54 protein-coding genes (1 of these 54 running past the window's edge) are annotated in these 57,671 nt (G+C 32.9%); 31 read left to right on the forward strand and 23 right to left on the reverse strand.

What is annotated here, in order from left to right:
- Positions 1 to 645 precede the first annotated feature (645 nt).
- Positions 646 to 2,628: a putative porin gene (locus ACUUYC_RS02715; protein ID WP_474263579.1), complete on the reverse strand. Its 1,983-nt coding sequence runs from the start codon at positions 2,626 to 2,628 to the stop codon at positions 646 to 648.
- Between the two features lie 291 nt (positions 2,629 to 2,919).
- Between ACUUYC_RS02715 and ACUUYC_RS02720 the strand changes: the two genes are divergently transcribed.
- From ACUUYC_RS02720 to ACUUYC_RS02735, 4 genes are all read left to right on the forward strand, one after another.
- Complete coding sequence (locus ACUUYC_RS02720) at positions 2,920 to 3,516, forward strand: ribonuclease HII (protein WP_474263581.1); 597 nt, start codon at positions 2,920 to 2,922, stop codon at positions 3,514 to 3,516.
- Positions 3,517 to 3,589: 73 nt separating this feature from the next.
- Entirely contained in the window at positions 3,590 to 3,970 is a 381-nt protein-coding gene (locus ACUUYC_RS02725) for a hypothetical protein (RefSeq protein ID WP_474263584.1), read from the forward strand.
- Positions 3,971 to 4,038: 68 nt separating this feature from the next.
- Positions 4,039 to 5,565 (forward strand): prolyl oligopeptidase family serine peptidase, encoded by a 1,527-nt coding sequence (locus ACUUYC_RS02730; RefSeq protein ID WP_474263586.1) that lies wholly within the window; start codon positions 4,039 to 4,041, stop codon positions 5,563 to 5,565.
- A 29-nt stretch (positions 5,566 to 5,594) separates the two neighbouring features.
- Complete coding sequence (locus tag ACUUYC_RS02735; protein ID WP_474263589.1) at positions 5,595 to 5,918, forward strand: hypothetical protein; 324 nt, start codon at positions 5,595 to 5,597, stop codon at positions 5,916 to 5,918.
- A gap of 58 nt (positions 5,919 to 5,976) precedes the next feature.
- On the opposite strand, the gene ACUUYC_RS02740 is transcribed toward ACUUYC_RS02735, so the two are convergent.
- Positions 5,977 to 6,177, reverse strand: coding sequence for a hypothetical protein (locus ACUUYC_RS02740; protein ID WP_474263591.1), 201 nt, complete (start codon positions 6,175 to 6,177; stop codon positions 5,977 to 5,979).
- A gap of 215 nt (positions 6,178 to 6,392) precedes the next feature.
- Here ACUUYC_RS02740 and ACUUYC_RS02745 point away from each other — a divergent pair, with 215 nt between their 5' ends.
- Positions 6,393 to 8,843 (forward strand): hypothetical protein, encoded by a 2,451-nt coding sequence (locus ACUUYC_RS02745; RefSeq protein WP_474263593.1) that lies wholly within the window; start codon positions 6,393 to 6,395, stop codon positions 8,841 to 8,843.
- 256 nt (positions 8,844 to 9,099) lie between these two features.
- Here the strand turns inward: ACUUYC_RS02745 and ACUUYC_RS02750 are convergent, their stop codons facing one another.
- From ACUUYC_RS02750 to lipB, 7 genes are all read right to left on the reverse strand, one after another.
- Positions 9,100 to 9,570 (reverse strand): hypothetical protein, encoded by a 471-nt coding sequence (locus ACUUYC_RS02750; protein WP_474263596.1) that lies wholly within the window; start codon positions 9,568 to 9,570, stop codon positions 9,100 to 9,102.
- A gap of 12 nt (positions 9,571 to 9,582) precedes the next feature.
- The gene (locus ACUUYC_RS02755) at positions 9,583 to 10,068 is read right to left on the reverse strand and encodes a hypothetical protein (RefSeq protein WP_474263598.1); all 486 of its coding nucleotides are present in this window, start codon (positions 10,066 to 10,068) and stop codon (positions 9,583 to 9,585) included.
- Between the two features lie 8 nt (positions 10,069 to 10,076).
- Positions 10,077 to 10,472 (reverse strand): hypothetical protein, encoded by a 396-nt coding sequence (locus ACUUYC_RS02760; RefSeq protein WP_474263599.1) that lies wholly within the window; start codon positions 10,470 to 10,472, stop codon positions 10,077 to 10,079.
- 95 nt (positions 10,473 to 10,567) lie between these two features.
- Complete coding sequence (locus ACUUYC_RS02765; protein ID WP_474263601.1) at positions 10,568 to 11,047, reverse strand: hypothetical protein; 480 nt, start codon at positions 11,045 to 11,047, stop codon at positions 10,568 to 10,570.
- Positions 11,048 to 11,055: 8 nt separating this feature from the next.
- Entirely contained in the window at positions 11,056 to 11,529 is a 474-nt protein-coding gene (locus ACUUYC_RS02770) for a hypothetical protein (RefSeq protein WP_474263603.1), read from the reverse strand.
- Between the two features lie 10 nt (positions 11,530 to 11,539).
- Entirely contained in the window at positions 11,540 to 12,013 is a 474-nt protein-coding gene (locus ACUUYC_RS02775) for a hypothetical protein (RefSeq protein ID WP_474263605.1), read from the reverse strand.
- Positions 12,010 to 12,714, reverse strand: coding sequence for a lipoyl(octanoyl) transferase LipB (gene lipB / locus ACUUYC_RS02780; RefSeq protein ID WP_474263607.1), 705 nt, complete (start codon positions 12,712 to 12,714; stop codon positions 12,010 to 12,012). The genes ACUUYC_RS02775 and lipB overlap by 4 nt, the downstream gene beginning before the upstream one ends.
- Positions 12,715 to 12,891: 177 nt before the next feature.
- On the opposite strand from lipB, the gene ACUUYC_RS02785 reads away from it, so the two are divergent.
- Positions 12,892 to 13,113: a hypothetical protein gene (locus tag ACUUYC_RS02785; protein WP_474263609.1), complete on the forward strand. Its 222-nt coding sequence runs from the start codon at positions 12,892 to 12,894 to the stop codon at positions 13,111 to 13,113.
- A gap of 91 nt (positions 13,114 to 13,204) precedes the next feature.
- Here ACUUYC_RS02785 and ACUUYC_RS02790 read toward each other — a convergent pair whose 3' ends face one another.
- A complete protein-coding gene (locus ACUUYC_RS02790) occupies positions 13,205 to 13,363 on the reverse strand; it encodes a YqaE/Pmp3 family membrane protein (protein WP_474263611.1) in 159 nt (52 codons plus the stop codon).
- 170 nt (positions 13,364 to 13,533) lie between these two features.
- Here ACUUYC_RS02790 and lysS point away from each other — a divergent pair, with 170 nt between their 5' ends.
- The gene (gene lysS / locus ACUUYC_RS02795) at positions 13,534 to 15,222 is read left to right on the forward strand and encodes a lysine--tRNA ligase (protein ID WP_474263613.1); all 1,689 of its coding nucleotides are present in this window, start codon (positions 13,534 to 13,536) and stop codon (positions 15,220 to 15,222) included.
- A gap of 171 nt (positions 15,223 to 15,393) precedes the next feature.
- Here the strand turns inward: lysS and ACUUYC_RS02800 are convergent, their stop codons facing one another.
- On the reverse strand, positions 15,394 to 16,803 hold the full coding sequence (locus tag ACUUYC_RS02800) for an SMI1/KNR4 family protein (RefSeq protein WP_474263615.1): 1,410 nt from the start codon (positions 16,801 to 16,803) through the stop codon (positions 15,394 to 15,396).
- Positions 16,804 to 17,014: 211 nt separating this feature from the next.
- Between ACUUYC_RS02800 and ACUUYC_RS02805 the strand changes: the two genes are divergently transcribed.
- A complete protein-coding gene (locus ACUUYC_RS02805) occupies positions 17,015 to 17,185 on the forward strand; it encodes a hypothetical protein (RefSeq protein WP_474263617.1) in 171 nt (56 codons plus the stop codon).
- A 137-nt stretch (positions 17,186 to 17,322) separates the two neighbouring features.
- Positions 17,323 to 18,336 (forward strand): hypothetical protein, encoded by a 1,014-nt coding sequence (locus tag ACUUYC_RS02810; RefSeq protein WP_474263620.1) that lies wholly within the window; start codon positions 17,323 to 17,325, stop codon positions 18,334 to 18,336.
- A gap of 258 nt (positions 18,337 to 18,594) precedes the next feature.
- Here ACUUYC_RS02810 and ACUUYC_RS02815 read toward each other — a convergent pair whose 3' ends face one another.
- Positions 18,595 to 20,139, reverse strand: coding sequence for a tetratricopeptide repeat protein (locus ACUUYC_RS02815; RefSeq protein WP_474263623.1), 1,545 nt, complete (start codon positions 20,137 to 20,139; stop codon positions 18,595 to 18,597).
- A 179-nt stretch (positions 20,140 to 20,318) separates the two neighbouring features.
- On the opposite strand from ACUUYC_RS02815, the gene yiaA reads away from it, so the two are divergent.
- The 14 genes from yiaA (at position 20,319) to ACUUYC_RS02885 (ending at position 33,415) form a co-directional block, all read left to right on the forward strand.
- The gene (yiaA, locus tag ACUUYC_RS02820) at positions 20,319 to 20,792 is read left to right on the forward strand and encodes an inner membrane protein YiaA (protein WP_474263625.1); all 474 of its coding nucleotides are present in this window, start codon (positions 20,319 to 20,321) and stop codon (positions 20,790 to 20,792) included.
- A 91-nt stretch (positions 20,793 to 20,883) separates the two neighbouring features.
- On the forward strand, positions 20,884 to 21,357 hold the full coding sequence (locus ACUUYC_RS02825; protein ID WP_474263627.1) for a hypothetical protein: 474 nt from the start codon (positions 20,884 to 20,886) through the stop codon (positions 21,355 to 21,357).
- Between the two features lie 24 nt (positions 21,358 to 21,381).
- On the forward strand, positions 21,382 to 21,717 hold the full coding sequence (locus ACUUYC_RS02830; protein WP_474263629.1) for a hypothetical protein: 336 nt from the start codon (positions 21,382 to 21,384) through the stop codon (positions 21,715 to 21,717).
- A gap of 34 nt (positions 21,718 to 21,751) precedes the next feature.
- Positions 21,752 to 23,026: a DUF2157 domain-containing protein gene (locus ACUUYC_RS02835; RefSeq protein ID WP_474263631.1), complete on the forward strand. Its 1,275-nt coding sequence runs from the start codon at positions 21,752 to 21,754 to the stop codon at positions 23,024 to 23,026.
- A 2-nt stretch (positions 23,027 to 23,028) separates the two neighbouring features.
- The gene (locus ACUUYC_RS02840) at positions 23,029 to 23,583 is read left to right on the forward strand and encodes a GDYXXLXY domain-containing protein (protein ID WP_474263633.1); all 555 of its coding nucleotides are present in this window, start codon (positions 23,029 to 23,031) and stop codon (positions 23,581 to 23,583) included.
- A 6-nt stretch (positions 23,584 to 23,589) separates the two neighbouring features.
- Positions 23,590 to 23,811 carry a hypothetical protein gene (locus ACUUYC_RS02845; RefSeq protein ID WP_474263635.1) on the forward strand — a complete coding sequence of 74 codons (222 nt, stop codon included), beginning with the start codon at positions 23,590 to 23,592 and terminating at the stop codon, positions 23,809 to 23,811.
- Positions 23,812 to 24,151: 340 nt separating this feature from the next.
- The gene (locus ACUUYC_RS02850; protein WP_474263637.1) at positions 24,152 to 28,138 is read left to right on the forward strand and encodes a hypothetical protein; all 3,987 of its coding nucleotides are present in this window, start codon (positions 24,152 to 24,154) and stop codon (positions 28,136 to 28,138) included.
- The gene (locus tag ACUUYC_RS02855; RefSeq protein ID WP_474263639.1) at positions 28,138 to 28,473 is read left to right on the forward strand and encodes a nucleotidyltransferase family protein; all 336 of its coding nucleotides are present in this window, start codon (positions 28,138 to 28,140) and stop codon (positions 28,471 to 28,473) included. The genes ACUUYC_RS02850 and ACUUYC_RS02855 overlap by 1 nt, the downstream gene beginning before the upstream one ends.
- A gap of 15 nt (positions 28,474 to 28,488) precedes the next feature.
- Positions 28,489 to 30,936 carry a hypothetical protein gene (locus ACUUYC_RS02860; RefSeq protein ID WP_474263640.1) on the forward strand — a complete coding sequence of 816 codons (2,448 nt, stop codon included), beginning with the start codon at positions 28,489 to 28,491 and terminating at the stop codon, positions 30,934 to 30,936.
- A gap of 13 nt (positions 30,937 to 30,949) precedes the next feature.
- A complete protein-coding gene (locus ACUUYC_RS02865) occupies positions 30,950 to 31,306 on the forward strand; it encodes a hypothetical protein (RefSeq protein WP_474263641.1) in 357 nt (118 codons plus the stop codon).
- A gap of 11 nt (positions 31,307 to 31,317) precedes the next feature.
- Entirely contained in the window at positions 31,318 to 31,659 is a 342-nt protein-coding gene (locus ACUUYC_RS02870; RefSeq protein WP_474263642.1) for a hypothetical protein, read from the forward strand.
- Between the two features lie 7 nt (positions 31,660 to 31,666).
- A complete protein-coding gene (locus ACUUYC_RS02875) occupies positions 31,667 to 31,987 on the forward strand; it encodes a hypothetical protein (RefSeq protein WP_474263645.1) in 321 nt (106 codons plus the stop codon).
- Between the two features lie 123 nt (positions 31,988 to 32,110).
- Positions 32,111 to 32,806 (forward strand): DUF6263 family protein, encoded by a 696-nt coding sequence (locus tag ACUUYC_RS02880; protein ID WP_474263646.1) that lies wholly within the window; start codon positions 32,111 to 32,113, stop codon positions 32,804 to 32,806.
- A 6-nt stretch (positions 32,807 to 32,812) separates the two neighbouring features.
- The gene (locus tag ACUUYC_RS02885; protein ID WP_474263648.1) at positions 32,813 to 33,415 is read left to right on the forward strand and encodes a hypothetical protein; all 603 of its coding nucleotides are present in this window, start codon (positions 32,813 to 32,815) and stop codon (positions 33,413 to 33,415) included.
- A 2-nt stretch (positions 33,416 to 33,417) separates the two neighbouring features.
- Here the strand turns inward: ACUUYC_RS02885 and ACUUYC_RS02890 are convergent, their stop codons facing one another.
- Positions 33,418 to 34,074 carry an ATP-binding cassette domain-containing protein gene (locus tag ACUUYC_RS02890; protein WP_474263650.1) on the reverse strand — a complete coding sequence of 219 codons (657 nt, stop codon included), beginning with the start codon at positions 34,072 to 34,074 and terminating at the stop codon, positions 33,418 to 33,420.
- Between the two features lie 451 nt (positions 34,075 to 34,525).
- Between ACUUYC_RS02890 and ACUUYC_RS02895 the strand changes: the two genes are divergently transcribed.
- Both ACUUYC_RS02895 and ACUUYC_RS02900 read left to right on the forward strand, forming a co-directional pair.
- Positions 34,526 to 34,999 (forward strand): hypothetical protein, encoded by a 474-nt coding sequence (locus ACUUYC_RS02895; RefSeq protein WP_474263652.1) that lies wholly within the window; start codon positions 34,526 to 34,528, stop codon positions 34,997 to 34,999.
- A 105-nt stretch (positions 35,000 to 35,104) separates the two neighbouring features.
- Positions 35,105 to 35,437 carry a hypothetical protein gene (locus ACUUYC_RS02900; RefSeq protein WP_474263654.1) on the forward strand — a complete coding sequence of 111 codons (333 nt, stop codon included), beginning with the start codon at positions 35,105 to 35,107 and terminating at the stop codon, positions 35,435 to 35,437.
- 66 nt (positions 35,438 to 35,503) lie between these two features.
- Here ACUUYC_RS02900 and hemL read toward each other — a convergent pair whose 3' ends face one another.
- Genes hemL through ACUUYC_RS02920 form a run of 4 tightly spaced genes read right to left on the reverse strand, consistent with a single transcriptional unit; the run spans position 35,504 to position 39,076 of the window.
- Complete coding sequence (gene hemL, locus ACUUYC_RS02905; protein ID WP_474263656.1) at positions 35,504 to 36,787, reverse strand: glutamate-1-semialdehyde 2,1-aminomutase; 1,284 nt, start codon at positions 36,785 to 36,787, stop codon at positions 35,504 to 35,506.
- Between the two features lie 4 nt (positions 36,788 to 36,791).
- A complete protein-coding gene (locus ACUUYC_RS02910) occupies positions 36,792 to 37,298 on the reverse strand; it encodes a hypothetical protein (protein WP_474263658.1) in 507 nt (168 codons plus the stop codon).
- Between the two features lie 16 nt (positions 37,299 to 37,314).
- A complete protein-coding gene (locus ACUUYC_RS02915) occupies positions 37,315 to 38,160 on the reverse strand; it encodes a glucosaminidase domain-containing protein (protein ID WP_474263659.1) in 846 nt (281 codons plus the stop codon).
- Between the two features lie 4 nt (positions 38,161 to 38,164).
- Complete coding sequence (locus ACUUYC_RS02920) at positions 38,165 to 39,076, reverse strand: 1-aminocyclopropane-1-carboxylate deaminase/D-cysteine desulfhydrase (protein WP_474263661.1); 912 nt, start codon at positions 39,074 to 39,076, stop codon at positions 38,165 to 38,167.
- 128 nt (positions 39,077 to 39,204) lie between these two features.
- Here ACUUYC_RS02920 and ACUUYC_RS02925 point away from each other — a divergent pair, with 128 nt between their 5' ends.
- A complete protein-coding gene (locus tag ACUUYC_RS02925) occupies positions 39,205 to 40,068 on the forward strand; it encodes an alpha/beta fold hydrolase (RefSeq protein WP_474263663.1) in 864 nt (287 codons plus the stop codon).
- A 62-nt stretch (positions 40,069 to 40,130) separates the two neighbouring features.
- Here ACUUYC_RS02925 and ACUUYC_RS02930 read toward each other — a convergent pair whose 3' ends face one another.
- Both ACUUYC_RS02930 and ACUUYC_RS02935 read right to left on the reverse strand, forming a co-directional pair.
- Complete coding sequence (locus tag ACUUYC_RS02930; RefSeq protein WP_474263665.1) at positions 40,131 to 43,571, reverse strand: VIT domain-containing protein; 3,441 nt, start codon at positions 43,569 to 43,571, stop codon at positions 40,131 to 40,133.
- 132 nt (positions 43,572 to 43,703) lie between these two features.
- Positions 43,704 to 44,039, reverse strand: a complete 336-nt coding sequence (locus tag ACUUYC_RS02935; protein ID WP_474263667.1) for a hypothetical protein — start codon at positions 44,037 to 44,039, stop codon at positions 43,704 to 43,706.
- Between the two features lie 35 nt (positions 44,040 to 44,074).
- Between ACUUYC_RS02935 and ACUUYC_RS02940 the strand changes: the two genes are divergently transcribed.
- The 5 genes from ACUUYC_RS02940 (at position 44,075) to ACUUYC_RS02960 (ending at position 50,373) form a co-directional block, all read left to right on the forward strand.
- A complete protein-coding gene (locus ACUUYC_RS02940) occupies positions 44,075 to 44,227 on the forward strand; it encodes a DUF5522 domain-containing protein (protein WP_474263669.1) in 153 nt (50 codons plus the stop codon).
- Between the two features lie 137 nt (positions 44,228 to 44,364).
- Positions 44,365 to 46,353 carry a urocanate hydratase gene (locus tag ACUUYC_RS02945; protein ID WP_474263671.1) on the forward strand — a complete coding sequence of 663 codons (1,989 nt, stop codon included), beginning with the start codon at positions 44,365 to 44,367 and terminating at the stop codon, positions 46,351 to 46,353.
- Between the two features lie 43 nt (positions 46,354 to 46,396).
- A complete protein-coding gene (locus ACUUYC_RS02950) occupies positions 46,397 to 46,948 on the forward strand; it encodes a DUF4136 domain-containing protein (protein ID WP_474263673.1) in 552 nt (183 codons plus the stop codon).
- A gap of 127 nt (positions 46,949 to 47,075) precedes the next feature.
- Positions 47,076 to 49,418, forward strand: coding sequence for a choice-of-anchor L domain-containing protein (locus tag ACUUYC_RS02955; protein ID WP_474263675.1), 2,343 nt, complete (start codon positions 47,076 to 47,078; stop codon positions 49,416 to 49,418).
- Between the two features lie 130 nt (positions 49,419 to 49,548).
- Entirely contained in the window at positions 49,549 to 50,373 is an 825-nt protein-coding gene (locus ACUUYC_RS02960; RefSeq protein ID WP_474263677.1) for a toxin-antitoxin system YwqK family antitoxin, read from the forward strand.
- Positions 50,374 to 50,418: 45 nt separating this feature from the next.
- Here the strand turns inward: ACUUYC_RS02960 and ACUUYC_RS02965 are convergent, their stop codons facing one another.
- The 4 genes from ACUUYC_RS02965 to ACUUYC_RS02980 form a co-directional block, all read right to left on the reverse strand.
- On the reverse strand, positions 50,419 to 50,952 hold the full coding sequence (locus ACUUYC_RS02965; RefSeq protein WP_474263680.1) for a hypothetical protein: 534 nt from the start codon (positions 50,950 to 50,952) through the stop codon (positions 50,419 to 50,421).
- Between the two features lie 232 nt (positions 50,953 to 51,184).
- A complete protein-coding gene (locus ACUUYC_RS02970; protein WP_474263682.1) occupies positions 51,185 to 54,052 on the reverse strand; it encodes a T9SS type A sorting domain-containing protein in 2,868 nt (955 codons plus the stop codon).
- 383 nt (positions 54,053 to 54,435) lie between these two features.
- Positions 54,436 to 56,508 carry an alpha-ketoacid dehydrogenase subunit alpha/beta gene (locus ACUUYC_RS02975; protein ID WP_474263684.1) on the reverse strand — a complete coding sequence of 691 codons (2,073 nt, stop codon included), beginning with the start codon at positions 56,506 to 56,508 and terminating at the stop codon, positions 54,436 to 54,438.
- 306 nt (positions 56,509 to 56,814) lie between these two features.
- On the reverse strand, positions 56,815 to 57,671 hold the 3' portion of the coding sequence (locus tag ACUUYC_RS02980) for a branched-chain amino acid aminotransferase (RefSeq protein WP_474263686.1). Its footprint extends 208 nt past the window's final position; only the last 857 of its 1,065 coding nucleotides appear in the window; its start codon lies off the right edge, out of view; its stop codon occupies positions 56,815 to 56,817.

Raw genomic sequence — 57,671 nt, forward strand, 5'->3', positions numbered from 1 at the left:
TTTATTATCCCAAAACTTTTTAAACTTATTTTTTAAAAAACTTTTTTCCTCCAAAAAATCAATAACTATCAGAACTTTTTTAGCTAATTCGTTTCCTCTTTAGCGGCTGCAAATATAAATACCTTTTGTAAACTCACAACCTTTTTATTACCTTTTTTTACCTTTTATTTTAAACCCCAACACAACAACCTATTTACAAGGATTTTACATCACAAAATTATTTTCCAAATTTATTTCAATTACTCGTTTGGTGTTTGGTGTTTGGTGTTTGGTGTTTGGTGTTTGGTGTTTGGTGTTTGGTGTTTGGTGTTTGGTTAAAAAATTCCTTTTGTATTTAATTCACAAATGCTTCCTTCATCTTATATAGGTAATCATAAGTAACCTAATCGGGTTAACGATGGAGCTTTTGTTGGAGCTCCTCACCTTTACCTATCATTACTTCGACTACGCTAAGACTATAATTTAAATACACTTGGTAGAACATATATATATAGTGAGAGCGACTCGCGAGAGCGTGGCCAGTTTTCGTTTACTCTAATAGTAAAAGAAAATGGAAACCCCATAAATTAGACTACACTCAATAATCCCGCTTCGACAAACGTTATTTGTGAATCTATTAATTGATTTATTTGAGACTATGGATATCTATGAGAAGAAGTTCCAAACGAGACCGAAACGCACTATGAAGTCTCTGTACGGATAGTTTGGCGCAGAGAAAAAGTTGTATCCAGTAAAGGATGAATTTAGATGCTCAGCTTTTAGATAGATACGTGTTCGTCTTACTTTGGCATTTATAAATATATCAACACGAGGAAAGCTTCCTATTTTTTGTTGATTTTGACTGTAGAATTCTCCCAATAACGGACTGTAGCCATCTGCATTGTATTCGGTGAAGTAACTAAAGGTTATTCCTGTTTGAATGAATAATGCTTTTTTGAACCATTTATCTGTAAAGTATAGCGTGTTTCGCGTTACAAGTTCAGGCACATTGAAGATGTCTCCTGTTTGTGTCACTTTTTGATACATTACAGTATTGTTTAATGCAAATTTTCCATAACGGAATTCTTTCCCAACTTTAACTTTTAGATACGTAATAGCATCTGGTGATTGTATTGGTGTTATTTGCTGACTTGTATCTAATCCTGAAAAGTATGCATAGTTATCCATTGACGTAAAACTCACATCTGCATTTAACCATTTTTTCGACTTGAAACTAAAGTTCAAACTTTGTGTACGTTCTTTTTTAAAATCAGTTCGCCAATTGTAATTTATATAATCACTTTGATTGATAATGAAGTTAAAGTTTGGTGCTTTGGAATTGATAACAATAGAAGCCTCTACATTTGCATCATCATTGAACTTGTATTTTGCTTTTCCTTTGAAATAGTTTCCTCCAAGTTCTCCTGAAACATTTGCTAGTAAATCAGCTCGTAAATCTATACCGGCAATTGTATGTCGCCATTCTCCTCCAATAGCGATGACATCACCTTCTATTTTGTTTGGAAGCACATTATTATTATTTGATGTAAATAGTATAGAATTAAAGAAGTAGTTGTATTTGGTATGATTTGCTTTGAATTTTACATCTCCAAAGGTTTTCGTTCTGTAACTTACACTTCCTTGATTGAATAGTTTTCGAAGTTGTGCTCGGTCTCGCAATCCATTTGCCACAAAACTATCTCCAAAAAAATCACTTGATGCAGCTTGACTGTAGATGTAGTATTTGGTTTCGTAGTTAAATGTATGACCAACTCTTAAGTTTGAATCACGCAATGAATCTTTTTGCTTTAGTATTTTGTAGTCATGCTCTATATAGTAACGCTTTCCTACTAATAAATTTTCTACATCTTGTGAAAATTGTACTGCAAGTCGCGATCTATCCGTAAATTCGTCTATGCCATTTTCAAAATCTGCAAGTCCTTCCGTTGTCAGACCACCATTTTCTTCGTTTAATACATCTTGAGAGTAGAAATGTCCACGAACTGCATACCGATCATTTTTAGTTCGGTAGTTTGCTGTAAATTTAAAGTTCCCTGTACTACTTAGTATGTTTTGATATTTTCCAAGCGAACGCATTCCTTTGTATGCAATAGAAAAGTTTGTGCGTTTCGTAGTATTCATTGTAACGAATGCATCTAACAATTGCCCTTGCTCCATTGCCGTTTTGAAAAACAGTTCTGTAGTTGGTGTTGGCACATTAAAATAACGCACATCTTCTACCTCATCATAATTAAAGTGTTTTGCGCGCATTCCTATACTTGGAAAAGCTGCAGGTCTGTCAAATGAATATCCTAAACGATTGTATGATTGACCTAAGTTAGAGAATGGCAATAATTCAAATTCGTCTTTACGTAAGTAATTGTATTTGTATTCTTTTTCAATTGTCAACGTTGTATCAAAAACCATCGAGTCACGTTCATGTGTAATGATTTTGTAAAGATTGATATCGTATTCTTTTCGTTTTGCTGTTTTATCTTTCTCAGAAGACTTATCACTATTAGGATTAGTGCCGCGCTCTCCTTTTTGACTAATCTTTTCTTTTTTCCCTTCTACAGGTTCAAATTTAGTCTGTGCATTTACAGAAGAAATGGAAATACATAAAAATATAACGAAAAGGATGTGCTTCACTTGTTTTGTTTTTTAACGTGCAAACGATTTATAAACCAATATCTTTTAGAGGCTTCGTTGACAAAAGTATACTTTTTGAACGAAATAAAAAGCCTTGAATTGTTATTGAAATCATAAATTGTGATTTTCACTCGATAATCGAGATTTAAATATCGCTAAGCTTACGACTAAACATTGAACACATTTTGCTTCGCTGAGCTCTTAGATTTGCTGCAAGAATGTTTATTTATAATAGTTTCTATTTTGAATTGAATGCAAGATAGAATAGTTTTGTTTGATACTATTTTACTTATGCTAACACTACAATTACTTGATGGATTAGAAGCTGGAACCGATGAAGCTGGTCGCGGATGCCTTGCCGGACCTGTTACAGCTGCTGCCGTTATACTGCCTGAAAGTTTTAAAAACGATATCCTCAATGACTCCAAACAGTTAAGTGAGAAGAAGCGCAAAATATTGCGTCCTATTATAGAATTGAAAGCTTCTGCTTTTGGTGTTGCACATATTTTTCCTGTTGAAATTGATAAAATCAATATTTTAAATGCTTCTATTTTGGGAATGCACAAAGCAATTGATCAACTTTCTATAACACCCGAACATATTGTAGTAGACGGAAATAAATTTAAACCATATAAAGAGATTCCACATCAAACTATTATAAAAGGTGATGGAAAATATATGAATATTGCCGCTGCTTCTGTCTTAGCAAAAACATATAGAGATGCGTACATGGCAAAAATTCATGAAGAGTTTCCAATGTATAACTGGAAACAAAATAAAGGATATCCAACTGTAGAACATCGCGAAGCCATTAAAAAATATGGTACTACAAAATATCATCGTATGTCGTTTCGATTGCTACCTGAACAATATTCGTTGGATTTATAGTTTTATATTTAAATTTCTCCAGACGCAACCTTTTTACACATACTGCATCTACTAAATATTAAAACCGATTATTATGAAATTTAAATCATTTCTTCTGTTTATCTGTATTGGGTTATTTTTTTCTTGTACTACTGATGATAACACTACCTATGTTGTCGATCATCCAATAGGAGGAATCTGGAAAATGATTGATGTTTCATGCGAATGCGCACCACCAAATTTTCAAGCAGATCATCTTTGGAATTTTAACACATCTCAAAATGCAGTTACAGTTACCAATGTTGCTAACGAAAATTTACAAATATTAGATAGTGGAACATATGTTTTTACATTGACTACAAACTCCATTACTATAGAATCTGTAGCATATGATTATTATTTTGAAGGTGAAAACTTATTTTTAGCTGACGAACCAGAAAGTGATGGTCCTTTAATGAAATTTGAAAGACAGTAGTTGCACCTACATTTTTTAAAACTGTAACATTATCCTAAAAGAATACTCTCTAAAGGTAAACACCAACCATGAGATTATTGTTAAGCATCTTTGTCTGTATCATTTTTTCAACTTCAGTATTCGGGCAAGTTTCTCCGAAAGACTTCAACTTAAAACACGGAATATATAACGTAGGTTTCAAACAGTATCAACAAGTTGATGCTACTCGGACGTATAAAAAAGTGTTTCATTGGACAAATAAAAGCATTCCACGTCCAATTCCAATAAGCATCTGGTATCCATCAATGGAAGCGTCTTCAAACAAAACCACTATTCTTTCCTATTTAGAAATTTTTAAAGCTGAGCGCGAATGGGAACATTTACCCAACGAACATTTATTGAATTGGTTTCCGCATCCTGTAAACAACGAACACAACAAAGCAATTTTAAACAATGAAACAAACGCTTTTCAGTATAGTAAGGTTGCAAACGGAAAATTCCCAGTCATTATATATGCACCAAGTTATGAAGCATCTTCTATAGAAAATTTTGTACTGTGCGAATACTTAGCTAGTCATGGATATGTTGTTATTTCTAGTCCAAGTCGTGGTGCAGATACAAAATATTTTACTGGCGGCACCGAAAAAGACCTAGAAGCACAAGCGCGTGATATTGAGTTTTTAGTACAAGAAGTATTAACGCTTCCATATGTTGATACAGAAAAAATTGCCACAATGGGATTTAGTTTTGGCGGATTGTCTAATGTGTTAGCACAAATGCGTAACGACTATATAAAAGCTATTGTAAGTTTGGACGGAAGCATTCGTTATAATTATAAAACGTTGAAAACGTCTCCTTTTGCTGATATTCTAAAAGTTGATGTTCCATTTATTCATATGGCACAAAAACATATTCCTGAAACTGTATTGAAAGCTGACAAGATTGATCCGAAACTAAATTATGAATTTGAATTTTACGATAGTTTAGTACACAGCAACGCATATAAATTGAAGTTTCACGATTTAACACACTCAAATTTTAGTTCGTTTGGCATTCTATTTAGACCACGAGATAAACGTCAAGATAAAAGTGATGAAAAGATTCTTACTTCATACAAACTTGTTTCAAACTATACGTTACATTTTTTGAACGCATATTTAAAAGATGATTCAAATTCGTTGCAATTTTTAAAAAATACTCCTGCACAAAACGGAATCTCTTCTGAATTGCTTTCAAAAACTTCTAAAAAAGCACTTCCAAAATCATTTACATTCCAACATTTTAATGATCTTGCTGCAAAGCAACAGTACAAAGATTTACAAAGTTTATATAAAAAAGTCCTTAAAAAGTATCCAAACCTTGAATTAGCAGAATGGAAATTAAATAATCTTGGATTGCAATTAAGCTTTAACCCAAAAACTTCACATCAAGGAATTTTAGTGTTCAAATTCGCTATTTATGCTTATCCAACATCAGCAAACTTATTTGATAGTTTGGCAGAAGTGTATTTATTTATGAATGATCAACAGCATGCAATAATCAACTTTAAAAAATCATTAGCACTAGATCCTGAAAATCAAAATGCAGTAAATCGTTTGAAACAATTGAAAAAATAGCCTAACTTTAATCTTCTAAATTATTTTTTATGTGGGAAGAACGACTTAAGATTTTTGATGCTATTGTGGATAAATGTGCTCGCTTTGAGCGTAAAGGAAAGAAGATGATTTACACTTCAGCCAATGGACATATGTTTGGATTACTCAACAAAGCTGGCGAAATTGGGTTTCGATATGGAAAAGAAGTTCAAGAAACGTATATCAAAGAATTCAACTCAGATTACTACAAATCGCACGGCGCAACCATGAAAGGTTATGTATTAATTCCTGATGAAATGCTGAATGATATAGACAAACTTGCCAACTATTTAAACGAAAGTTATGACTATGTGATGTCATTACCAACAAAGTAAAACATATAAAAAGCGCTTCCAATTTATATGAAAGCGCTTCTAGCAATACTTTTATTTCCTAGCCGCGACGAAAACAACCAGCGCTACCATGACAGATAACTGGAAGTGTAAACGGCGCACAACCTAACGTTGCAGGAACTGTAACACTACCTGAAGGTTGACAAGCGCCACCGCTAATTCCTCCAACAATTGCATCTGCTCCTAATTCTGAAACAGTATGCTTACTTAATTTTAGCTTTTTTAATTTTGCTTTTTTCATACTAATAAATTTTAATGTTATACTTCTAAGGGTATAATTCAAAAATTCATTACCCAAAAAAAATAAACTATTATTAGAATCGTTTACTGGATTGTTAATAACAACTGTAATTCTATCACGACAACAATAATTTACAATCGTGTAAGTTTTATATTTTTGTAACATTCACTCAACAAAGAACAACGACATTATTGATGTTTTTAAATAGATTTTTCATGAAAAGAATTCTGCTGTTAATTCTTACCATTTTTATCATTGGTTGTACAACCGAAGAAACTCCTAAAGAATATGCTTTATTAAAGTTTGCACCACAAGATGCTGCAGTTATTTTGCAGATTAATGATTTTGAAGGATTTCAAAGCGAACTTAAAAACAATCAGTTATTACAATCGTTTAAGAAACCAAAGTTTAAACAAGATTTTAATTCGTTTGTAGATTATTTGAAATACATCAAACCAAACTCTAAATCGTTGTTATGTTTTAATGAATTGGGAAAAGATAGTTTTGAATATACGTTTGTCACCAAATCACATCCTGATTTAATCGTGCTCGATTCACTTCAAAAAACAACAACTAAAAGTATTGCTTATAATGACACCACTATTATTGAAACTAAAATTGGCGAACAACTAAACTATTCATTCTTTGCAGATAGCGTTTTTGTAAATTCTTCTTCAAAGTTATTGATTGAAAATTGTATTCGATCTTATAAAAAAGCCATCATTCCTGAACCATTAAAGAAAGTATATGCTACTATTGACGAAAGTAAATCGGCAACTTTGTTAGCAACTCCAAAACAGCTTTCTCCATTATTAAAACATATATTTCCAAACGCAAACACCAAGTTTGTTGCCACATTTGGCGAACAAATGGCGTTAGATATTGATATTTTACAAGATGAAATATCCTTTACAGGAATTATTACAGAAAACGATTCGTTGTCTCATGCATTGAGCTCGTTAAAAAACACGTCACCACGTGAACATAAAATGGCAAATGTAATTCCGCCAATCTTTTCACATTTCAATTCAATTACATTTGATTCGTATGAGAAGTTTCATCCGGAAACTCAAAACTCACTATTAGACGCATTGGAAGAAGTCAGTACGTTTTCTTTTAACGGAAATACATTTACAGGTTTGCGCTTTATTTCTTCAAGTAATGAAGCTGCTACGCAATTAAAAAATAATCCTGTTCAGAGTCAAGCTCGATATAACGCAATTCGAGAAAACGAAGACACCAAACTTTTTCAAGGTCAGTTTACGCCATTTATAGACACATTTGACAATCAATATTTTATTATTCTTGATGAATATATTGTTTTCACAAATGTTGATGGCTTGAAAGATTTATATATTTTATCAGCATTGTACAGTGATCAACAAACACTTGCTTTTCAAAAAAACTACCAAGAAACGATGGGAGATTTAGGTGATGAATCGTCTGTTTTATCATTTGTAAACACAAATAAATTTAAGAGAACATTCGCGGAAAGCACAAAAAAATCATATCAAAAAGAAATTCTAAGTATTAATGTAGATGATTATCCATTTGCGGCATTGCAGTTTACGAATGAAAAAGGAAGCAATTATGCGCACGTTCATGGGATTTTGAAACGTAATACGGCAAAACCAACAGAAAATACGGTTTCGCAAATTTTGAATATTGTATTGGATAATCCTGTGGCAACTGATCCGCAGTTTGTAAAAAATCATATTACAAAACGAAAAGAAGTTATTGTACAAGATGAATCGAACATACTGTATTTGATTTCTACACAAGGGAAAATTCTTTGGAAGAAGCAATTAGACGGAAAGTTATTAGGTGACGTTTCACAAGTAGATTTGTATAAAAATGGGCGTTTACAATTGGCATTAACTACGCCACAATCCTTTTACATTTTGGATAGAAACGGAAAAGATGTAAAACCATATCCAACAAAAGCAACAACTTCATATACACAAGCAGTCGCTGTTTTTGATTATGATAAATCTAAAAATTATCGTTTTGTATTTACGGAAGGAAATAAAGTAGCAATGCGTGATAAAGCTGGAAAAAAAGTTTCAGGATTTAAGTTTTCAGGCTCGGAGAATGATTTTATGAATGCGCCACAACATTTTAGAGTGCTTACCAAAGATTATATTACGTTTCAAGAAAACAATGGAAAGCTTCATATTTTATCACGAACTGGCGCACCAAGAATTACTGTAAAGAAAAATATTCAGTTTTCTAATAATAAAGTATACATTCACAACAACTTGTTTACGACTTCTGATCGTGATGGAAACTTGATTCAGGTTGATAGTAAAGGACAAATAGACAAAACAAAATTACCAGTTGGTGAAAGTCATGATGTAGTGATGACAACTAAAACCTTGGTAAGTTTCTTTGAAAACAAATTACATATTAAAGATAAAACTGTTGAACTTGATTTTGGCTCCTACAGTAAACCTGAAATCTTCTTGATTCGAAATAAAATCTATGTTGCAATTACAGATATTGATGCACAAAAAGTGTATTTATATGATAGCAATGCGAAGTCAATTCCTGGCTTTCCTGCTTTTGGAAGTTCGGCAATCGATTTAGAAAATTTTGACAAAGATCCGAAGTTAGAGTTTGTAACAAAAGGTGAAAAGAATACAGTTTTGGTGTATAAGTTGAATTAGATGTTAGATGTTAGATGTTAGATGTTAGATGTTAGATGTTAGATGTTAGATGTTAGATGTTAGATGTTAGATGTTAGATGTTAGATGTTAGATGTTAGATGTTAGATGTTAGATGTTAGATGTTAGATGGAAATTAAAAATCTAAAACGTCATTTCGAGTGATTTTCGATAGAAAATTGTATCGAGAAATACTTTGAAGTAAAAATAGAAAATGAGATATCAATAGTCAATCGTGAAACTTTCTCAACATGTAATACTAATTCCCTATCGTTTCAATTTCACCCTTAGTTTCTTGCTCTTTTTTTATTTTCTTTATGCGCTTGCGTAAAAGTATCGTTTCAAGAATACTAAAGATTCCAAATAAAGCAATAGCAATCACAGCAAACAGTATTAGAAATCTTAACTCAGTTCTACTTGCCAAAACTCCTAACATTGCAAAAATTCCAAATAATAGAAAATAAACGCCACACATTACTGCTGGAATCAAGAGAAAAATAGAGATTTTCGCTTCTTTTTCATCATACTTCGATTTTCTGTAAAAACGAAAGCTTTTTATGTGATAAAATAACGTCAATAACCCTAAAATCATTCCAATAGCTACAAATAAGAAAATAAAAATAAACTCTCCATTAGATTCAGAATCGTTGTAAATATCTACCATCCCAAATATTAGAAAAAGAAATAATCCTATCAGAAATAAAATAAGTATGATTTTATAAACACGCATATTGCCTGAATTTTAAATAATTGAATTCCCAATTGTTTCAATGTCATCTTTAGTTTCTTGCTCTTTTCGGAGTTTTTCAATTCGTTTTCTTAGTAATGAAAGCTCTAAAAAACCTGCAAATGCTGCAGCCATAAAAGTGAGAATGAAAAGTATTTGTTTGTTATCAAAATCGTATTGTATGAAACGTAAAAAACTATACAACGACGCGCCACTAACGTAGAGTAAAAAAATTGAAAAACAAATACTCGCAATCCATAGAACTTTTGGTATTTTTCTATTGAAATCTATTTTTTCTTTTTGTCTGCAAAAGTGAAAACTCACAATATGATACACAATATTTAAAGTAGCTGTGATAAAAGCGATGCTTAAATACAGATATACTGTAAAAGGTACATTACTCCATGACTGACCAAGCATTTGATGAAAAATTACATATAAAATAATGACAACAAGTGCTAAAGAAGCTAGAATAAGAAGTATTTTTAGTAAACGTATCATGCAAATATTTATGTACTAGAAGTTCCAATATCGTTAATTTCTTCTTTAGTATCTCGCATCGCTATTAATTCTTTGATACGCTTCTTTAAATAGAAGAATTCTAAAAACCCAATCGATGCTGGAATAAGAAACAAAGCTATAAATAATATATCATCCCATTTATAGCCTCCACTCCAATATCGATACCAATTGTTATAGATTCCTTGTCCTAAAAGAAATAGTAAAAAAGCATATAAACAAGTGGCTCCGATCCAATGAAACTTAGATAGTTTTTTGTCTAAATTTTGTTTTTCTTTTCGTCTGTAAAAACGAAAACTTTTAATATGATATACTATATGTATGATTGATAATATGGTTATCAATACAAAGTATACTAAAGCTAATAATGGAATTTTATTTAACATACCATTAAATTCACTCACAATTACAAAAGTTATAGCAAATAAAGTTACTATGGAAAATAAGATTAATATGATTTTTAAAAAGCGCATCCTTTAAATTACAAACCTAATACGTTACCAATATCGTCAATTTCATCAGTTTCAATAGTTTCTTGTTGTAGTTTTTTATAGAATGTACTTACTTCTACTATACCTGTAACTCCAATAACCATAAAAACAATTGCTACAAATCCGTCTGAGAGATAATCCTGAAACATGCCCATTTCTATTTTAGAAAATAAAAACATAGCGATTTCTCCAACCAACCATAAAAAGAAACAAGAAAAAATTAGTGAAGCTACTAGCAATATTTTCGGAAACTTTTCAATTCCTTTTTCACTATTTTGACTTTCGTAATAGCGCAAACTTTTTAGATGATAAATGAAGTTTAAAATCACAATTGTAAATGCTACGACTTCAAATACATAATTAAACCATACAACACGACTACCTGCGGAAAGCATCTTACCCATTGCAAACAACAAAAAGCAACTACTAACTACAGTAATTAATAATAAAAATACTTTCGCAATACGCATGATTTATATTAGTATACGTTTGAATTTCCAATATCGTCAATTTCATCGTCTAATAAAACTTTTTCTTCTACGCTTTTTATTTTATTGCGCAACTGTACAATTTCAAAAACACCCAAAAGTCCAAATAGAAAAATAGATACATCAATAAGTTGATTCAAACCTAAAACAAAGATATTATTATAGAAATTTACACCGTAACCAACTAATGCAATAAAGGTTTGATATACGATATATCCATTAAATCCCAACGCAACGAAACTAGCTGCTAATACGAGTTTCTTTTCTAAATTCTTCAATACTTTATCTTCGTAATATACATTACTCTTGTAATGATATCCAACAACAACCAACAGTATCAAAAAAAGAAAATATACTCTTGTCAATACTTCATCTCCTGAAGCCAATAAGAAAAAGATAACACCAGAAATAAGTATACAGAGTAACGTTGTGACTACTATAAGTATATTTTTTATGGTTCGCATGTATGGTATTTTATTTAGTCACACCTTTTATATCATCAATTTCTTCCTGACGTTCACGACGTTCTTTATATGAAACAATGTACTTATTTAAAAGATACACATCTATCAAAGTCCACAAACCAAGAACTAGAGGAAAAATAGACCCAAACGAAAAAGAAGAATCCATATTTGTTCCAAGCCCAATTGAAATAGCTCTGGCGCCAAGAATAAACAATACTAAGCCAAAAGAAATATGTAATGCCCAATATTTCTTAGAAAGTTCTTCTAAAGGCTTATTAAATTCATGAAAAGGATAGAGTTCTTTTGTCTTAATGTGAAAATATACACTAAAAGCTCCTGTACAACCTAGGAAAAATATTGCTGTACTAGAAGAACTAGAGTCTCCTGATTGTAATCCTAAGAGATAAGTTACTGATCCAAGAATCAAACTTATCATGGTCAATAACCCTGTAAAGAATGTCAAAAGAAGTTTTTGGGCTCTCATTTTTTTAGTAATTCCGCTTCAAAAAGTGTTTGAAAGTGATGTAATAATTTTTCTTTGACTTCATTTTCATCAACATGTGTTTTTCCAAGTTCTACTTGTAAAGAAGTCACCGCTTTTCCACGAATTCCACATGGAATGATGTTATCAAAATAACCTAAGTCAGCATTTACGTTTAACGCATATCCATGCATCGTTACCCAACGACTTGCACGAACGCCCATAGCACAAATTTTACGCGCAAACGGAGTTCCTACATCTAACCAAACGCCTGTTTCACCATCGCTTCTACCAGCTTTTAAGCCATATTCTGCCAAGGTTAGAATAATCATTTCTTCTAACAAACGCAGGTATTTATGAATATCTGTAAAGAAGTTTTCTAAATCTAAAATTGGATAACCTACAATTTGCCCAGGTCCGTGATAGGTAATATCACCTCCACGATTTATTTTATAAAAAGTAGCACCTTTTGCTGCAAGTTGCGTTTCATCTAACAATAAATTAGACATATCACCGCTTTTCCCTAATGTATATACATGTGGATGTTCTACAAATAAAAAGTGATTTGACGTTTCTAAACCTGCATCTTCACGTCTGTTTTTAATTTTTGTATCTAAAATTCCTTTGAATAATTCTTCTTGAAAATCCCAAGTTTCCTTATAATCTTTCGTTCCTAAATCCTGTACCTGTATCGTTTTGTTCAAAGCCTGTCTATTTTCAACTACAAAAATACGACATTATCAAAAAAGGAGATTCTTTTTAACAAAACTATTTATTCCTGTACAAACATCCGTGTTTTCCCTATGATAGAAATAGTGGATTTGCTGTTTTATAAAACTGAACTTTTAAAGTTCTTTGCCTTGAAACAAAAACAGAATATCATGAAGAAAAAATCACTAAAATCTTTATCATTAAAGAAAAGTAATGTTGCTCATATTGCAGGAGGATTACAAGATGCACAAGCAAATCAGGCACAAAATGCTGTTAGTTTACTAGCATGTCCAAGCCCAACAGTTGTATTAACACTTCATACAAATCTTCCTATGATTTGTATAACACAATGTTGCAATTCAAGATGTGAATCTTGGTGTGTAGATTGTTAAAAAAACAAAAGAGGAATTACAGCTGTAATTCCTCTTTTAATAGCATTGAACATACAATTGCTACTTCTTATTTTGTTTTGTAAATCTCTATTTAATTTTTTGGATTATTTAGGATTACTAACGCAGCAATGGTTCCAGGAACCCAACCGCATATCCACAAAAGAAAGACAATTACTATTGATCCGCAACCTTTATCTAATACAGATAATGGTGGAAATATAATTGCCAATAATACTCTCCATATACTCATAATGTTTTTTAATTTGATGATTGATGATACTTATATGACTCATAAACTACCGAAATGTTACAGATAATATGCTCTGCAAACGCTAAGACTTCAAATATTTCCAAATCAATACATTGGTATACTAATGAAATGTATTTATCTTTGCGAACTTAAAATTTACACAAAATACTATGCAATTATCAGAACAAGAAATCGTTCGTAGAGAAAAACTTTCAAAGTTGCGCGAACTTGGCATTAACCCGTATCCTGCAAATCTTTATCCTGTAAATCATACTTCGAAACAGATAAAGGAAACTTTTGCGGAAGATAAACAGGTTGTAATTGCTGGTAGATTGATGTCGCGTCGTATTCAAGGTTCGGCTTCATTTGCAGAATTACAAGACGCCGACGGAAGAATTCAAGTGTATTTTAACAGAGATGAAATTTGCCCTGGAGAAGACAAATCTCATTACAATGATGTATATAAGAAATTACTAGATATTGGTGATTTCATCGGAATTGAAGGTGTTTTATTCACAACGAAAGTTGGTGAAAAAACAGTAATGGTAAAGAATTTTACTTTATTAAGTAAAGCTTTAAAACCATTACCACTTCCAAAAGAAAAAGATGGTGTTGTCTACGATAAATTTGATGATCCTGAACAACGTTACAGACAGCGTTATGCTGATTTAGTAGTAAACCCGGAAGTAAAAGAAGTATTTGTAAAGCGTACAAAGTTATTTAACGCTATGCGTAACTTCTTTAATGAAGCTGGTTATTTTGAAGTTGAAACGCCAATTTTACAACCAATTCCTGGTGGAGCTGCGGCACGTCCGTTTGAAACACATCACAACTCATTAAATATTCCATTATACATGCGAATTGCCAATGAATTGTATTTGAAAAGATTGATTGTTGGTGGATTTGATGGTGTATACGAGTTTTCTAAAAACTTCAGAAATGAAGGAATGGATCGTACACACAATCCTGAATTTACTGCCATGGAAATCTATGTTTCATACAAAGATTACAATTGGATGATGGATTTTGCAGAATCATTGTTAGAACACTGTGCTACTGCCGTAAACGGAACAACAACAGCAACATTTGGTGAACATACAATTGACTTTAAAGCACCATACAAACGTGTGACGATGACACAATCTATCATTGATTTTACAGGGTTTGATATTACTGGAAAATCTGAAGAAGAATTGCGCGAAGCTGCCAAAGGTATGGGAATTGCAGTTGATGAAACAATGGGGAAAGGAAAATTGATTGATGAGATTTTCGGTGAAAAATGTGAAGGAAATTATATTGAACCTACATTTATTACAGATTATCCTAAAGAGATGAGTCCACTATGTAAAGAACACCGTGAAAACCCAGAGTTAACGGAACGTTTTGAATTAATGGTTTGTGGAAAAGAAATTGCAAACGCATATTCTGAGTTAAATGACCCAATTGATCAGCGTGAACGTTTTGAACACCAATTAAAATTGGCTCAAAAAGGTGACGATGAAGCAACCGAATTTATAGATCACGATTTTTTACGTGCGTTAGAATACGGAATGCCTCCAACTTCTGGAATGGGAATCGGTATGGATCGTTTGATTATGTTTTTAACAAATAATCCTTCTATCCAAGAAGTATTGTTCTTCCCACAAATGAAACCAGAGCGCAAACAAGTTGCATTAACAGATGAAGCTAAAGTTGTATTGGAAATTTTAAAGAAAGCTGAAAAATTACCGTTAGCTGATTTAAAAGCGCAAGCAGGATTATCTAACAAGAAGTGGGATAAATCTGTGAAAGAATTGACAAAAAACAATTTAGCAAAAGTTGAGAAAAACGATGATGGACTTTTTGTAGAAATTGTCTAGCTTCGATAAATTCAACTACGAATTATCAAATATAAAAAGGCTGTCTAAAAAGTAATTGAAAGCGTCATTCTGAATTTAATTCAGAATCTCATCATAATGATTTACGATGATTATGAGAAACCGAATCAAGTTCGGTTTGACGAAAATTCAACTTTTTAGACAGCCTTTTTTTTAACGAATCCAGTCTCCGAAATCCGTTGGTACTTTTTCATCGTGAAATAGCTTTAAGAACTCTGTCATGTTTTTTGCAATATATCTCGGCTTCTTTTTAGGTTTTACTAAAATGATTTGACCTACATGTCCTTTTTTTCCTGGAAGCATATCTACAGCATAGGAAAATGTATCATCATCATAAAAAGGAATCCAATACGGACTTGCATATACAGGCAATAATCGTTCGTCAATTTCATCTTTTTTCCTAAGTGCAGCAAGGGTTGCGTACTCATACCTTGCATATGATTTTTTTGTCTTTGAATAGAAAAAGTTCCAACTAAGAAACGGACCATTTCCATCATGTCGTTTAAACATTCTTCTCAATTCATCTGGAAGTATATTGCCCGTTTCCAACGTAAATTTACATTCATACAATCCACTTTTCTCTTCATTTGCTGGTCTTGAGCTATATGAAAATCTAAATTTAGCACGCATCTTTTCCCATGCTTTTTCTTCTTTAACAAGATCAACTGCTGCGATTTTTTCATCTTTTTTACCGTAGTCAGCAAATAGTTGTAGTTTTTCTTGCTTTTTTTTAAATACATCTTTATTTTTTTCATAATACCAATCAGTTGCATAAAAACCATATAGCGGAGTTGGCGACTCGTATTCAGTTTTATATGCTTCAGCAGGCGTATGCAACAACTTCAAATTATCATTTTCATAGAGTGCAATGAAGTAATTATAGTACTTTTTTGGATATTTCTGTATTAAAAAGTTTTTAATTTGACTTACCAGCACACAACCTTCTACTTCTTTTAGTTTTCTTGCTTCCTTTACGTCAATTAGCAATAATAACTTGTGATCTTCAATTTTAGATAAAAGTGCAACTTGATCTTCGTTTAGGTCATATTCGGAAAACTGAAACTCTTGTTTTATGGTATACGAGATAGAATCTGTAGCAAAACTAGGTGTAAGCTGTATACTTTGTTTATCGTTTGCAAATACTTCTTTCCTTTGTCCAACTTTTACCGCTTCTGCCGCTTTTTCATCTTCGTATTTTACTTCTTGCATCACTTCTTCTACATAAGCAGATCCGAAAAAGAGTATAGCAGAAACTAGTTTATACAAAATAAATATTGGCGCAATTAAATGCCATATTGGTCTTCTGATTTTCTCCTGTTGTACAGCTTTTCTAATCTCTTCTGGGAAATTTTCCTCCGCGACTGTATTATGACAATCTATACATTTTACATATAGTTCCTTTAGCAAAGGAATTACAGGAATCCAAAATAAATGAAAATAGTTTGCTTCTCCTTTTACGACAAAAGAGCTTTTTCGTTGGCAATTAGGGCAGGTCGTATTTGAAGTAAGTCTTTTTTCTTTAAGTTTAGAAGATTTTACTCCAAAAATTAAAAAGTATGTCATGATCTATCCAATATGAGTGAATTTCAAATCTATTTTTTTCGATTCAGTTAAAATAAAGAATCTACTAGAAATAAACCTAGTTTGTGAAAATAATCTATAGAATCAATTCCTCCTTTTGTCATATACGTTCCTTGTATTGCGATATCAACTCTTTTGTTTCAAAATGCATGTTTGGTACTTTTATTTCATTATTAAAACAAACTTAAACATTATGAAAAAACAGAAATTAAACAGTTTAAAATTAAACAAGAAATCAATTTCAAGTCTAAGCGAAAAATTTACGGTTGTAGGTGGAAGAGGTAAAATGTCTCTTATCATTAAATGTCCTATCGGACCATCAGATGATACATTAGATCGTGATTGCCCATCATTTTGGTGTTAATCAGTCATTTAAATTGATCTAATAAAATTTAACATGCCTAAGAAATTATTTTCTTGGGCATTTTTTTTATTTACGATATATCTGCGCTCACTAGAGTTCATTTTTTTATATCTTTAACATAAATAAAACAACTATAAGTGAAGCGTTCTCGAGATTCCAGATATGATAAAAAACGTTCGCGCGATAAGAAAGACGATCAGCGAAAATTAAAGTTTAGTACTGGTAGTACTGAAAAAAACGAACGAACTCGAACTAGTAATAAGGATGAGAGAAAAAAGAGTACGCCAGAAAAAAGAACACCAAAACCTGAAAATAGAAACCTGCCTAAAACGCAAACTCCTATAACTTCAGTAACTCCAATACAAGAAAGTACTACTCAAACGCAAAAGCCTTCGTTAGATTTTGAAGTGTATTCGCAACAAGATAAAGCGTATAAACAACGTACTACGCACAAAAAGAAGAAAAGTTCGTATCCAAAAATCATATGGCCACTTACTGCTGTTGCTGTTCTTTTTCTTTTTAGATTTTTATTAAACATAGGAGATTCATCTTCAGATACTATTACAAATGATATTCCTGACAGATACGATCCAGTATCTCAAGAACGAGTTGTAACGACTCCACCACCAAAAAAGCGAACAAAAATTAATGCGGCAGCTTTTATTATTGGTCAAGAAAAACGACTACAGGAAATTACACAACTTAAAAAAGATTCTATAATAGATATTATTCCAAATGTACAAGTACGCTTGTTTAAGGGTTTTCATGTATATGATTCGGAACCGTTTCCAACTATTCCTATTTTAACATCGTATTCTAAATATCACTTTTTCTATGATGTTCAAGATAAAGTTGCGGAACAATCTATGAGTGAGCAATGGAGTATTTTACGTGAAAAGATCGCTGAAAACAACTATAATGGTTATTTCTTGTATCAATATCCAAAAGAGTATAGTGTTGATGGTTTACTTATAAATGAAACAGAATTTTCTATTTCAACAAAAGGCAATATAATATATGGTGTAGCTACGCTTGTAGAGTACAAAAACAAACGTTATTTCTTTCAATTCATCTCTAAAGAAAGAGGAGAAAAAGATCCGAACTATAACTATTTACGAAAATATCTGAATTATTATTTAAAAATCGGATAATACATAACAGTTTCATTTGACGTAACATTCTTAAAGACACCAGTCGCTTTTGATATTTTTAAAAATGATAAAGCTATGTTAAAATCAATATAACTAGTAGGACATTTTAAGAGTAAATTGTTTCATACATAAATATTGCCTCGATAATACCCTATCTTCTCTTTTAGAGAATTTTAAAAAATCTATATTCATGAGTTTTTCAACACTTATAATTTGTATCACTATTATTTGCCTTACTTATATCATTGATCATCTTATTTATTTAATTAGGAAACGTCTATAGTTCGCTTTTTTATTTGTTTTAAATGCCTTCACCAAATTCACTGTAGTTTCATACAAATCAGCTTTGCTCATTTTGGCTTTTAGCCAAGCATAAAAACTCATGACAAATATATCTTCTTGTTCTGGAGATTTCCACCTAAAGGAAGCTTCTACAGCTGCTAAAAATGTATCGGAAGTTACGTTTTCAGGTGTTTGATAATATTGCTTAACGAATTTCAAAAATGTAATTACACGCTGTTCTCCCGATTTTTTAAGAAACGGATAATACTTTCGTTGAAAACTCGTAAAACGTGAATCTACATAGGAAATATTTCCTAATTCAATGTGCAATAACAACTCAATTAAGTTTTTCTTAATGACCCAATCTACGCCAGCTTTTTCCTCATACCATTTATCCGTATGATAAAATTTAGAAAATACTTGTTGTGCTTTTTTAAATTCTCCTTGCTGAAAATAAAATACAATTAAACTCAAATGCACATCTAACATTACTTCTAAATCGAACTTCTTTATCTGAATAATTGTTTCTAAAATAGAAATGGCTTCAGTAGCATTTCCTGAATAGTTATGATTTAGTGCCACCAAACATTGATACGATAAGAATGAACCTTTATAAAATTTTCGCTTTTGTCGTTCCATTTCCTCATGCATCAAGTGTAAATATTCTAAACTTTCCGCAAATGCTTTCTTTCTGAAAAATATATTCGCAATAATGTATAATACTTTTATATGATAAAATAAATGTTTGTCGGTTTGTTTCAATCGGTTGGAAATGTCTTTATAGTTTTCCAGCAAAAAAGGCGTAATCGTAGAAAAATCTTTCGTTACTGAGGCTGCCGAACTCACCATTTGTGCTAATTGATACAACGATTTATACGTCAAGCCTATTTCTTGTGAAATTCCAAAACGTGTATACGTATCTTGAATCAAGGCTTGAAACGAGATAATTTCTCCTTTGTATACCACTTTTTGCACATTTTCTTTTATGACTGCGTATGCCATGTTTAACTTTTCTTCTTGTAAAAAGTCTTGTTGGTTTGCGGTAAATTTTTCAATTAACGTTTCTAATGGTGGCGCAAAAGAAGTTGTATGCGCATATTGTATTTGCGTATGATACACTTCGTTTAGTAACGAGAAGTGAAGAATATCACGCGCTTTCTTTTCTGCTTTATTTAATACTTTAAAAGCTGTTTTGAATTGTTTTTGAAGTAATAAGTTTCGAGCAACGAGTACACGCTTGGTTATATCGAGTTCATCGGAAACTTCATGCGTAAGACTTTGTGTTGCCATAAAATCGAGTAACGAACTCCACAAACGCTTTCGCAATGCATGATACGCACTTTTATTATCGGTTCCATATAACTTTTTAGGAATTTCCTTTGCGGGACAATTTGCGAGCAGCAACTTAAACAATTGTACGTTTTTCGTGTCGTGACGCTTGTTCTTATAGGTAAGATATTTTATAAACTCCTGCTGTTCTTCTTTAGAAAACTGAGAAATCATAACATCAATTGCAATCATTATATCGTCTGTTTTATATTATTTAATAAATTAATAATCAATTATTTAAATAATTAAAATTTATATAAATATAGTCCTTTTTATTGAAAAATTGAATTTTGCAGCCAAAAATACCATCGCATATTTGTCCTGTAATCAAAAACAAAAATTAAATCAAGTAACATTTAAATTATAGTAGTATGGAAAATCAAAAATTTTTAAATTCAGAAGAAGAAAAAAAGAAATCTATAAACATTAAAAAAGAAGAAAAAAATCCATTTAAACCAACGCCAGCTTTTATTTCGGCAGCTTGGGCAGCATTATTTATTGGAATGGTTGCCTACTGCGTAGGATTATGGAATGCAGGCATGGAATTGAACGAAAAAGGATACTACTTTACTATTCTATTATTCGGATTGTTCTCGGTGGTTTCGGTACAGAAATCTGTAAGAGATAGAATGGAAGGTGTTCCTGTAACAGATATTTATTATGGAATAAGTTGGTTTACAACCGTAGCTTCTATCCTATTATTAGTTGTCGGATTGTGGAATGCCGAATTAGAATTGAGCGAAAAAGGATTTTACGGAATGTCGTTTGCACTAAGTTTATTTGCTTCGGTAGCCGTACAAAAAAATACAAGAGATTTACATGCATTAAAACAACAAGAAGGATAAATGTTGGTTGATTACCAGAAACCTCGTAGCACAATTGCATATGTTGTTGCGAGGTTTTACTTTTATGAAAACAACAACCAATTAGACGATAATGATAAAACACATTCAGTTGTTTTCAGCACACATACTCATATCTTATATTTCCGTTATTTTATATATCCATTTATATGAAGATGTAGAAAGTGAGATTGTAAAAACGTTACTTATTGGTTTTCAATTTATAACAATTTTAAGCCTTTATATCCTAAGCGGTTATTGGGTCACAAAGAAAACTAAAAAGTTTCAACTTAGCAGTTATTGGATTATCGCTATTGTTGGTATTTGCATTTGGTTAGTTGCCTTTATCAGTTCTCCAACAGATTTGAATTGGAAAACTGGAAGCGGCGGAAACTGGTTTTTTTATAGATTGTATATCTGCAGAATTGAAGAGCTTTTTTATTTTTCTGAGTATACACGAAGATACGGAACACCTATCATTATCAAACACATTATACTACTGAGTGCTTCTATAATTCCGGCTACGTTACAAGCATTTGGCGGATATCTAAAACATAAAAAAAGATAAATTTTTATCAGTACATTTAATCAAATGAAAAAAATACTTATAACCTTATTAATCCTTAGTTTTATTTCATGTTCAAAATATGGTGAAGATGGCGATGGAAACGGAAATTTAAAGCATGATGTGCTTATTGAAGAATGTGAAACAAACCCTGATATAGTCAGTTGGTTGTTTTTGCATCCGCAAGATAAAACAACCTGTTATTTACTATACAAAAAGAAGAAATTCACTGGAACATCCGTTGCGTATCATGAAAATGGAAATATTGCTTTTATTGCTACGTATATAAAAGGAGAGGAAGTCGTCGAAAAAAGAATAGCGTACGATGAAGATGGAGTTTTTATTGAAGAAATAAACTTTTAAGAATCATATTATTAATGATTAAAGAATTAAAATTATGAGTTCAAAAATCACAAGAGCATTGCCCGAATTGGTCGAAAACGGCATTATTACGGACGAGATTGCTCAAAACATACAAACCTATTACGAAACATCACAAGAATCTGGCACAAGCAGATTGTTTACGATTTTCGGGATTTTAGGCGCAACATTAATCGGATTGGGAATTATTTTAATTATGGCACATAATTGGGATAACTTTTCACGGTTAACAAAAGTTTTTTTAGCTTTTCTACCGATGTTAATTGGTCAAGCAGGGTTAGGTTTCAGTATTTATAAAAACAAAAGTAAAACTTGGAAAGAAACTTCAACCGTATTTCTATTCTTTGGAGTTGGCGCATGTATTGCGATGGTAAGTCAAATTTATAATATTTCTGGCGATCTAGAATCGTTTCTTCTAGTTTGGATTGCGTTATGCATTCCATTGCTTTATTTGACCAAATCAACATCTGCAATTGTATTACACCTCATCTTTAGTACGTATTATGCTTTTGAAGCTGGTTATGGTCGTAACACCACAATTCCACATACGTATTTCTTATTACTCTTATTACCATTACCAATGTATATCAAAATGATTAAAAACAATTTGAAATCGCCCGCTGTAAGCGTTTTACACTGGCTTTTTCCATTGAGTTTAATTGTTTCCTTGCCCGTTTGTATTGATAGCAGTGAAGGAATTGGTTTCTTGATGTACGTTACATTATTTGGAGGTTTATACAATATTGGACAACTTCCATACTTTAAAAACAAATCACTACTTCAAAACGGATATCGATTTTTAGGTTCTCTTGGAACTGTAATCGTATTACTAATATTAAGTTTTCGTCACACATGGGAGCATGAATTTAATGATGTACATTTTGACTCGTTAGAATTCTATTCTGCAATGATTTTATTTGCAATTACATGTGTTGTCCTTTATTTCAGTAGCAAATTAGAAAAGCTACGAGAAGTGAACTTATTTCAATATGTATTTCTACTTTTTATTATGATTTTTATGCTTGGGCTTTTTGATGATCTTTTACCAACGATTATAGTGAACATATTATTATTCGTATTAGGAATTATGGCGATTAAAATTGGCACAGATTCATTCAGTTTTGGTATTCTCAATTATGGAATGCTAATTATAGCCGTATTAATTGCGTGTCGCTTTTTTGATGATACAATTCCTTTCAAATTAAGAGGATTACTATTTGTATTGGCTGGTGTAGGTTTTTTCGCCGCGAATTATATTATGCTAAAAAAACAGAAATCTAAAACTCAGTAAAGATGAAAAAAACATATATATACATACTTTTTAGTTTAATGGTAATTGCACAAATTGCCGCTTCCGCTCAAATTGTATACAAATACGAATGTACTATTGGATCTGACAATGTGTACAAATTTAAAACGGCTCCTGTAGATCCAAATGATCCGTTTAGAGGAAAATATATCACGCTTAACTATCAAATCAATTCTTTTGAAACCAAAGATGTAAGTTGGGATAGTTACGATACTGGATATGTATATTTCTCAAAAGATGAAAACGGCTTTGCAGTTATAGAAACGCTTGTTAAAGAACCTTTTTCTAGTAGTGAATTTGATTATATAAAAGTAGAAATTAATAATTACCATGATGGCCTTATCCGTTTTGAGTTGCCTTTTGACAGGTATTATATGGAAGAATCCAAAGCATACGATGCAGAAGTATTAGCTAGAGAATTAAATCGTAATGGAAAAGAAGATGACATTTACGCTATTGTTCATATTAAAAATGGCACACATGTATTAACGGATATTATGGTCAATGGTGTTTCTATGAAAGATGCCGTTGCAAAGTAATTTTTGATGATGAAAGAACTCTTAAAAAAACAATGGAAATACACACTATACGTCAACGAAATTGGATCGTATATTTTAACGGTCATTTGCGGAACAATTGGGTTGTATGAAATTGAACACGTATTAACCAACAAACAGTTATTGAACTATCATAAAAAAGGGAAACAATTTATTGATGCGTTGGCAAATGATATTAGTTACAATCCAAATAAATATATAAAGAAATAGAGCTCTAAATTGTATCAATTTTAAAACAAAACATCATCAAGCTCTTCAAGTTTGATGGTGTTTTTTTGTGTAAATAATTATAAATCCTCTTCACTCACATTCCACTTTAAGACATTGTTTTACTGAAAATTATGATAATTTTTAGATAAAATTCAACGCTTACACAAAATGTTTAACGCTTATACAAAATGTAGTATACAGTGTTTGATTATTCTCTACATTCGATAAGAATATTCACCCCTATCCAACCAAATCACATCTTAATTAATAGTTCAAAAAACATTGAACAGGCATCTCGTATGCCAAAATTTAAAGTATAACAATTATTATTTATTAATTTATGAAAGATCAAATTTCACAAACACTATTTCGCTTCACAAGTCTAAGAAATCCAGATTTGAGCGAAGAAAAAAACAAAGAATTACGATTCATTTTCCCTTCTGAAGCTGCTAAAGGATCTGTTTTTTATGATGCTATGACCGACAGAGAACCTGGTGTATCCAAATGGCAAGTATTGCAAACTGCTGCAACAACTTTCAGTGTTCTCACAAAAGAAGGAGTTCAAAATTTAGATTCAAAATTATTTGAATTCTCTGAATGGTTAGCTAAAAACAGAGCGACTGCAACCGTTGGCGAAATTGAAGCCAAAACATTTGGAATTAGCAGCTTATATGATGATGGAGCTTTATGGGATAATTTATTTTATCAGTTTATAACAGAAGAAGATTTCTATATCAAAGAAGCTGCAATTCACTTATTAAAAGCAAATCATGTGATTGCTAATTTTCCGAAAGGAGAAGAATTAGACATCCAAGAAAAAGAAAGTTTAGTAAAAACGATTGTGTATGCAAAAGTAATTTTACCAAAAGAGTTATTCGACTTTTCTGACGACACTGCAACCGATGACAAAGCTTTAAAAGATACAACAACGTACAAAGCAGTTTCTTTACCAAAAACATTACTAGCAAGTATTGCTAATCAAGAATTACAAAATTTAGAAAAAGTAACTGATGAAGTTGTTACACTACACACTGCATATGAAGCTGATTACAATGCTGCATATGAAGTTGCAAAAGCAAATCATGATAAAGACGTAAAAGCTCTCTTAGATCAATATCAAGAAGATTTAAAAACTGCAAAAGCCGCTTGGTGTACTATTAGAGAAGGTAGTCCTTATGATGCTTCAAATGTAAATCCGTGCGATCAACCTGAGCATGTAAAATATCCAGATTTACCAATATTTTCTTTTTCTTTTAGAGAAGAAATTGATGCAACAAAAGCTAACACACTATTTTCATCACTTGCGTACGAAACATTATCTTTTCTGAAACCTATCAATAAGATTAAAACATTCGCGCAAGCAACAGCATTATTAACAAAAGAAACAGGAAATGTTACCGCTGCTTTATATGAAAATACAGATTTTTACAAAAAATCGGTAAGTGTTAATGGTACAATTTTACCAGTAAACAATGATGGGAATGACGCGACAAAAACTACTACTGCTTTTTGTTCTAGAAGACGTTTTAACAAAGAAACAAATTTAGCCTATTGGGGATTTTTTGTACACATTACAAATCCTTCAGAACAAGCATTGTCGCCTATACAATCTGTAAGTGCAGAAGTTTTTGACATTTCTGACAACTTATTACATAGCAGTACTTCTTTTAATATTATTGCAGATGCACTAGGTTCAGTAAAAGTAGGTTTATTGAGTGATGTATTGACAATTCCGACAGCGCAACATGCAAATCTTCGCCTAAAAGCAATTGTGACATTATTAGATGGAACTGTGTTTACACACGATCAAATTTTAAAACCAAACACTTGTAATTTAGGTAGCATTGCTATTGATGATAGTATACCAGTTTCAAGTGATCAAAATTTTATTCCTTCTGGTTACGGAATGCGTCAATTGGGAATTGCAGATTATAGAAAGGTTGAGCAAAGTGTACATTGTTACTCAGAAGGAGAAGTATCTCACATTGAAAATGTAATGGCGCGTGAATACAAGGAAAAGTCTACACGTAGATTACGTAGTTCTGAAAATACAACGTCTACCAGTTCTGAAACTGAAAAAGAACGCTTGACAGATACAACTTCGACAGATCGTTTTGAAATGCAAAATGAAATCTCACAAGTCATTTCAGAATCACAAGATTCTTCAGCTTTTGTAAATTCAAATGTTGGAAGAAATTCAGGTACTGGATTTAGCTTCAATTTAAATGTTGGTGCTAATTTCGCCACACATACATCAAGTGAAGACAGCATTAATCAAGCGATGACAGAAGCACAAGAAATTACATCGAGAGCAATGGATCGCGTTGTGCAACGTGTAAAAGAAGAACGAATTAGTAAAATTATTGAAGAGTTTGAAGAAAACAATTCACATGGTTTTGACAATCGAAAAGGTGACAAACATGTTGTTGGTGTGTACCGATGGATTGATAAAATATACAAAAATCAAATTTTCAATTATGGAAGACGATTAATGTATGAATTTGCCATTCCGCAACCGTCAAAATTACATCGTTTGGCTTCAACATCAATGGCTGAAGATACTTCAAGCGAAACAATGATTCTGTCAGAACCATTAGACCCAAGAAAAGTGACTATAGAAGGTGTAACAATTAGTAATGCTTCTGAGATTAAAATAGGAAACTATAAAATATTGGCAGCTATATATAATGCAGAAGTGAATCAGCCACCTGTAGAAACAATGTTTATTGGAAAAGCATTTTCATACAAATCAACAGAAGCGTTAACTGATGCACACGAAAGTTTTGGAGAAGACATTGAATTAGAAATTCCGGAAGGTTACTACGCTTATCAAGCTAAAGCTGCATGGGTAGATAGTGAAGATTCTGGAGATGGACAAACACATATCATTGTTGGTGGCATAAAAATGCCTCAAAATTCAACAAGATCACTTTCAAAGTTTGTAACGAGTATTCCTGTTTCTTTTTCATCGTTAACACATCTTTCAGGAAATTCTAACGTAAGTATTGAATTAAAAAGATTAGACGAAACATTAGAAAAATGGCAATTAGAAACATTCAATGCTATTATTACAGCGTATGAAGACAAACTTGCTGAATACTTAGCACAAAAAAATCAAGAAGAGACAAAAGTAGCGGAGTTAAAGGAATCGAATCCGTTATTCTATCGTCAAATTGAACAAACGGTATTACGCAAAAACTGTTTATCATATTTAATGGATCAAGCACCAACAGCTACAAATACATTTGGTAAAAAGATGTACACAGGTGATGCATTAAACACACATAATGTAACAGTTACACAATCATTAGATGCGTATGCGTCTTTTGCTAAGTTTATAGAACAAGCATTTGAATGGGAAATTATGTCGTATAGCTTCTACCCTTTTTATTGGGGAAATCGTAACGAATGGAATGAATTATACAACTCCGAAATTAACGATCCATTATTCAAAAGCTTCATGCAAGCAGGTTTGGCAAGAGTTGTATTAACAGTTCGCCCAGGATTTGAAAAAGCAGTATTACATTACATGAGTACAGGAAGTATTTGGAATGGTGGAGAATTGCCAGTATTAGACAATCCTTTATATCGTTCAATTATTGATGAGCTTGATAAGCCATTAGGTATGAAAGAAGGAAAAGCTTGGAAAACACGTGTCCCAACTTCATTGACTATTTTGCAAGCAGACAGTCTTGGTTTAAAAGTAGAAAAAGCATTGCCTTGTGAATGTGATGATATTGATGATTTCATTGAATCAGATCAAACAGAATGTAGTAGTAATATTTCAAATGACATTACTGTATTTAACGATTTACAAATTGGCGATACTAGTACTACTAAAAAGGAAATTCAAGTTTCATTTTTAAGAAATTTTGGCACACACATGCAAACTGTATTTGATTTAGATGATGCAGAAACATTCCCGATCATATTTAAATGTATGGATCAAGAAATTGTAATTCAGCGTGATGCTGCTTGGAGTCCTGAAGACAGTGCAGGTGTTGTACATCAAGAACTAGCAAAGAAAATTTCGTTAATTTCTGGTGTAGAAGCTCAGCATGTATTTGATTCGGTTGGAAATCCTTCGGGCTTACAATTTCGTATCGATTATGATCGTATTTCCACATTCACATTTGAAAAACCTGTTACAGAAGGTTCAGGTTCTATAAATGATCCTGCACATGATGTATTGAAAATGAATATCAGCTCAGAAGGTGTTATTGTAAGTTCGCCTACTAAGTACATTGATAGAATTCAAGATAGATATGCAACATCACTTATAGATGGGGAAATTGACGTATTACTTCCATTGGCTAGATTCCAATAATGAGTACAATACAATTAGAAATGATATGGCAGCACGATAAAGTGTTGCCATACATTCTCCATGAGCTAAAACAACACGTAGAACGCATTACGCCTGTGCATCAAATTTATTTGTATGGAAGCAGGGCCAAAACGCCTATACAAGGTTGGAAAAAATTAGACGGAAAAGATTGGGACATCATCATGGTATGCAACTTCCCAATTATCAACACACACATTTGGACAACAGCCAAAAATTATCACATAGATCTAACGATTACTACGGAATTGATACTACAAAAAATGATGCGCTATCAAGAGTATGTAGAATTATATCCCAATAATACATTAATATAAAAAAAATAGAAAATTATGAGTGATATATTTAATTTTCTTAACCAAGAAAATGAAGAAGAACCACAAAACATTAGGTTTGATAGCCTAGAAGCGCTGCAAAACTTAAGACCCAAAGATCCATTAGCTAATATAAGAACCTATAAAACAGCTCGTGAGATTTCTAACGAAATAGCAATGAGTACGCCTTTTGGGAGAAGGAGCAAGTTTTATAGTCCAGAATACATAAATAAAAACATCGATTTTGTGAAGCTTTCAGAACTAATATCTAATCAAAAAGATGTCGTATTTAATTGGAAGGATTACATAGGTACTACTACCAAAACAGTTAAGAAAACTATTTCGCATGGAATAGATGCAAAATTCGACCGTATGGCAGGCAACCCAACCAGCTATACAGAAACTGTAACGGTAAAACGTGAAAACCCTTTAAAAGAAAATACAGTATCTGGTGAGCGTGTTTTAAATCTTAATGCTAGGTTAAATACAGAAATAGGCATAGTTAATATTCACATAGATAACTCATATGATTTGACAGGTAAAATTGAATTCGATTTTGATTACAAAAATCGTAAAGTTGCCTATAAACTACATTATTATTACGATGGCAAAAAACGTGTAAAAGAAAAAGACAATAAGGGCGAAATTGCATTTACTGTAAGCTCCTCAAAATATGATGACTTTGATGCGTTTTTAAAGCACAGTAAAATTAGAATAGCTCCTAAAAGGTTGGAAGAATTTCAAAATGAAATTATAGACACCTTTAAAAAAGCAATAATGAAAGTGTCCAATAATTATCCTTACGACCAACGGTTAATTGATTATAAATATGGTAACCTACAATGGATTTATGAGAACATACCATATTTTGTAGGTCAACATCTAGATTTTGAAGATACTTTTAAAATTGTTCTTGAACTTAGTAGTTGGGATAAAGGTTCTGCTATAATAGATACTACGAAATCTATTCTCAAAGCATTACGTATTCTAAACCCGCTTACTGTATATAATCATTTTAATAAAAATCCACAAAAAATTATAGAGCTTTTTAATGGGTTTCATGATGATAACTCTGTAGAACAATTTTGCACATTCCTTACAGCAATTGTATTAGCCATAAAAGGGAAAAGTTTTTCTGAAGATAAAGCAAGAGTTTTTGAACTAAGTGAAGATAAACATATAGAAACCAATATTTTATACAGTGATGACAAGGGCAAAGTTGAGTTAGTAAATGAACGGGATCGCCCAGTTCAATATGTAGCACTTCCTTCTGGCGGACTTGGTATTTATATTGTGTTGCCAGATGAAGAAATTAACAACCAAAATAATGCATCCAATAAATTTCATCCTTTTGATATTGTATATCTTAGTTATTATGATGAAATGCTACAAGCGCATGTAAAAATTCCTACTATTGCCATGTATGCTAAATATTTAGGTGACAAAGGCGAGTGGGGAGATGTACTTACAGCTACTTTTGCGGTTATTGATGTTATTAGTATTATATTTAGTGGAGGTGCTTTAGCCGCAGGCGTTAGAGGAATTGCCCGTATATTTGCTATTATTGATATAACAGTTAGTACAATAAATTTAGCCATTTTAAGCCCTGCAGTAAAGCGAGCATTGAGTAGAACTGAAGCAGGCAAATGGTTTGTAACACACTGGCCTATTATTAGTTTTTGCGTAAGCGCAGGTATGATCTCGCACTATTTAGCAAAAGGGATATTAAAATATGGGAAAACAGTAAAAGGGCAGCTTAAAAATAATCCTAAACTTGGCAAGCAAATTGATGAGCTGATTGAGGAGAGTAAGAAAGTTGGCGGACATGCTAAAGGTCGTTCTGTAGTAGTAACAAGTAACCCTGTAAAAGTAAAAGCATTTGAAGAAAGTTTTGAAAAACTAGATGATTTATGGAAAACAGGGAAATTAACAGGGAAAAATGCTATTGATTATTTAGAGGAAGCTATAGTTCATTTTAACCATATAGCAGTGAATGGTAAAGTCGTTCAAATTAGTTATAAAAATTGTGGAAATACCGTTAAAGTTTTAGATGATTTTCTAAAAACAGGAAAAATAGATCGGGCAGCAAAATCAAGTTACCAATCTACAGAAATAGTTGCTGCAAAATTTAAAGCTGGAAGATTTACTGATGTGGGGAATAAGCTTAAAGCTCTTGAAAGACTAAATGAGAACCCAGTATTGATAAAGGATGGTCAGAGTTTTATATTTTATGGTGTTTTCGATAAACGAAAAGTAATAGGAAGATATGGAAATTTTGATTATGATATGTTTGGTCACTATATGTATGGTATAAAAAGGAATAAAACCATACATTTATATGATCCTCAAACAGGAGAGTTTGCTAAATTTAGTACCGAACAAGGTTCTGAATTCATGAACCTTTTAATTAACAAAGGAAGACGTCCAATTTACAACGAAGGATATCAGTATTTAAAAATCGAATAATAAAATATAAATTATGTTAACAGACAAAGAGATGTTAGAAATAGCAAAGAAATATTTAAAAAAAATAGAAGAAGAAAAAGCGCAAGAATTAGGACAAGAAACAAGTTATGAATTAATGATTAATGAAACTATTAAAAAACCGCTTGGCAATGTTTACTATTTTATTGCTAAGCTTTTTTATGAAACATTAGACCGTAAATATAGAATAAATGCCACACCATTTTTAGTAGAAAAAGAACATCGTAGAGTTTTACATTTTGGGACTCATTATCATCCTGAAGAACAATATGAAGATTACAAAAATGGAAATTTACAAACAGCGTTAGATACTTTTTGGTATCCTGATGAAGATCGATATAGTCATGAATAAATATTCATATAATGCTAACAGACAAAGACATGCTAGAAATAGCAGAAAAATATATTGATTTTCTTAGTAGAGAGTATGATACTGAGTATATGCTTTTTCCAGAGTATATCGAAAAAAAAGCGTATGGAAACATTTATGCTTTTGATGGAAAAAAATATTTTGAAACACAAGATGTAGAAGATCATTTAATAGGCACACCTCCTTTTTTGGTCGATAAAGAATCGGGTAAAGTGGTCCTGTTTGGAACAGCTTATCCTTTAGAAAAGTATTTAGATTTTTATGAGAATAATGCATTAGCTCCAAGTTTGGATCGTTATTGGTATCCAGATACAGAAGAGTTTAGTCACAAGTAATAAAACTATGCTAACTGACAAAAAAATAAATTTTATAATTGAGCATGGTCAAGTATATAGAGATGATATGCTTTCTCCTTATGAAAAGTTTGCTGTTTTTAATCTAACTATATCATTTTTAAACTCTATTAAAAACAAAGTAGAATCAAAGTTAGATTTTCAAATTGAAGTTAACCAGTTAAAAATTATAACTTTCAAAATTGACGAAAGAATAAAAACCTTATTATTTCATCCAGACTTCGATCCTACAAAAGAAGAACTTAGAAGAAAATTTAAAGAACAATACGAAAGCTACCCCTCGCTACCGCACGATTGTATCGTGTGGTAATGCTGAAATTATAAAAAGTCTGACCACGCTAGCGCGAGCATCTTGCTTACGCTAGCTTTGAATAAAGCTACAAACTCTCATATTAACATAAACATATCAACTATAAACTAACAAATACAATTCATGAAAAAACTCCTGATAGCATTTATAACGTTGAGCTTTTTAAGCTGTTCGCAAAACAATCAAGAAATAAAACTATCGTATAAAATTCCAAAGGAGAAAACATATGCGTATGTTTTTAGTATGGAATCTAAGAAATTAACAATTACACAAGAAATAGATTTCAAAGTAGTTGACATCGCACAAAATACATTAGAGATGAATGCTGAAATCAAAAAAATGAATTGGAAAAGTAATTCGGCATTAGACAAGGAAACGAATGAGTATTACCAACGAAATTTCATAGATCGCCCTGTAGTTTTCAAAATAAATAAGCAAGGCAAAGTCATAGAAAATCTTGCATACCTAAATAGTAATCAAAAAATGGAATTGCTATTTGACATTAATAACTTCTTCATTGAATTACCAAATGACTCAATTCAACCAGGCTATTCATGGAAACGAACCAAACCTATTGATGATATCATGTTTAATGAAGTAACTACAACATACACGTTAAAAAAAATCAGAAAAGATTCACTGGCTTATATTAATATATTTTCGGATCTTAAAGGAGATGCCGAAGGGTTTACCAAATCTTTTAATGGAATTTATCTCTTAAATATTAAAAATGGAATGTTAGAAGAAGGGAAATTAGAAATTACCGGATTTAATGGTTTTAATAATATTTCTGGCGATATTCGTATCTACAAAAAATAATACCAAATGCAAAACCTCTGGACATTTCCAAAATCAACTGATAATTCATTAATCTTTATAAAAGATAAAACGGTCTACATTAGTACGCAAAAAGAAGACGATTTAGAACAACAACTAAAAAGTATTGAAGCCGATCGACTTCCTAAAGGTTTGAATGAAATTCATTTTGCAACTATTGAACACGTTATTTTCAGTGGAAATAGAATCGAAATTCATCAGAAAAATGCAAAAAAGACACTGTTTATTGATGAAGTTGCTGATAGTAATGCTGTATTCAATACTTTAAAAAAAGAGATTTCCGTTTTAAAATATACAGTTACAAGACCAAGTGCTATAAGTCATATTAAAATTCACTTGCTCGTTGCTATCTTGATTTTTGCCCGTTTAATCTATTACTTATTCAAGATTGCAGATATTGGCGAAAGAGCAGATATAACTTCTTTACAAGAATATTACGGTGTTAGCTATGGAAGTTTTATAAGTGGATTTGCCAATTTTGGGTTTGTTGGCATTTTTGTAATTGGATTGATTTATATATTAGTTGCGATGTTTTTGTTGAATAATGCCGCTGAAAAAAGACCGTACACAAAGACTTTAAAGCGTATCTAAACTTACAAACTTCCTTGTGAAATATATTTGTAATCTTCCAATTCGGTGAGTTTTTGAACACGTTTAGAACTTCCATTTTTGATTAAATAGATAGCATCCGAAACTTCAGTGATTTCTCTGAATAAATGATCCGTAATCACAATAATTTTATGTTGCTTTTCTTTTGCGATCAATTCTTTAATGACCTCTACTTGTACTGGTGAAATATGTGAAAAAGGTTCATCTAACAGAATAATTCTAGTAGGTGATTTTAAAGTTAAAAACACTTCTACAATTCGGCGTTGTCCACCTGAAAGGTTTCTGAATTTTTGAGATAAATCGAAATTATCTTCAACAAAAAATGACATAAAATCTTCCTCTGTAACTTTATATAATTGCAATGCTTTTCGAATAGATAAAAAATCAGGAATAAAATTATGCTGCGGTAAATATTTGGCAATTCCTGTTGTGTACATTTTTTTTAACAAAACATTCCCGTCAATCTTAATCAGTTTATATTTTGGTTTTAATGTGCCAAATATAATTTTCAATAAAGTACTTTTTCCGCAACCATTACTTCCTAGAATGCCTGTAACTTGCCCTTCTTCTGCTTTCAAATACACACCATACAATATCTGAACAGCATCATAATATTTCTCTACATTATCAACTTCTAACATATATTATTAAATAAAAAATTGCACTATTAAAAAATCAATCATACAAAATAGAAACAGGAGAAATAGAATCGTACGATTGCGTATTCCTAAATTATATAAAAAGTATAATGTACTCTGATTGTTCATTTTTTTAGTAATAAAAAACACTAGTGGTAAGATCAGTTTTACACTAATAATCAATGGTTCTATTGATATGGAACACAATTTACACACTACATAACACACCGTAAGAAATACGGAAAGTGTAAGCAATTCTTTAGCATAATAAAAAACGTGTATAATGTTTTTCATGTATATCTTTTTGGTGTTTTTCAAAGAAATGAATTTCAATTAAGTACCACACGTTAAAAACCGTTAGTTTCTTGTTAAACAAATCCTAAATTCAACTTTTAATTAAACCTTCTGAAATCTTTCAAGTCATAGAAGCAAACAATTTAAAACAATAAAAAACATGAAACACATTGTATATGCACTCGCAATTATATTTACATTAAATGTAGCTGCACAAGAAGGAACTGATCAAACAGATCGTCATGAGCGAAAAGAAATGAAAAAAGGAAAAGCAAAGAAATTTATGAAAGATCTTTCTCCTGAGCAAATGGCTGAATTGCAAACAAAGAAATTGACTTTAGCCTTAGATTTATCTGAAAATCAACAACAACAAATTTTAGCTTTACATACAGCAACTGCAAAAGTTAGAAAGCAAAAAATGGACGCTCGTAAAGCTAAAACGGAGAAAAAAGAAAAACTTACTTCCGAAGAAAAGTATGCAATGATGAACCAACGTTTGGATGCTAAAATTGCTTACAAACAAAAAGTGAAACAAATTCTATCTAAAGATCAATACGAAAGATGGGAGAAAATGTTAGCGCGTAAAGGCAAAAGAAAGCAAGGAAGAAAAGGAAAGCGCAACAATAGAAAATAGTTAAGTACAACGAAAGAGAAGTTAAAAAGCTTCTCTTTTTTGTTATTTCTCTACAATTTTAGTATTATTGAGTTATTATTCAGCTAACAACAACCAATAATAGTTATGAAAAAATATATTACACTATTCACTTTTGTTTGTGTATTGTTTTTAGGAATTCAAACAACAACCGCACAAGAAAGTCTTGAACTAAAAGCAAAAAATGAAACAATCAAATTGCAAAAATCATTAGAGCTTAGTTCTGCACAAGTAAAAAAAGTATATAAAATCTTTTTAGCTTTAGAAACAGAAATAGTAAATGGTACTACAGAAAATGAAGCACTTACCGCAGCAAGAAAAAAGATTAGTGACGTTTTAGAAACTGATCAACTCAGAAAATTCAGCAGATCATTCATGAAAGATAGAGCGAGACAAGAAAAAAAGAAAAGAGGGCAGTAACAGCTACTTATATCATAAAAAAAACTCGGCAAATTGCCGAGTTTTTTATTTATCAATATTTTAAAATTATAGTGTTTTTGCTACTTCTTCTATAGCTGTAATTGTTTTGTCTAAATCATCATATGATAAAGCATCCGATAGAAACCATGTTTCAAATGCTGATGGTGCAATATAAATTCCTCTATCTAGTAATCCATGGAAAAATTTCTTGAATGAATCATTATTCCCTTTTGCAGAAGAAGCGAAATCAATAACTGGCTCATCACAGAAATGTACTGAAATCATAGAACCAATACGATTAATTTGATGTGTTACACCAGCGGTAGTTAATACCTTTTCAATTCCTTTGTGTAGATATACTGTTTTATCGTGTAAACTCTGAAAAACATCACCTTGATTTAATTCTTGCAACATTGCTAATCCTGCAGCCATTGCCAACGGATTTCCGCTCAATGTTCCCGCTTGGTACACTGGTCCAAGTGGTGCTAAATGTTCCATAATTTCTTTTCGAGCAGCAAAGGCTCCAACGGGCAATCCGCCACCAATTACTTTTCCAAAACAAACAATATCTGCATCAACTCCAAGTAGTTCTTGAACACCACCTTTTGCCAATCTGAATCCTGTCATCACCTCATCAAATACTAATAATATATTGTGTTCATCACATAAAGTTCGTAATCCTTCTAAGAATCCTTCTACTGGTGGAATACAACCCATATTTCCAGCTACAGGTTCTATAATAATACATGCAATCTCTCCTTTATTCTGAGAAATGATTTCTTTTACATTTTCCAAATCATTGAAACGAGCCAACAAAGTATCTTTTGCTGTTCCTTGCGTAACTCCAGGACTGTTTGGACTTCCAAATGTAACGGCTCCACTTCCAGCTTGAATTAAAAAAGCATCACTATGTCCATGATAACAACCTGCAAATTTGATCATTTTATCTTTTCCAGTAAATCCTCGTGCTAAACGAACCGCACTCATACATGCTTCCGTTCCACTATTTACAAAACGAATCATATCAATATTTGGCACCATAGAAACCGCCAATTCTGCAATTTCAGTTTCGATAGCTGTTGGCATTCCAAACGAAGTTCCTTTTTTAGCTTTTTCTACAACCGCATCAATTACAGGTTTAAAGGCGTGACCTAAAATCATTGGTCCCCACGAATTGATATATTCTATATATTGTTTATCGTCTTCATCAATAATGTAAGCGCCTTTTGCTTCTTTCGCAAAAATTGGTGTTCCGCCTACAGCTTTGAACGCACGAACAGGTGAATTTACACCACCAGGAATCACTTTTTGTGCTTCTTCAAACAGCGCGCTGCTACGTTTATATTCCATTATATTATTTATTTTTAATGTCAACATCTAAACAACTTATTAGTTCTTCAAATGTGTTTTTATTATTTATTGTATCTGCAAATTCTCCTAAAGTATCTAATTTCTCTGAATCAAAAATTTCTAGAAATTCTTTTCGACTATTTATGATTTTAAGTTTTAACTCACTCAAATCTATAGTTTTTAATTTTTTCCCTACATAAGAAAAAGTATGATCAAGCGCATCATGATATACTTTATGATCTACGGTATACTCACATCCATTACTATCAACAATTATTTCATTAGTATCATTTACATCTTTAGTTCCTGATAAATCCCATCCCCAATGTCCAGAAATAGACTCAGCAATTAAATCTTCTTCTCTAAAAAATATTCTAAATTCATGAAGAAGATCATTATCAAAATGTATAATAGGAAAATGAACTCCTAAATGTTTCAACGATTCTACAGTTTTTTCCGTTTTTCGCTGCCATCTAACTTGAGGATCTTCTTTATTGAAGAGAAAATTCATCAAATTTTTAAACATCTTAAAAATCTTTTGGAAGTGGTTTTACAAATAGTACCTGTCCAACGAAAATTTCATTAGACTCAAGTCCATTTAACGATTTTAATGTTGCGACCTTTATTTTATGTTTTCTAGCAATGCTGTATAATGTATCTCCTTTTGAAACCGTATACCGATCATTATGTGTAGTTACTTTTTTAGCATCTTCAGGTTTTTTACCCAACACTTCTGCATCATACTTGTACAATTCGTAACGCTCAATTAGCGCAATTAACTTTTTAGGATATTTACGATCTGTAGCATATCCTGCTTTTTTCAAACCCTTTGCCCAACCTTTGTAATCGTCTTTAGGTAATTTGAATAAAGGAGCATAACGCGATCTTCCTGTTAAAAATAAGGAATGATCTGTAAATGAATATGCCGGATTTGCATACTTTCGGAAACATTCTTGGTCTTTATCGTCATCATGATATACACGTTGCCCTTTCCAACCTGTATGACATTTGATTCCAAAATGATTGTTTGATTTCATTGTCAATTTGCCTTTTCCTGAACCCGATTCTAAAATTCCTTGTGCTAGTGTAATACTTGCCGGAATTCCATGTCGCTCCATTTCTTTTTTGGCAACATCTCTATACGTTTCTATGTATAATTCTGCTATATTTTTTGTAGAAGTTGTTGTCGTTTTCACTTCTTCTTTTGGCGTTGAAGTAACTACTTTCACAGGTTCCTTTTTAGGTTCTGTAGTAGTTTTGACAACTCTAGTTGTTTTCTTCGTTCGCTTTTTCGTTTTAGAAACGCGATTTTGCGTTCCGCAACTAGATAATACCAATAAACCTAAAAGTGTGTAGATTATATGTTTCTTCATGCGCCTATGTGATCGTTTGTTGTCCTTTTCTTTGTAGTTTCTGATTCATGCCTTCAATTCCTTGCAAACCACCAGAGTGAATTGCTAAAATACGGTTTTGTTTGGCAAAATATCCTTTTTTGATTAAATCTATGATTCCAAAAAGCATTTTTCCTGTGTAAATTGGATCTAATGGAATTGCTGTTTGTTGTTTAAATGTATTGATAAACGTAATTAACTCTTCCGAAACCTTCCCATATCCACCAAAATGATATTCGTTGACAAGCTTCCAATTGTCTTTGTTTGTAAATTGTATAATCTCTTTCTGTAAAAAATTACCTTTTAATGCTGGAAACCCAAGTATTTTCTGATGTGAAAATGCTCCATTACATATTCCTGCAATCGTTCCGCCAGTTCCAACAGCACAACAAATAGTATCAAAAATTTTTTCTTTTTCTGTGATGATTTCTGCACAACCTTTTACAGCCAACTCATTTGTACCACCTTCTGGTATGGTATAGAAACGACCAAACTCATGTGTTAATTGTGCTAAGAATTCTTTTGAAGTTTTTTCACGATACTTTTCTCGTGTGATAAATTTTAATTGCATCCCATTTTCAACAGCAAATTGTAATGTAGCATTAGTGTCTATTTTAGTTACAAGTTCTTCTCCTCTAATGATTCCTATAGTTTTGAAACCGTAAATTTTTCCTGCCGCAGCCACCGCCGCAATATGATTAGAAAATGCGCCGCCAAATGTGAGTAATGTGTGTTCTTTTTCTTTTTTGGCTTCCGCCAGATTATAGGTGAGCTTCCTGAATTTATTTCCAGATACAAACGAATGAATCAAGTCTTCACGTTTGACGAATAAGCGCACATCTGTAGCAAAATCTAGTTGTACTTCTTGAATTGGTATGTTTTCTGTTTGAAATTCCATTCAGTTCACAAAAATACCGCAAAATTTGGAATCCTTTTCAGTTCTTACATTGAAATATTAATTGAAGAAATAAGGATTGATTTTTAGGGTTTATTTATTAAATTCACACATAAAAAATTATAGACAGCATGATAAAGAATTACTTTTTACTGGCAAGTTTATTTCTTATTTGTCTTGGCAGTTTTTCTTGTACGACGTTACAATGGCGTAAATCAGATCAGGAGATTCAGCAAAAATTTAATGATTTAGAGATTGACAGTGAGATTTCCTATTTTAAAGTAGATAGTCTTGATTTAAATATTCGCGTACATTCAGTTATAGCTAATGAGAAAAGTGTCAACTTGGTTTTCTTTCACGGTTCACCTAGTTCTTTATCTGCTTGGGAAGGATATTTGTTAGATAAGAATCTTAGGGAAGTTACAAATATGCACGCCATAGATAGACCAGGGTATGGTTATTCAAACTTTGGTAATGAAATGACTTCTATTGATACACAAGCACAACTCATGAGTGCGCTCATCAACAATAAAAAATTAACGAATGTAATTGTAGTTGGTTCTTCTTATGGCGGTCCATTAGCAGCAAGAATCGGTTTTTTAAATTCGAATGTAAAAGCAGTCGTCATGATTTCTCCTGCAATAGATCCTGCTATTGAAAAAGATATTTGGGCATCTCGTTTTACACAATGGAAATTAACACGATGGCTTGTTCCTACTGGTTATCGCGTAGCTGGTGATGAAAAAGTTGTTCATTCAAAAGAACTCGCATTAATAAAGAATGACTGGAAAAGCCTTCGCATTCCTATATTACATTTTCATGGAGATATTGATGATATTGTACCATATGAAAACATTCATTTTAGCGAAGAAAATTTTCAAAATATAGAAATTATTTCTATTCCTGAGAAAGGACATGAAATTGCTTGGAAAAATACAGAACTTATCATTCCGCACTTACTAAAACTCATTCATCAAATACAAAAAGAAGAATAAGTTGATCTGTTTGTTAGTAAAACTTTTACTAACAAACAGACCATAAAACTTGAAGTATGTTATTATTTTTCAAAGAATAAACTTCCAATCTCTAATTCTCCTGCGGTGTCAGCTAATCGAACGATAGAAACTTCTTTTTTCTCGTTTTCAGTTCCGTAATTTGTGTATAGTGTTACTTTTAAGATAGTTGGCCCTGATATTTTTTGAACGCTGTTTGCATAATGATTCACATACACTTTGTATTCTCCCTCGATGGCATTTTTCAGCATAAATTCTTCTGGTCCGTATCCTTGTGTTACATCATTAGACATGTGTCCGCCAATCTTCGTTTTTTTATGACCATAGTATGCTTTTTCTCCATTCGGATCAAATACCCACAAATCAATATCTGTATCATTATGATTCCAATCAATAACAATTCGCACATTCGCGGGCATTGCTACAAAGTGATTTTTCATTTCTGTACTTATACTGAGTTTATTCCCATACATGGAAACCAATCGAGTTAATTCTATAAAAGCGATTTTTTCAATTCCTCTAAATCTTTGTCCTTGATCTTTTTCAAGTAATTGTCCATCATATAACTTATACAGTAAATCATAACTTTTTTGAAACTCGCCTACATGCTCATACGCTAATGCTAAATCACGATATGATTGCGGTTCTTCTGGCCGTAATTCTAACACTTTTTCATATGCTAATACTGCCATATTATAACGTTTAAAATATTCTAACTTGTATGCCATTGCTTTTAACAATTCATAGTTATTCAATTCAACTTCCATTAAATTTGTAATCACGGTTGTTGCAATATCAAATGCTTTTTTATCGTGGAAAAAATCAGCCACATCTAAATAAAAAGTTGGCATATTAGCATACGATTCTCTAATTTCTAAATACTTTTCATACGCCAATGCAATCGTAGTTTCCTTTTCTAATTCTTTTATATACGGTTGATTTGCATCCCAAGATTTCATCGTTATTTTGTCAGCTATCCTTTCTTCAAATGCTTCAATTTCTTCTTTATTTTCTGTAAAACCGTTTTTAGTAGTAACTATAATTACACCATTTACGCCTCTGCTTCCATACAATGCTGTCGCTTCCGCATTTTTCAATATAGATAATTCTTGAATATCATTCGCAGTAAGATTTACACGTGCGTTTTGAGACACAATTTTTCCATCAATCACAAATAATGGTTCAATATTTCCATAGATCGTAGTTCTTCCTCTAAGGACTACTCTATCGCTTCCTGTCGGTTTCCCTGAACCATTTGAGATTCGTAGACCAGCTGCTTGTCCTTGTAATATTTGATCTCTAGAAGCATTGGGTACTTTCTCCATAGATTCTGATCTTACCACGGAAACTGCTGATGTTACATTCGTTCGTTTTTCACTTCCATATGCAACAACGATAACTTCTTCTAGTTTAGCACCAAGTTTCAACTCCATATTTAGATTGCTATCATTTGCCGTAATTGTATGTTCTATTGGCAAATACCCTACATAACTATACGTGATGACTTCCCCCGTACGCATGCTAATGCTGTAATTACCATCAAAATCACTTGTAACACCAACAGAAGTTCCTCTGACTGTAACTATAGCGCCTGGCAATGGCAAACCTGTTTCATCTGTAATTGTTCCTGAAATACTTCGTAATGAATTTGAAGAGGTATTTACTTCATTATTTTCAACACGTGTCGTTGTAGTTGTGTTTTGTTGTGTTTCTGACAGCGTTACTTTTGGCACAGACTTTTTTACTTCTTCCATATTACGGTCAGTTCCGTACCATTTTAAAAGATCATTATACCCGTTTTGCAATTTTCTTCTTTGCGCCATGATTCGAGCTTTTTTGTTTTCTTCATCATCTTTCACCAAAGCCAAACGCTGTTTGTATTGCGGCATTAATTCTTGTGGTGGCTCTATTCGGTAACGTACATAGTCTTCGATTCGATCTAAAATCAACATTGATGTATAATCTGTGATTAAATCATATTGTTTTGCTAAAGAAATAATTTGTAGTTTGTTTGCTGCTTTAGCACTATTTAAGTCTTTCAGTTTTTGCTTTGCCCACAAACGCTTTACAACTTTTGTTCCATTAGAATTCTGAATATTTATAGGTATCTTTTTTGTGACTTTTCCTCCGTATCCAAACAATAATTCTATGGTAGTTGATGCTGTAAATTTTCCTGTAATAGCAAAATCTTGATACACATTTGTACGTTGTTTTGGATATACTTCACGAACATTTTCATCATGATTAACTCCTAAAAACTGATACGTTTCTTCTTTTAACATTTTTGTAGCTTTTGAAACATCCAAACGTGTTAGATTAATATAGCTTCCGCCAGATTTTGTAGCGATGTCAATTAAGTTTTCATGATTGGAAGACACCAACGAATTGATTGTATACACAGGTGCTTTTGTATTCGACATAAAATCTCCCAAATTCGCCAAACCATCTGAAAACAATAATATTTCATCTGTTTTTATGTTTAAATTTTTAAAGATGTCTAGTTTTGTTCCACCATCATATTGAACATTTTTTATCCCATCAATTAACGTTGAAATGTCTCCTTTTCTAATTCGAATTTCTTCTTGTTGTTGAATGGTATTATTAAATACAATGAATGTTACTTTTGTATTGCGTACATAGCCAAAATAATCCGTTAATAATTTCAACTCATTTTCTAAATTTCTGTACCGCATCGAATACGAAGCATCCCAAAGTATGGTTACTTTTCTTGGCTTTGATTTTAATCGTGAAGTTGGCGCTAATACTTTATAATATTGAAAATAGCCATTATGTGTAGAAAGACTTTCTTGGTTTTCCTTATTAGGAATTTGCACTACAATTGGCTTCATAGGCGCATGTGCTTTCTTTGAAATTGTAGCAACATACGCTTCCTCCTTTTTAGTGAAAAAGAAATCTTTATAATTCACTTTACTAACAATAGGTTGTTGTGCATTAAAAATCGAAATTTCTACTGAAAACGTGTCTAGTTTTTCTGCAATTCCTAATGGCAACTCGTAAGTTTGCATATTGTTTAATGTGCTTAATTGTTGCTCAAATTTTATAACAATATGCTTATGTTTTTTTGGTAAAATTGGATATACACGTGCTTTGTAATTGTTTCCTTCTGTTTTTTCTAACAACCCTGGATCAATTTTTTGGCGTATTGTAGTTTCATACGCAACTCTTGCTAATTCTTTTTCTACAATAACAGCATCACGCAACTTTCCGTTTACGTCCATTGCAAATCCTGAAACGACCTGTCCTTCTCCTAACGGAAACACAAGTTCTCCTTCTAAAGTTCTATCCAACCCATTGTAAAACTTCATATCGTAGGTTGTTACCGCAAGGTTTCCGACAATATCTACGCTTACTTTTAAATCTGTTAGTTTTAACTGTCCTTCATCTGACAATGTAACTTTAGGTATATTCTGCCCAAATACAGACAGACATATAATGTAAAAGAAGAAATGTATATATTTTTTCATGAGTCCCTAATTTATTAGTTCGTCACAAAACTCTTGATTAATAGAATGCCAGAAAAGGGAGAATGAGTAGACGCATCTTTTCAATGAGTCAACGATTCTTTTTATATAAGTTTTATAATTTGAAGTAATTCTTTACAGATATTTCAAAAATTGAAACCATTTGCGCTTCTTCAAATAGTTTACATCTTTTTCATTGAGATAGGCTTCTTGTTCAAAACTCAACATATGATATGCCTTATAACTATTGCGATAGATGCATAATCGTATCAACCATTCTAACACATATAAAATGTAAAAAGGAAGAATTAATAATTCCTGTTGTTGTCGCAAATGAATACGTTCATGATGAATCAAAATAGTGTTCTTTTTATCTTTCGCATGACGCAAAAAAATAAAAGGATATAAAGTAATTCCTCGAAAACCTCTCGGAACTAGATATTTTGATACAAAAACCATAACAATAGCCATTCAAAATTTAAGCCAATTTAAGTACCTTTGTAGAAATGAAGAAATTAATTCCTATTGAAGAAGGCGATTTTTACCTTTCGCCAGAAGGTTATAAGGTGTTTACAGAACAATATCACCTTAAAAGAGGCTACTGTTGCGAAAATGGTTGCCGACATTGTCCATATGGATTTAACAAAAAAAGAAAATAAATATTCATGGATCTTATCTTTATGAAATATAAAAGAGCTACTGCATATTTTCATCGTGTAGATATTCGCTATCCCTAGTAAATGCTAAAGAAATCTATTTTTTAGCAGAATAAATAACGATACAATCAAAATTTAAAATGACAGTACAAGAACATATTTTACAAGGAATACCAGATACGTTACCAAACGCAAAACAGTACGATCTAGATATTAATCACGCACCAAAGCGAAAAGAAATATTATCTCCAGAAGAGAAAAAATTAGCATTACGAAATGCATTGCGTTATTTCGATAAGAAACATCACGAAGTTTTATTGCCAGAATTCAAAAGCGAGTTGGAAACCTATGGAAGAATCTATATGTATCGTTTTCGTCCAGATTATAAAATGTATGCACGTCCAATAGACGAATATCCAGGAAAAACGAATCAGGCAAAAGCAATTATGTTGATGATTCAAAACAACTTAGATTATGCCGTTGCACAACATCCACATGAATTAATTACCTATGGTGGAAATGGTGGCGTTTTCCAAAACTGGGCGCAATATCTATTAGTCATGAAATATTTGGCCGAAATGAACGAAGAGCAAACATTAGTGATGTATTCAGGTCATCCACTTGGTTTATTTCCTTCTCACAAAGATGCACCAAGAGTTGTTGTTACTAATGGAATGATGATTCCTAATTATTCGCAACCTGATGATTGGGAAAAGTTTAATGCACTTGGCGTAACGCAATATGGACAAATGACCGCAGGAAGTTACATGTACATTGGTCCACAAGGAATTGTGCATGGAACTACAATTACCGTATTAAATGGTGGACGAAAAATTTCTAAAAATGGTGAAGGTTTAGCCGGAAAGTTATTTGTAACAGCTGGATTAGGCGGTATGAGCGGTGCACAACCAAAAGCAGGAAACATTGCAGGTTGTATTACAGTTTGTGCGGAAGTAAATCCGAAAGCTACAGAAACACGTCATTCACAAGGTTGGGTTGATGAAGTTGTGTATGATTTGGACAAGTTAGTTTCCAGAGTCAATTCTGCGAAAGCAAACAAAGAAATCGTTTCCATTGCCTATCAAGGAAATATTGTAGATGTCTGGGAAAAGTTTGACGAAGCCAATGTATATATTGATTTAGGAAGTGATCAAACATCTTTACACAATCCTTGGGCTGGTGGTTATTATCCAACTGGAATCTCTTATGAAGAATCTAATGAGATGATGGCAAACAATCCTGAATTGTTCAAAGAAAAAATACAAGAAACTTTACGCAGACATGCTGCTGCTGTAAATAAACATACAGAAAAAGGAACCTACTTTTTTGATTATGGAAATGCATTCTTATTAGAAGCTTCCCGAGCTGGCGCTGATATTATGGCGGAAAACAGTATTGATTTTAAATATCCAAGTTATGTACAAGACATTATGGGACCTATGTGTTTCGATTATGGTTTTGGACCATTCCGTTGGGTTTGTGCTTCTGGGAAACCTGAAGATTTAGCAAAAACAGATCAAATTGCTTGTGAAGTTCTTGAGGAAATTATGAAAGTTTCTCCTAAGGAAATTCAACAGCAAATGGCGGATAACATTCAATGGATTAAAGGTGCGCAAGAAAACAAATTGGTTGTTGGTTCGCAAGCACGAATATTATATGCGGATTCTGAAGGGCGTATGAAAATTGCTCAAGCATTCAATGAAGCAATAGAACGCGGCGATATTGGTCCTGTAATTTTAGGACGTGATCATCACGATGTTTCTGGAACAGATTCTCCATACAGAGAAACTTCTAATATCTATGATGGTTCAAAATTTACAGCAGATATGGCTATTCACAACGTCATTGGTGATAGTTTTAGAGGTGCAACTTGGGTTTCCATTCACAACGGTGGTGGCGTAGGTTGGGGCGAAGTAATCAATGGTGGATTCGGCATGGTTCTTGATGGTAGTAAGGAAGCATCAAGACGTTTACATTCGATGTTATTTTGGGATGTAAACAATGGAATTGCAAGACGAAGTTGGGCACGAAATGAAGAAGCAATTTTTGCGATAAAACGCGCAATGGAAGTAGAACCAAATTTAAAAGTAACACTTCCAAATATAGTTGATGATGCATTGTTAAATTAGGCTAAGATTAAGAAAATACATTAACCCAAAAAAAAGCAGTGATATGAAAACAATTAAATTACTTTTTCCGGTAGTCGCGTTACTACTTGTTACCTCTTGCGTCTCAATCAGAGTTGCTTCTGATTACGATCAACAAGCGGATTTTAATTCATATAAAACATTTGCGTTTTATAAAACTGGAATTGATCAAGTTGAGATTTCAGATTTAGATAAGAAAAGAATTCTTCGTTCTATAGAAAAGGAGATGCTCGCAAAAGGTTTTGTGAAATCTAATAACCCAGATCTTTTGGTAAACATTATGACCAAATCAAATAAACGCGTTAACGTTAGCAACAATGCTTGGGGTTGGCGTGGTGGCTGGGGCTGGGGATTTAATCCTTGGTTTTGGGGCGGTGGTCCAACGAATAGTGTAAGCACACGTATAGAAGGTGTTTTATATATTGACTTGATAGATACCAAACAAAAAGAGTTGGTTTGGCAAGGAAAAGGTACAGGAAACTTACTAAGAAGTAGTATTGAGAAAAAAGAAGCACGTATTCAAGAATTTGTTGCTGAAATTTTCAAAGAATATCCGCCAATGGCAGAAGCACGATAAACAAGATTCACTTATAAATAAAAAACCTCGAAAGTTAGCTTTCGAGGTTTTTTTATGCGGAAATTCCTTTTAACATTAATTTGATTTCATATAGTCAGGTTCTTCATTATCTTTGCATGTTGTTGTTATGATAAAGAAAACTTTTATATTACTTATCTTTTTTACTATAATCTCTGTAAATGCGCAAAACATTTCTGTAGATAGTCAAACGTATACACCGCAGCAACTTATAGAAGACATTTTAATAGATAGTAACTGTATTTCTAATGTGCAAGTTACCAATACTGTTGGCGGCGATTTTGCAGGAAGCGACCAAAGTTTTGGTTTTTTTGATGCCACAGGAACAACATTTCCTTTTCAAAATGGTATTGTGCTAAGTACTGGAAGACTTGCCAATGTTCCAGGACCAAATGATAGTTTAAGTGATGATGATGCTACAAACTGGAATGGCGATTTAGATTTAGAAATAGCTTTACAAGAAACAAATACTACTAACGCAACCATTATAGAATTCGATTTTACGACGCTGGCAAATCAAATAAGTTTTCGTTACATTTTTGCTTCCGAAGAATACCAAGAAGGCAATCCAAATACGTGTAATTTTTCAGATTTGTTTGGTTTTTTAATAAAACCTGCAAGTGCTCCTATTTCAGATTATACAAATATTGCATTAGTGCCTGGCACACAAACACCAGTAAAAGTAACAACTGTACATCCAGAAATTCCAAATGGTTGCGATGCAGAAAACGAAACCTATTTTGATACGTTTAATGGTTCTGTTGCACCCATAAACTTTAATGGTCAAACCACTATTTTAACAGCTACAGCTAACACTGTTCCTAATATTACATATCATGTTAAGTTAGTAATTGCAGACGAACAAAATTTTCGTTTTGATTCTGCTGTATTTCTTGAAGCTGGCAGTTTTCAATTAAATACAGATTTGGGTATAGATAGACTTTTTTCAACAAATAACCCTATTTGTGGCTCAGAGACTATTACTTTAAATGCTGCGCAAACTGGAACATCAACCTATAAATGGTTTAAAGATAATATAGAGCTAACTACCCAAACTTCAAACGTACTTGATGTTACTACAACTGGAACTTATAATGTAGAAGTGACCTTAGATAATGGCTGTATTTCTTATGGAGAAGTGACCTTAGAATATGCACCAATACCCAACATAACGAATACAACACTTTTTGAATGCGACAGCAATCAGGACGGATTAACAACTTATAACTTGTTTGATGCATCAAATGTGATAACAAATAGTGATTCAGATTTAGGTGTTATAGATTTCTACACCTCTTTCACAGATGCCGAAATGGAAATTAATCCCATTTTAAATCCTACTAACTTTAACAATACAAGTGTATTACAAACGATTTATGCTTTAGTGCTTAACCAAGTATCTGGCTGTAAAGCTATAGCGGAAGTAATTTTAGACATTTCTACAAACACCTTAACACTACAAGATGTAGCGGTTTGCGATGATGACATAGTAGATGGTTTTTCTACTTTTAATTTGAATGACGTTATAACCGAAATTCAACCACAAATTCCAACAAATTCAACAGTAACATTTTATCTTACAAGTATTGATGCTTTTGCTGAAACGAATAGCATAAACGGAAACTTTAGCAATACAGTTCAAGATTCACAAACCATATTTGTGAAAATAACTACAGATACGAATCAATGTTATGCTATTTCAGAGTTAACACTTACTGTTTTATTCACACCGCAATTATTGGAAGACGAATCGTTTTTGTATTGCTTAAATAGCTTTCCGGAAACTATTACGCTAGTTGGTGGTATTACAAACGGTATTCCTAACAACCACTTTTACCAATGGTTCTATAATGGTACTGACACAGGAATTACAACTCCTTTTTTTGAAGCCAACCAAATTGGAACCTACACTGTAATTGTTACTGCTCCCAACGGATGCTCTAATTCTAGAGATTTAATATTAGTACCATCTAACGAGCCAACAATAGACAATTTAGAATTCACAGAGCTAACAACCAATAATACAGCAACTATTAGCGTTTCTGGTGAAGGTGATTATGAATTTGCTATTGATAGTGAATTCGGTTTTTATCAAGATGAAAACACCTTTTCAAACATCGAACCAGGTTTTCATACCATTTATGTTCGCGATAAAAATGAGTGTGGTAACACTTCTATTGAATTTTCCGTATTAGGTTTTCCTCAATATTTTACGCCCAATGGAGACAGTATAAATGATATTTGGAAACCTATTGGAGTGTCAATAGACTTTAATTTTAATTTAGAACTTTTTATTTTTAATCGCTTTGGTAAACTATTAAGCGCAACAACCTCCCTAAAAGGTTGGAACGGACAATTAAATGGTTCTAACTTACCAAGTAATGATTATTGGTATATTATGAACCATCCAAATGGCAAGCAATATAAAGGACATTTTAGTTTGGTGAGATAGTGCAACTCTAAAAACAATAAGTTCCAATGTGTAAAAACCTAGAAAGTGATTTTCAAGTTTTTTTGTACTTCTATTATGAACTCTGTACACCACATTTTCATATCTTTATCTTTTAAAATTTCATTCAAAAATGATCAAAAAAGTATTCTTCACACTCGCTATTTTCTTTGTATTCACAAACGCATCATTCGCGCAAAGCGAGTTTTACATAAAACTTGATAAAAAGAATCGTGTGCGAGAAGCTGGCACATTTGTTAATGACAAAAAAGAAGGGATTTTTGTTTCTTTTAGACGTAACGGAAAATACAAAATAAAATACTACACCAACGGAAAAAAGCAAAAACTAGCTAAAATTGCTATTGAAAAGCGACATGATATTCAAAAGGAAGAAGATAGTTTTGGAATGCTAAAAGACGGAAAAAAGGAAGGCGTTTGGTTTTCGTTTAATAGTAATGATCTAATTTCTAGCATTCAATATTACAAAACTGGAATTTTAGAAGGCAACTATTATCGCTTTCACGCAGATGGAGAAGTACTTGGTTTGGATATATATGCGAATGGAAAAAAGAATGGCATTTGCAAGGAGTTTCATAGTGGTCGTGCCTTACATTATAGTACGGAATATAAAAATGGTAAGATTGTAGATGGAGAAAATGTATACTATCATCCAAATGGAAACATAAAGTTTTTAGATTATTATAAAAATGGACACAAGTTTGGAAAAAGTACTACGTATTACGAATCGGGAGCAATAGAGGTTGAAGGTGAATATCGTGATAAAGGCCTAGCTGAAGGACCTTGGAAAGAATATTACGAAAGCGGAAAATTGAAAGAAGAATATTATTATAAACACGGACTTTTTCATGGTGAATACACCATTTACGATGAAGAAGGAAATATTACTGCACAGTATGTTTATAAGAATGACAAGCTGATTAAGACAATAGTTGAATAGACATTTTTATATTAGAAAAAGCTCGCAATAAAATCACGACACGTATTACTTTTGCATAAATTTATCAAATGCATTAATGGCATGTGCACGTAAATACGCTTCTTCTCCAATCGTATTTCCTTCATTAGAATCGTAGTCCATCACAATTTTCCACATAGTACTCTTTTTGATCAACACCACATGAAACTGTCCGTAATAAGCTTTTATTTCACCTGTTTTTTCAGTTCGAACCAATTTATACACTCCTCGTTCACTTGCCATAGAATCATTATAAACTCTTTCAAAAAACCGTAATGATATTGTATTTGAAATACCTTCCTTTTGTGCTCTTTCAAAGCTTTTTTTGTAATTATCCATACAGGTATCATAATCCGCAATTCGTTTTCCTCCCGAAACACGAACTAATTCCTTAGCATGGATTTCCTGTAATAACTTGTAATCTAGCGATTCGAAAGCTTGATAAAATTTCTCCCAAGTCTGATTGACAGCTTTTAGATTATCTAGTGATTGCCCGCTACTTTGACTTGTAAATAAAATGACGCATAATGGAATACAGATCAGTTTGCCTAATTTTTTCATAATCATCACAATTTTAAAAACACTTTATGGTATGTATTTATCTATTAAAGGTACTCTTTTTTTAATACTTCATCAACTCTTCAATTTTTGCTTTTACTTTTTCTGTAGATGGAATCATGGTTTGCTCCAAAGTACTATTTAGTGCAATTGCTGGCATAGCATCCCTATAAATTAATCGCATAAAAAAGCCACCAATTTGGCGGCTTTTAGGTATGTTATTTAAAAAGGTTAATTATTGCTTAACAATCTTGATTGTATCTGTAATACCATCAACAGTTACTTCTACAAAGTACGTTCCTGTTGTTAGTTTAGAAGTATCAATATCTTTCGTTAATGCATTGGGAGACGTCGTTAGTACTTGCGCTCCTAAAATATTGTAAATCGTTACATTTTCAATTTGCTTTCCTGCTAGTAATGTTAACTTATTATCAACTGGATTTGGAAAGTAAGTGAATGCACGTCCGTTTCCAAAAGAAATTGTAGATAGTGTATTACAGTTTACGATAGCTTCCCATCCATCTAGTTGTACATCTCCGTCAGAAGTAAATACAAATGTTAAACATCCTGAAGCATCGGTAGAAGTAATCGTTTGTCCTAGTAAGTTACCTGTACCTTCAGCAGCATCATTATCATAACACCAAATGGTTCCACCTCCTGGAGGATCAACCGTTGTTGCTGTTGCATCTGCACCATCATGTATCGTTAATCCATCAAAACAATCAGTTGTTCCATCATTCTCTGTTGAGAATGCCGTGAATTCAACTTCTACGATATCTCCAGCCATGCCTGGACATATTGTATAGGTAATGTTTTCACTAAATCCATAATCTCCATTTATACCTCCTGAATCTAAGAATATTCCGTTGGTACAATCTGGTGGGACCGCTACATATTGTGATGAAAATCTAAATGGTCCAGCCCACATTGATGTTCCATCTACGCCACAATCTGCCTGTACAAAAAATCGGTATGCGTTGTCAGCAACTAAACCAGTTTGATTGTATGGAATTGTTGTAACACCAGAAGCAGTTGGTGTTCCTGTAAAAGTTCCTCCTGCGGTAACATCTACTAATTCGATATTCCATGAAGTAGCCGTTCCGTTTTCTGTCCAGTTAAAATCAGCTGTTGTTTCCATGATATTCGCTGCTGATAAAGTCGATGGTATAGGACATGTTTCTAATGTTGTGAACGCAAATGGTCCAACCCAACCAGAAAGTCCTCCTGCTACACAGTCAGACTGTACATAGAATTCATAGTTATTATTTTCTGCTAATCCTGTAGCCATATATGGATTTGCAACTCCAGAAGCCGTAGCTGTTCCTGTTACAGTTCCTCCGCCAGTTACATCAACTAGTTCAACATTCCATAAGGTAGCCGAACCTGATTCAGTCCATCCTAAATCAGCACTATCATCTGTGATGTTTGTTGCTGCTAAAGTTGATGGATCTGGACATGATGGTAATTCTTCTAATGAAACATCATCAATAGCGATATCATCATAGAAACTTCCTGAATCTGCAATAGAGAAACGTACTTGTGCATCTCCAGTGAATGTTAATCCACTAAGGTCTACTACTTTTTGTTCCCATCCACCTGCGATAGTGTTTGTATTATAGGTTCCAACTACATTCCATGCAGCTCCATCCCAAACACTAGCTGTTAAGGTAGCATTAGGACGACCTAGTCCTTCATTATTACTAATTTCATAAAAAATAAGTGCTGGTGTCGTTAAACCTGATACATCTACAAATGGTGATGTTAATTCAGCATTTGCTGCATCTGGTACAGAATCATCTACTACTGCGTAGAAATTACCTGAAGGCGTGCTTCCTGAAAGTACACCACCGTTACCAACATGGTTAGGTCCTGTAGTATTGAATTCCCACTCATCATCTCCTCCAAGTGTCCAACAAGCTGGCACTGCTCCTCCATTTTCGAAGTCTTCCAAATATGGTGCAGTAAATGCATTACATAATGTTGTAAATGCAAATGGTCCAGTCCATGTAGACGTTCCATTTACAGTACAATCGGCTCTTACATAGAATTCATAATTATTATTATCTGTCAAGCCAGAAGCACCATAAGGATTTGCAACTCCAGAAGCTGTAGGTGTTCCTGTTGCAGCGCCTCCACCAGTGATGTCTACGATTTCAACATCCCAAAGTGTTTCTGCTCCTCCAGCAGTCCATCCAAGGTCTGCAGTAGTTTGTAAAATATTTGTAACATTTAATGCCGTTGGTTGTGGACAGGCAGGTAACGTTGTAAATGCAAAAGGTCCAACCCATGTAGAAGTACTTACTGCACATTGAGCTTGTACATAAAATTCATAATTATTAGAAGGCGTTAATCCAGTTTGATTAAATGGATTTGCAACCCCTGAAGTTGTAGCTACTCCTGTTGCAACTCCTGCAGCAGTAATATCTACTAACTCAACATTCCATAATGAAGCACTTCCTGCTTCTGTCCATCCTAAATCTGCAGAAAAGCCGTCAATGTTAGTTGCAGTTAATGCAGTTGGATCTGGACATGCTGGTGGCGCAGCTGATGTAATTGTTGGTGAAGTTACACACCAACCCCATTGCCATCCACCATTATCGTCATACGTAATACGATATTGGAAGCCAGATAATTGTGTTGCAGTATATGCTGCAATATTAATTATAGGTGTTGTGTATGCTACTGTTCCAGCACATGTTTGAAAATCTGTATTTATAGAGTTATTTCCAAACGTTTGTACTGCAGACCAAGTCATTGCATCCGCATCATATATTTCTATATTTAATACATCTCCTAGTTGTCTATATACAAAATCACCACTAATGGTAATCCATACTTCTCCAGCAGTACTTGCAGCCGTCAAATCGATTACTGGTGATGTCGCTTGAAGATCATCTGCAGAACCGTTACCGGCTGCATCATCGTCAAAACCAAATGTAGCGTCTATGCTAGGATCTCCGAGTAATCCTCCAGCTGTATAGGTACCAGATAAAGTCCAGTTAGCATTAGGCCAACTTGCCGCTTGGTTTAATGTTTGTGAGATACCTATATAGGTACCTAACAAGAACATTACCATAAAAAGTTTAAGAGTAATTTTTTTCATCAATAGTTTGATTAGTTGTTAGTTAAAATCGCAGGGGAAAGTACGTCCTTTATTCAGTTATACACGAATATTAGTTCATTATAACTGTTGATTACGTATATAAACCTACATCTCCTTTTTTCTTTCTTACAAATGTGTAATCTTTACTTAGGAAGTCTGTTTTTTTGTGGTGATTTGTACTACTCTGGTTTAGACGCGGCTTCGCCTGTTGGTATATTGGATGTCATTCCTGCGAAGGCAGGAATCTACCATAAAAAAAAACCAGCGAAGTAAACTCCGCTGGTTTTAATTAAATTTACATAAAAAGGCATCTCGACACTATAAATTCTTAAAGATTATGTGAAACTGAATCAAGTTCAGTTTGACGAAAATTAGAATTAAATTTAATATCGCATCAACTCCTCAATCTTTGCTTTTACTTTTTCTGTAGATGGAATCATAGTTTGCTCCAAGGTACTATTTAGTGGAATTGCTGGCATGTTTTCTGAACCAATAATCATTACTGGTGCATCTAAATATTTGAAACATTTTTCCTGAATCATTCCGCACAAAGCTCTTGCAAACGAATTGTTTACAGGTTCTTCAGTAACTACTAAACATTTCCCTGTTTTCTTTACAGATGCAATAATTGCTTCTTCATCCAAAGGAAATAACGTTCGTAAATCAATGATTTCAATGTTTTCACGTTGTCCTTCCGAAGCGTTCATTGCCCAATGTGTTCCCATTCCGTATGTAATAACCGTCATGGTTTCTTTTTCGTCTTGCTTCCAGATTTCTTGCAATACATTTGCTTTTCCAAATGGTAACATATAATCTTCTGATGGTTCAACTGAAGTTGCGCCTTTTGTTCCAGGCACTTTAGACCAATACAATCCTTTGTGCTCTAAGATTACTACAGGATTTGGATCATGATATGCAGCTTTCATCAAGCCTTTTAAATCGGCTCCATTACTTGGATACGCAATTTTTATTCCTCTAATATTTGTTAAGACAGATTCTACTGAAGATGAATGATAAGGTCCACCACTTCCATAGGCACCAATTGGTACACGAAGAATCATAGAAACTGGCCATTTTCCGTTTGATAAATAACACGAACGACTTACTTCTGTAAATAATTGATTGAGTCCTGGCCAAATATAATCAGCAAACTGAACTTCTACAATCGGTTTTAATCCAACTGCGCTCATTCCTACTGTAGAACCTACAATAAACGCTTCTTGAATTGGCGTATTAAATACACGATCATCTCCAAATTTTTGCGCTAAGGTTGCCGCTTCACGGAAAACTCCTCCTAAACGTCCACCAACATCTTGTCCGTATAATAAACATTCTTTGTGTTCGCGCATCAATTCTTCAACTGCGAACAAAGCACAGTCAACCATCACTACTTTTTCTTCACGTTCAGGGCTTCTGTCTCCTACTTCTGTCGTTACAGGCGTTGGCGCAAAATCATGTGTAAATAAATCGCTAGGTGTTGGATCTTCTGCTTTTAAAGCTTCCTCAAAATCTGCTTTTACTTGTGCAATTGCGTCTGCTTCTATTTTATCTACAGCTTCAGCTGAAAAACCATTGTCTAGTAATTGTTGTTTGATTACTGGATATGGATCGCGTGAGCGTGCTTCTTCCAAATCATCACGATACCATTCCATTCGCACACCAGATGTATGGTGATTTAATAACGGAACTTTTGCATGTACTAAGATTGGACGACGTTCTTCACGAATGGTTTTGATTACCTTTTCAAGTGTTTCATAACTTTCAGTAAAGTTTGCTCCATCAATGGAAACAGCATCTAATCCTATAAACCCTTCTGAATATTCTGCTGCGTTTTGCGCTCTGGTTTCTGCGGCATTCGCCGAAATATCCCAACCATTATCTTGTACTAAGTATAGAATTGGCAATTGCTTTAACGCTGCCATTTGAAATGCTTCTGCAATTTCTCCTTCCGTCACCGAAGCATCACCTAACGAACAAACCGTAATTGGATTTAAATCGCGTGTTTCATCAAATGGAGAGTCTTTTGCTGCTTGATCAGCAATTCCTTGCATTTCTTTGTATTTCATTCCCATCGCAACTCCAGTTGCTGGAATGGTTTGCATTCCTGTAGCTGATGATTGATGTGGAATTTTTGGCTTATCAGCTTCTTTTAAACTTGGATGCGAATAATAGGTTCGCCCACCAGAAAAAGGATCATCTTTTTTAGCTAGTAATTGCAACATTAAATCATACGGACGCATTCCGATAGAAAGTAACATTGCATCATCTCTATAATACGGAAATGCATAGTCTTGTGGAACTAATTGCATTCCTAACGCACACTGAATTGCTTCGTGTCCGCGAGACGTTGCATGTACATATTTGGAAACTTGCTTGAAATTGTCTTCGTATAATGTTGCCATTGCTTTGGCTGTACATAGCAATGAAAATCCTTTTTGTAGTGTTTCTTTATTCATTGTTTTTATAGTAGTGAGATTTTAGTAGTGAGTATTGAGATACCTTCTTTGCTAATTTCTCATTTCTTTTTTACTTTTTGTTTCTGAGTACTTCTCAATACTAACATCTAAATACTCAATACTATGAGTTTCTTTGAGTTTCCCATTTTCATGAGAACTTTAGCGTTAGCGATTGAGGCGGCATCCTTTTTTCGTCAGTTCGAGTGAATTTGTTTTAAGTAGCGAAAGCGAAATGAAACAAATTTGTATCGAGAATAGAAAAAAGATATAGTCGAAAGCGCGACCTTTAGGTAACGCCCAAATATTTTATTCTGAAACAGCAACCATCCAATTGTGTTTGTCCTCTAGTTTTCCTGAACGAACTCCGTTGATGGTATCCATTACTAATTGTCCAACCGGACTTTCGTCAGATACGTGAATTTCCTCCTCTTTGTGTCCGATAGCTTGAATCATGGCAATACCAACCGCCGTTCCTGTTCCGAACGCTTCTTCTAAAGTTCCGTTTTTTGAAGCTTCTTTGATTTCGTTTAATTTAATTGGACGCTGTTCAATTTCATATCCGTTATCTTCTAAGATTGCAATGACACTTTTACGCGTAATTCCGTCTAGAATGGCTCCATCTAAACTTGGTGTAATAAATTTTCCGTCAATTTTGAAGAAGATATTCATGGTTCCAACTTCCTGTATGTATTCGAATTCGTGTGCATCTAACCATAATACTTGATCGAATCCTTTTGATTTTGCAATTTCTGTTGGACGAATAGCTGCTGCATAGTTTCCTGCTGCTTTTGCTTCTCCTGTTCCACCTTCAGCTGCACGAATATATTTTGTTTCTGCGTATAGTTTGATGCGCTTTGTGAAGAATGGACCTGCTGGTGAAGCTATAATGATAAAATGATAGCTTGTTGCTGCGCGCATTCCGATAAATGGTTCCGTTGCATACATAAATGGACGCAAGTACAAAGCACTTCCTTCTTGTGGTGGAATCCAACCACGTTCCATATCAACAACTTTTTTTAATCCTTCTACAAATAAATCTTCTGGAAATTCTGGCATTCCCATACGACGCGCACTAAAGTTTAATCGTTTTGCATTTTCTTCTGGACGAAATAGTAACGGTTCTCCTTCTCCACTTACCGTCGCTTTCATTCCTTCAAAAATAG

Source organism: Kordia sp. E, from assembly GCF_056033805.1.

Excerpts from the sequence above, each read along its gene's own strand:
- ACUUYC_RS02720 (WP_474263581.1), top strand. The coding sequence starts at position 2,920 with ATGCTAACACTACAATTACTTGATGGATTAGAAGCTGGAACCGATGAA.
- ACUUYC_RS02725 (WP_474263584.1), top strand. The coding sequence starts at position 3,590 with ATGAAATTTAAATCATTTCTTCTGTTTATCTGTATTGGGTTATTTTTT.
- ACUUYC_RS02730 (WP_474263586.1), top strand. The coding sequence starts at position 4,039 with ATGAGATTATTGTTAAGCATCTTTGTCTGTATCATTTTTTCAACTTCA.
- ACUUYC_RS02735 (WP_474263589.1), top strand. The coding sequence starts at position 5,595 with ATGTGGGAAGAACGACTTAAGATTTTTGATGCTATTGTGGATAAATGT.
- ACUUYC_RS02740 (WP_474263591.1), bottom strand. The coding sequence starts at position 6,177 with ATGAAAAAAGCAAAATTAAAAAAGCTAAAATTAAGTAAGCATACTGTT.
- ACUUYC_RS02745 (WP_474263593.1), top strand. The coding sequence starts at position 6,393 with ATGAAAAGAATTCTGCTGTTAATTCTTACCATTTTTATCATTGGTTGT.
- ACUUYC_RS02750 (WP_474263596.1), bottom strand. The coding sequence starts at position 9,570 with ATGCGTGTTTATAAAATCATACTTATTTTATTTCTGATAGGATTATTT.
- ACUUYC_RS02755 (WP_474263598.1), bottom strand. The coding sequence starts at position 10,068 with ATGATACGTTTACTAAAAATACTTCTTATTCTAGCTTCTTTAGCACTT.
- ACUUYC_RS02760 (WP_474263599.1), bottom strand. The coding sequence starts at position 10,472 with ATGTTAAATAAAATTCCATTATTAGCTTTAGTATACTTTGTATTGATA.
- ACUUYC_RS02765 (WP_474263601.1), bottom strand. The coding sequence starts at position 11,047 with ATGCGTATTGCGAAAGTATTTTTATTATTAATTACTGTAGTTAGTAGT.
- ACUUYC_RS02770 (WP_474263603.1), bottom strand. The coding sequence starts at position 11,529 with ATGCGAACCATAAAAAATATACTTATAGTAGTCACAACGTTACTCTGT.
- ACUUYC_RS02775 (WP_474263605.1), bottom strand. The coding sequence starts at position 12,013 with ATGAGAGCCCAAAAACTTCTTTTGACATTCTTTACAGGGTTATTGACC.
- ACUUYC_RS02785 (WP_474263609.1), top strand. The coding sequence starts at position 12,892 with ATGAAGAAAAAATCACTAAAATCTTTATCATTAAAGAAAAGTAATGTT.
- ACUUYC_RS02790 (WP_474263611.1), bottom strand. The coding sequence starts at position 13,363 with ATGAGTATATGGAGAGTATTATTGGCAATTATATTTCCACCATTATCT.
- lysS (WP_474263613.1), top strand. The coding sequence starts at position 13,534 with ATGCAATTATCAGAACAAGAAATCGTTCGTAGAGAAAAACTTTCAAAG.
- ACUUYC_RS02800 (WP_474263615.1), bottom strand. The coding sequence starts at position 16,803 with ATGACATACTTTTTAATTTTTGGAGTAAAATCTTCTAAACTTAAAGAA.
- ACUUYC_RS02805 (WP_474263617.1), top strand. The coding sequence starts at position 17,015 with ATGAAAAAACAGAAATTAAACAGTTTAAAATTAAACAAGAAATCAATT.
- ACUUYC_RS02815 (WP_474263623.1), bottom strand. The coding sequence starts at position 20,139 with ATGATTGCAATTGATGTTATGATTTCTCAGTTTTCTAAAGAAGAACAG.
- yiaA (WP_474263625.1), top strand. The coding sequence starts at position 20,319 with ATGGAAAATCAAAAATTTTTAAATTCAGAAGAAGAAAAAAAGAAATCT.
- ACUUYC_RS02825 (WP_474263627.1), top strand. The coding sequence starts at position 20,884 with ATGATAAAACACATTCAGTTGTTTTCAGCACACATACTCATATCTTAT.
- ACUUYC_RS02830 (WP_474263629.1), top strand. The coding sequence starts at position 21,382 with ATGAAAAAAATACTTATAACCTTATTAATCCTTAGTTTTATTTCATGT.
- ACUUYC_RS02835 (WP_474263631.1), top strand. The coding sequence starts at position 21,752 with ATGAGTTCAAAAATCACAAGAGCATTGCCCGAATTGGTCGAAAACGGC.
- ACUUYC_RS02840 (WP_474263633.1), top strand. The coding sequence starts at position 23,029 with ATGAAAAAAACATATATATACATACTTTTTAGTTTAATGGTAATTGCA.
- ACUUYC_RS02845 (WP_474263635.1), top strand. The coding sequence starts at position 23,590 with ATGATGAAAGAACTCTTAAAAAAACAATGGAAATACACACTATACGTC.
- ACUUYC_RS02850 (WP_474263637.1), top strand. The coding sequence starts at position 24,152 with ATGAAAGATCAAATTTCACAAACACTATTTCGCTTCACAAGTCTAAGA.
- ACUUYC_RS02855 (WP_474263639.1), top strand. The coding sequence starts at position 28,138 with ATGAGTACAATACAATTAGAAATGATATGGCAGCACGATAAAGTGTTG.
- ACUUYC_RS02860 (WP_474263640.1), top strand. The coding sequence starts at position 28,489 with ATGAGTGATATATTTAATTTTCTTAACCAAGAAAATGAAGAAGAACCA.
- ACUUYC_RS02865 (WP_474263641.1), top strand. The coding sequence starts at position 30,950 with ATGTTAACAGACAAAGAGATGTTAGAAATAGCAAAGAAATATTTAAAA.
- ACUUYC_RS02870 (WP_474263642.1), top strand. The coding sequence starts at position 31,318 with ATGCTAACAGACAAAGACATGCTAGAAATAGCAGAAAAATATATTGAT.
- ACUUYC_RS02875 (WP_474263645.1), top strand. The coding sequence starts at position 31,667 with ATGCTAACTGACAAAAAAATAAATTTTATAATTGAGCATGGTCAAGTA.
- ACUUYC_RS02880 (WP_474263646.1), top strand. The coding sequence starts at position 32,111 with ATGAAAAAACTCCTGATAGCATTTATAACGTTGAGCTTTTTAAGCTGT.
- ACUUYC_RS02885 (WP_474263648.1), top strand. The coding sequence starts at position 32,813 with ATGCAAAACCTCTGGACATTTCCAAAATCAACTGATAATTCATTAATC.
- ACUUYC_RS02890 (WP_474263650.1), bottom strand. The coding sequence starts at position 34,074 with ATGTTAGAAGTTGATAATGTAGAGAAATATTATGATGCTGTTCAGATA.
- ACUUYC_RS02895 (WP_474263652.1), top strand. The coding sequence starts at position 34,526 with ATGAAACACATTGTATATGCACTCGCAATTATATTTACATTAAATGTA.
- ACUUYC_RS02900 (WP_474263654.1), top strand. The coding sequence starts at position 35,105 with ATGAAAAAATATATTACACTATTCACTTTTGTTTGTGTATTGTTTTTA.
- hemL (WP_474263656.1), bottom strand. The coding sequence starts at position 36,787 with ATGGAATATAAACGTAGCAGCGCGCTGTTTGAAGAAGCACAAAAAGTG.
- ACUUYC_RS02910 (WP_474263658.1), bottom strand. The coding sequence starts at position 37,298 with ATGAATTTTCTCTTCAATAAAGAAGATCCTCAAGTTAGATGGCAGCGA.
- ACUUYC_RS02915 (WP_474263659.1), bottom strand. The coding sequence starts at position 38,160 with ATGAAGAAACATATAATCTACACACTTTTAGGTTTATTGGTATTATCT.
- ACUUYC_RS02920 (WP_474263661.1), bottom strand. The coding sequence starts at position 39,076 with ATGGAATTTCAAACAGAAAACATACCAATTCAAGAAGTACAACTAGAT.
- ACUUYC_RS02925 (WP_474263663.1), top strand. The coding sequence starts at position 39,205 with ATGATAAAGAATTACTTTTTACTGGCAAGTTTATTTCTTATTTGTCTT.
- ACUUYC_RS02930 (WP_474263665.1), bottom strand. The coding sequence starts at position 43,571 with ATGAAAAAATATATACATTTCTTCTTTTACATTATATGTCTGTCTGTA.
- ACUUYC_RS02935 (WP_474263667.1), bottom strand. The coding sequence starts at position 44,039 with ATGGCTATTGTTATGGTTTTTGTATCAAAATATCTAGTTCCGAGAGGT.
- ACUUYC_RS02940 (WP_474263669.1), top strand. The coding sequence starts at position 44,075 with ATGAAGAAATTAATTCCTATTGAAGAAGGCGATTTTTACCTTTCGCCA.
- ACUUYC_RS02945 (WP_474263671.1), top strand. The coding sequence starts at position 44,365 with ATGACAGTACAAGAACATATTTTACAAGGAATACCAGATACGTTACCA.
- ACUUYC_RS02950 (WP_474263673.1), top strand. The coding sequence starts at position 46,397 with ATGAAAACAATTAAATTACTTTTTCCGGTAGTCGCGTTACTACTTGTT.
- ACUUYC_RS02955 (WP_474263675.1), top strand. The coding sequence starts at position 47,076 with ATGATAAAGAAAACTTTTATATTACTTATCTTTTTTACTATAATCTCT.
- ACUUYC_RS02960 (WP_474263677.1), top strand. The coding sequence starts at position 49,549 with ATGATCAAAAAAGTATTCTTCACACTCGCTATTTTCTTTGTATTCACA.
- ACUUYC_RS02965 (WP_474263680.1), bottom strand. The coding sequence starts at position 50,952 with ATGAAAAAATTAGGCAAACTGATCTGTATTCCATTATGCGTCATTTTA.
- ACUUYC_RS02970 (WP_474263682.1), bottom strand. The coding sequence starts at position 54,052 with ATGAAAAAAATTACTCTTAAACTTTTTATGGTAATGTTCTTGTTAGGT.
- ACUUYC_RS02975 (WP_474263684.1), bottom strand. The coding sequence starts at position 56,508 with ATGAATAAAGAAACACTACAAAAAGGATTTTCATTGCTATGTACAGCC.